The organism is Rickettsia conorii str. Malish 7 (assembly GCF_000007025.1).
GTDB classification, from domain to species: Bacteria; Pseudomonadota; Alphaproteobacteria; order Rickettsiales; family Rickettsiaceae; genus Rickettsia; species Rickettsia rickettsii.
In genome coordinates this window covers 346,030-403,700 of the sequence record NC_003103.1, presented here as the reverse complement: position 1 = coordinate 403,700, position 57,671 = coordinate 346,030, and the positions used below count along the sequence as shown (strand labels likewise).

Here is a 57,671-nt window from a genome sequence, read left to right as displayed (position 1 = left end):
ACACGGGATTGTCTTCCATAGTTCTTTGAACTATCATACCCTCATCGTAATCTAGTGCGGTAGAATTATTATTTGCAGTAACATCTCCTACTTTATACTCAATTGGAGCCGGTGGCTGATCAACACAAGCAACTAAACAAAAACATATAACGATACTAAGTACAACAGGATATTTCATATATTTAACAAAACTATTATTTACATTAGAAAACAAATCTTACATAGTATATAATTTTTATCATTATTTTCCATCAAAAAATTAACTATGAAAACTTATAATATTGTCATAGCTAGTGATCATTCAGGTTATGAGCTTAAGTCTGAAATTATCAATTATTTAGAGCAGAAATCTCTAAAGATTTATGACTGCGGAACAAATAATACACAAACCGTTGATTATCCTGATTATGCTAAGAAAGTAGTAGATATTATTATTGAAAAATCAGCACCTATCGGTATTTTAATTAGTGATACGGGGATTGGTATGTCTATAGCTGCGAATCGTAGCTCGGAAATAAGAGCCGCTTTGTGCAACAATATATTAACTGCCGAAAATGCTAAAGCTCATAATGACGCTAATATCTTGATACTCGGAGCAAAAACCATAGACCAAAAAATAGTATTTGATATTATAGATAAGTTTTTAACTACCCAATTTGAAGGCGGCAGACATAGCACCCGCCTATCAAAGATAAAATAGTTGTATAAACTGTTAAACATTGTTATTATCCGTCATTGCGAGGAGAGGCAAAGCCTCGACGTGGCAATCTCAGGCATATTTTGCACTATTCCATAAGATTGCTACGCTTCTTGCAGTCGCTCGCAATGACGATTCGGTGTCCATGCAATAAAGCCAAACTATAATATAAATTATGCTGCTTAATATGAATCTTCAAGAGTTGAAACAAAAATATAATTACGATGTTGCAACGAAAATGATGCAGCAATATCTAGACATTAAATTTGCTCATTTAGATTGTTTACTACTATTTAGAATGGGTGATTTTTATGAAATGTTCTATGAAGATGCAATTCTAGCAAGCAATGTACTTGGCATTGCTTTAACAAAGCGGGGCAAAAACGGCGAAGAAGAAATTGCGATGTGCGGGGTACCTTATCATGCCCTTGAGAATTATTTAACTAAGTTAATTGAAGCAAATTATAAGGTTGCTATTTGTGATCAACTAGAAACACCTGAAGAAGCAAAGAATAGAGGCGGTTATAAAGCGGTCGTTACTAGGGATGTTACACGTATTATAACTCCGGGAACTATAATTGAAGAAAATTTAATTGCTTCAGCCGAACCTAATTATTTAGCAAGTCTCGTAATACCGAAAAATAAAGAAACAGCTAGCCTTTGTTATGTTGATCTTTCTACTTCCGAAATTGTTGTAGTTAATGTACCGGAAACGGAAATTCTTAATGAGCTGGCTCGTTTAAAACCTCGTGAAATTCTGCTTAGCGAAAATCTGAGATCTTCTAATCTTGCGGATAGTATTTTCAAACAATTAAATTTTCGTATTACCTATCAAGTTGATAGTTTTTTTGCGATTAATAAATGCGAAAAAATCATTTTAGATTTTTATAAAATGAAAGATATTAAAGGAATCGGCGAGATATCTAGTAGTCAAATTTGTGCCATAGGTAGCGTTTTAGAATATTTATCGTTAACGCAAAAACAAAATATTCCTCATTTGCCAATCCCTAGAATTATCAAATTTCATAGCTATATGACTATTGATTTCTCTACTAGACGCAACCTTGAAATTGTCACAAACTCACAAGGCGGCTCGCAAGGAAGTTTATTAAGCACCCTTAATCATACGGTTACTAAACAAGGTGGACGTTTACTATATAATTTTCTTTCAAGTCCTTTAACCAACATTGCTAAAATAAATCATCGTTTAAATATTACCGAGTTCTTTTATTCCAACTTAGAAATAGTAAAAAAAATTAGAGAACTTCTAAAAAAAACTAGTGATATAGAACGCTGCTTAACACGTATTACGATGAACAGAAGTTCAGGTCGTGATTTACTTAGCATTAAATATACTTTAGAAACGGCAACGATTATTAAAGGAGTATTCTTTGACGCTTACGGTTTTAATTTACCTGATTTTATCGAAAAAATTATTAAACCTCTATCAGGTGATGCAGAATTATATAATTTAATAGACGAAACAATACGAGAAGATGCACCGAATAATTTAAATGACGGAGGTATAATAAAACATGAATATCATCCGAAAGTAGCCCAATTACATGATTTAATTAATAACGGAAAATTATATATTGAAAAGCTAAAAGATCAATATCGCAAAGAAACGGGAATAGACAGTTTAAAAATATCTCATAATAATGTTATAGGGCTTTTTATCGATATCACCGCTAAAAATGTTAATAAAATCCTTGATCCCAAATTTATTCACCGTCAAACAACGGTTAATCATGTTCGTTACACTACTGCTGAACTACAAAAGCTTGAAAGTGAGTTAGTCAATGCTAAAACCTTAGTAATAAGCTTAGAAAAAGAATTATATGCGGATATTTGTAGCCAAGTAATCGAAAAAGCTTCCTATTTACGAATGCTTGCAAGCTCCTTAAGCGGGCTTGACGTATTTTGTAATTTTGCTTACATCGCTGATGAATATGATTATGTTAAGCCTGAGTTTACCGATGATTTAAGCTTTGATATCGTTAAAGGACGGCATCCTGTAGTAGAGAAAGCACTACAGCGAGAAAGCAAAAGCTTTGTATATAATGATTGTCATTTATCAGAGCTTGAGCGTATTTGGTTAATTACCGGTCCTAATATGGCAGGTAAAAGTACTTTTTTACGTCAAAACGCCATTATTGCAATCATTGCTCAAATAGGTTCGTTTGTGCCGGCAAAAAGTGCTAAAATAGGGGTAGTCGACAAAATATTTAGCCGAATAGGTGCTGCCGATGACTTAATTAAGGGACAATCGACCTTTATGGCAGAGATGCTTGAAACCTCGGCAATTCTTGCTCAATCTACAAAAAACTCACTAATCATACTTGATGAGGTAGGTAGAGGCACATCCACTTATGACGGGGTATCTATAGCATGGTCGGTGCTTGAATATATTCATGATAAGCTGAAATGTCGCTGTTTATTTGCAACGCACTATCATGAGCTAACCGTTATGAGTAATTTCCTGCCGGCTTTGCAAAATTATACTATTGCTATTGAGGAGTCAGGTAAAGATATTCTATTTTTACATAATATTATATCAGGTGCTGCCGATAGGTCCTACGGTCTTCATGTTGCGGCTCTTGCCGGTCTTCCTGCGAGTGTTATAAACAGAGCTGAGCAGATTCTGCTTAAATTTGAAAAAACTTCTACAGGTAAAGGAAAAAATATTTTATCAACGGAATCAAATAATTTGAGTTTGTTTTATCTTGAACCTAATAAAACTACTATAAGCAGCAAATTAGATAAAAAATTCAGCACTATCGATCCTGATAAACTATCCCCTAAAGAAGCACTTGAGTTAATTTATGAGTTAAAGAAGTTGGTTTGATGCGAGTTTGGCAGTGCTTGCGTGGATCAGTTTTTTCATCATTGCGAGGAAAAACTGCAAATTTTGACAAAGCAATCTCAAGAGTTTGTTATTATTTCATGAGATTGCCACGCAGCCTACTGCTGCTTGCAATGACGATCTAGTATCTATGCAACCTTGCCTCCCTTTCCAACCAATATTTACTACAGGCGAAAAAATTAGGATTAGCAAAACTTTCTTTACCGTAAGTAATTTCTTGTCCATGCGTATCTAAAATATTACCACCGCCGGCTTTAATTAAAGCATGACCTGCCGCTATGTCCCATTCCATAGTTTGACCGAATTTTGGATATATATCAGCTGCTCCTTCAGCAATTAAGCATAGTTTCATTGAACTGCCTATTGCATTTATTTGACCGAATGAATACTTACTTAAAAATTCTTTAGTAGCTTTATTTGAATTATAAAAACCTATTACCGCATTAAGCTCTTCATGTTTCGGTTCATGATTAACAAATATTTCTTTAGAATTCTGTTCGATTTTTAACCGACCGTTTACATCAGTATAATATAGCTTTGCTGTTTCAGGGTGATATATCAAGCCGATGGTTGGAAAACCGTTTTCAATAAGCCCTATATTGACCGTATATGTACTTTTACCGTTTACATAGCTCCATGTCCCATCAATAGGATCGATTAACCAAAAAGTATCACTGCTGAATATAGGTAGCGGCTGCTCTTCACATACTATAGCTATTTGAGAGGTTAAGGTTTGTAGAGTTTGATAAATTATTTTACTAATTTCTTTATCGGCATTAGTGACTACTGACCCATCTGATTTAATATCAGTCAACATTCCTGCCTTTTTTATATCTAGTGCAATCTTGCCGGTATTAATAATTAAATCTTTTAAAGCATTAATTAAATTGTCATTCATAATTATTTATTTAACATCTTTGCAGCTGTATCATCTTCTAACCACTGACCGGTATTTAAAAACGTAGATTGCTGCAACTCAGCGATTTGATGATCAGGTGACCCCGGTAACATTTGCCACCCCAAATATTCAATTCCATAATATCCTATATCAACCATACTTAAATAAGAGTCCATATTTTCTAAATCTTTTTTATTATTTGCAAAAATTACTATTTTTTTAGGTTGTTTCGGTATAATTTTTAAGAACTCTATAAGAGCTTTTACTCTATTTATATTACCGGTAAATATTATACCTAAATAAAAAATAGGGGCTTCAGCATCGCTTGGATTAAATCTAAATACATCTTTATCATTAACTTTATTAGTAAAATTAATATTGAGTCCGTAAAGTAAGGTATATAACCATCCTTCATAATTTTCAATTAAATTACATGGGGCCGTTATTTCCTGAAGACCTAAAACCGTTGCACCTTGCTGTTTCATCTTATTAATTAAATCTACCCATTTAGATTCAACAAGCATCATCTGACGCTGCACTATCAATTTTGCAATAGTTTTATTAACTGATGCGTTATCCGCTGCAAGACTATATAAATATTTAGTAAAATTTATATAAGAATTATCCTGATATCGAAATAATTTGGATTTCGGTGTTATGATAGTATTATCTATATTTATAAGTACCAGCGTATCTGCATCTATCTTCGGTAATAAGTTTTTCATTGTTACTGAATCTACGGAGTAAGTAGGAATAATTTGACCGTAGCCCGCATACGAAATAACTAAGCAAAGTAAACTCAATAAAACTTTATTTATTCGTGTCATAAGGATTTTTACCTTTTGCATTATTATTCTTTAAAGGTGGATTATTTCTTTTTAGCTTATTTATTTGAGATATTAAATCATTAATCAGTTTAGTATAATATGCAACATCTTTATTTTTCGGAGTATTTTTATTATTATAATGATAACCAATAAATAATATATTAGAACTATAACTACTAAGTTGCAATTCCATTGAGCTTAGCAATTCTATGCTACTACTAATCATTATAAAGCATTTCGGTATAAAATTCATTTGAATAAGGAAATTGAGCATCATTTCCGCTTCCGATATATTATTACTCGTCAGTATACCCTTATAAAATACCGGATAAGTATTAGCAAAACTGTCTAAATTATTAAAAATAATATAATTATTGTTTGGAAAACTATTTGAAAAATCAATATCGAAATTTTTCTTTAAATAATCGGCAAACCATATCTCAAATTTAGGAATATTATTAAAATTACCGGTAAACCCATCATTTACTGCTATTATGGGGATTTTACTATTACTTATTTCATTTACAAAATTTGGAAAATCCGATTCTTGTAATTCTTTCTTATAACTATCATTAGTTAAAATCAATTGCTTTATATAAATAGTTTTTGAATTTTTATTAATATTACGTAAAAGAGGAGTTAGTGTAGTAAGATAAATGTCTTTATCAAGCTGTGTAACGATAGGCACTAAAGACTTAAACAAAAATTCATCTAGAACCGTTACTACTAATAAATCCTGAGGTACATAATTTTTATTATAATTTTCTTTAAAATCTTGTTTTATTTTATTTAAACTATCCACTTCTATAATTTCTGCACGAGCTATAGAAGCAATAAATAATATTAGAATAAATATATATTTTTTAAACATTTATGATTTCCATTTTTTTAAAGGCAGCATATCACCCTGTGATTTTCTATGTCATTCCTACGAAAACGGGAATCCAGAAAAAATAACCTTAATAATTGGTACATGTTTGACAAAATAAACATATAAAAGCTTGTTTTTTTATATGTTTTCCTAGATTCCCGCTTTCGCAGGAATGACATATATTAGTGTTATCACATCATACTGCTAATATCAATCCATATTAAATTATAATATGGTAAATATGTTTGGAAGTTTTTTTAGTTCGCTTGGCGGTACTGTTGGAAATGCATTTGGCGGCGGCATATTTTCAAGCGTGGGAAGATTTGTCGGCAAAATGCTTGGTGAGTATTTAGATTAACTAAATCACGAACCGATAGAATATGAAAATATTAAAAATTTCAAAGAAAGTTTTAAATATGTAACAGCTAATTACGGCGAACCTATACCGCTAATTTTCGGTACTGCAAGAATTAACGGACAAATAATTTCAAATCAAAATAAGAAACTAAATTGTTATGTTCTATAACCAGTTCCGTAACAAGAGCCGGTAGTAAGTAAATCTCTTTAGGGTACGAGTCTAGAGCTGATAAAATATAACTATTACCGAATAATAATTTGCTTGCAATTAGCTCACTAACAAAATCCGCTCCGGCTTTTTTGGGATTCGGTTTTGTTAGTAAATAATGCACCGGATAGTCTAAATATTACTTCTCCGGTTTTACTTTTAAGCACTTTCCACGGAACATGTCCCGCCGATTGTGCAATTAAATTAATACATCTATATACTATAACATTTTCTCGATAAGCTTCTATGTCGACTCTGATTAAATTACCATATGCAATGTCGTTTAGTTCAATAAAATTTTGTGATTTGGTAGTACTATTCTTCCAAAACTTTTTCCGATAATTTTTTATCATATATCCTAATATATTTATTGTTTTCAGGATTATATAATGATTTGGGAGGTAGACTAAGAGAGCTTAATAAGATGTTAATGTTCGTTAATGTAATTAAAATTATTTCTTTACAAATAGAAAGATATACTATTTAAAACATATTACCATGAAATATAACAACTTGATAGGATATAAAACATTTCTTTACCATCTGAATATTATTCACAATGACCCACAACAGCTTTGAATAAGCTAATAAAAAATTTTATAAAAACTAAAAAATATGACGAAATAAAATCAATTTTTAGCATCTAAGAACAGCTATAATTTGTTAGGGTTACATCATGCCATTACGTCATTTGATCTAGAAGCATATACACTTATTATTTCTTATGCTAACCCTAGCCACTTTACTTCTGCTGAATACGATAGATATATACATAACATCGATGATACATCTATGCTTGATGTAGCAGCATTTATAAATTTTGATACTATACAATATAGAGATACAAAAAGCAGCATGTTGCAAGAGTTGATTAAGTTTAAGAAGAGAACGATTGAGGAGCACAATAACAATGCAATTAGTGAATTTAAAATAGAAGGATTTGAATTAAAAAATTAGCTAGTTATTTAAGTTTTCAAGAGTTTAAAAGCTTTATTGAAGATAATAAAATTGAGATAAATATTGAAGAACTTAATATTGCAAAATTTAAAATAGAAAAATGATCACCGATTGCATATAGCGAAAACTCTGATATTACTATTTTAATGACAAGGACTTACAATGTAAGCGATTTAAATGACAATATAATTCTTCATAACTATACAAAGCTTTTGCAATAGGGGCCTACAAATAAGTTATTAGCCTATATAGCAGCGGTTAATATTAAAGTGCAAGATAGCCTAAAAATAATATTTGATAATAAATAATTTTCTCATTACGATTGAGACAATAACCTAATATGTATAGGCGCAGAAAAATTAAATTTAGAATCAATAATAGCACATGAATTTGGACATTATGCAATAGAGAAAATTTTATACAATGCAAGTATCCCACTAAATAATAGTTTTCAAATTTTGAAAACAGATTTCGTAAAAAATGTACCATATCAAAATGATGATAAAATATTTTTGCCTAAAAATTTTGAAAGCTTAAAGCGCTTAATTAATAGTTCATATGAATATAGTAGAGCGGCAAAACCAATACTTGATTTAACGGCAAATTTAATATTAACACCAGAGGAAAAAAATGAAATTAGTAGTAAATATAACGATAATAAAGAATTGATTAAATATTTAAAAAACGAGACTATATTACCTATATTTTACTTTAATCATTAGAGACCGGAACAGATACAAGAGAATTAGAGGAAGTTATAAAAACTAATTCTCATGCCCATATTATGTGACCAATTTAATTATTAATTTACTAAAATTACCTTGTGTAAACGAACAGGATTATTATGAATAATTTGCAACTGATCAAAAAGTTCAATTGCAATGTATATTAACCAAGATTCTACCGCAAATAATAAAAGATAAAGATCTTACTAGCGAGCAAGTTTACTACTTAGAAAGAATTGGAAATCTTATACACAGAGAATCAGATGATAGCGCTGCAGAGTTCATAGTTAGGTATCTAGAAATTAATATAGATAATTTATTGCATTCCATCGAAGATTCACTTATTATTAATGCAATGCAACCGCTGGCAGATTTTTGGGAGGAACACATAGTTCCTAAAATGGAATCTACTATTATAGGATGTACCAAGGAATATAATTGTGACACATTTGATGGAGCGTAATTAATTTAGCTATTGTTGTGTGGCGCTTTTTATGTCATACCTACGCAAGCAGGAATCCAGTACTTTAAAGCTTTTTAAAGATTTTACTTTAAAAGTGAACCAATCTAATAAAAAAATCTTTGCAATCAAGATTTTTTTAGCCTGTATCCCTGCTTTCGCAGGTATGACATCACTGGCTTTTCGAAAACTATCCGGCACTATAACAAAAAAAACCTAATCACTAAAATTATACCTAATATTTTTTCTAGCAGAACTTATATCTTTTAAACGTTCACAAACCTTTTCAAAGACTTGTTTAGGCAAGATATTTGAAGCATTAATTTGTAAAAATTTATCGTCTTTTAATTTAATCGAAAAAGAAGGCTCTTGAAATTCTGGCCCATCAATTTCTCTAGCAATTTTTATATAATAACCGATTATATGACTGTTATAATAATCACTTTTACTAATCATTTTCTTAGCTATTTTATTAATCTGCATGTCAGTTTTAGCAGTATAAGTAACCGTAAGGGCAATACCTAGCATAAGACGCTGTCTATGACTAAAAGGAATGTCTGAAGATAATATAAATTCCGAAACAAAATTTGCTCTAAGCGTTTTATCAATATTTTTATTATATTGTGCTAGCATTATAGCGAGTTCAATAACAATAAGAGTTGTGGCATCGGCATTAATTAAAAGATATTGTACTGCTTCAATATATTTTTCAATTTTACATATATTTCTATCAAATTTTACTAATCTCTTCACCCTCTCATAAATAATATCTTTTTCTGTTTCATGAGACGGCAACGAGTCAAATCTTACTCCTTCTTTTAAACCGTAATTTGAGATAATAATTTTTTCCGGTGAAAATACCTTAATCATTGCTTTTATTACTAAAACTGCATTATAATTTATGACTTTCTGCTCGTAATAACTCAGCTTTAATTTATCGATTTGCGATAATTTCTCTAAATATAACTCAAACTCTACACGATTTATTTCAAAATTATGTAAATTTTTAAGGGGATAATTTATAGACTCCATGTATATACGGCTCATTAGACGTAATGCACCACCAATTAAATATAAATTAGGATAATGTGCAACTCCAAATTCTTCCTCTAGCATTTTAGTAATCAGCCCGACATCACCAAAATTGCTACTAACAATAATTTTTGTACCAAGCGGCAATGATTTTAATTTACCGACTTTTTTATTTCCAATCTGTGCAAGCTCAAGACTTCCACCTCCAAGATCAGCTACAATACCGAAAGCATCACTAATACCGGAAATTAATCCGGCAGCAGTTAAATAAGCTTCACGTTCACCTGAGATAATTTCAATATCAATATTGAATCTCTTTTTAATTATAGCTTTGAATTCATCTGCTTTAGGATGCCCCCTAAGTATAGCTGTTGCAACACATCTAATATTAGTAACAGACAGTTTGGTAAAAATATGAATAAGATATTGTAGAGATAAATATGTTTGATGTTTTACGTCTAAATTATCTAAATTAAGTAAATTTGTAAGATAATTTCTAAATTTATAATTAAAAATTTCCGGCGCTCCAAGCTCATCACTTTCATAAACTACAGCTCTTAAAGCATTTGAACCGATATCAATAATAGCTGAACGCATTTTACTCATTATTTTCCGGAACAGTTATTGTTTCGGTCTCTTCCGAAGCCCCATTATTATTTGCCCTAGGGTCAAAAGGTACTTGAGTAGGTACAAAAGTCGGCGGTAATAATCTACTAGTAAAAAACTTATCTTCATAATACTTAATTTTACGCGATTTTATAGGCGGAAAGGATTCTATTAAAACAATTTGCTCATCTCTCGGTAACTGTATTACTTCTTGAGGTAAAAGTAAAGCTCTTTGAACCTGAGAAACGTTTTGGGTTCTAGTAGCAATATTAAGATCAAAAAATAAAGGTTTACTAAATGATCTTTGTTCTACCGTCTTATTACCGACAAGCTGCGATATTAAATTTGCCGTTTCATAGTTATTAGCGGCAAAAGTAATACGATATGTTGCATTAGATAAGAAAGAATTCATCCCTGCATCTTCATATGTTCCTTTTAACTGCTGTGTATCTTGGATAATTAAAAATAAACGAACTCTATAACCTCTAAAATAAGCTATACCAGCTTTAAAAGTATCCATCTTCCCGAGCGTCGGGAACTCGTCAAGTAAGAACATTACTCCATACGGCTCTTCCTTTAAATCCGGCATTTTGCGGCTTAAAAATTCTGTCGCCTGCTGATAAAACACCTGCATTAATTTTTGTAAACGCTGTATATTATCGGGTGTTAACCCTACATATACGGTTGTTTTGACTTTTTTAAATTCTTGTATATTGAAATCAGAAGATGCTGTAGCTGAATCAATAAGTGGATTTGCCCATAATTCAAGCGATGAGTTCATTGTAGATATTACGCCGGAACGCTCTTTATCGGCTTTTTGCAAAAATGCAGCAATATTCATATATGCAACAGGATGTATTACACCACCAAGCGTATCGAGTACGACCGCTAGATTATAAACTACGTCGTCACTCCTCATAGTACGTACTACTTCACCGAAAGATTTAGTTTTAGTAGGATCGGCTATTAAATATAGAGTTACGCCTAAAAATAAGCTTCGTGCCTCATTATTCCAAAAATCCTTTTCCGGCATTATAAGATTTGAAATTTTTTGAACGTCATCAACCATTTGCCCAGGCTTAGTACTAACCCAATCAATCGGATTATAACAATGAGTAACACCATCAGGATTAGAAGGCTCCCATACAAAAACTTTCTGCCCTTGCTTCTCACGCCAACCACTTGTCAACCCGTGATTTTCAAGCTTTATGTCATGCACTACTACCGAATCACTCCAAAATAACAAATTAGGTATCACAAACCCTACACCTTTACCTGAACCGGTAGGAGCAAATAATAAAGCATGCTGGAACCCGTCTGCAACAAAATATCCACCGGCATCAACACCGATCAGCATACCTTTCTTAGATCTAAGACCTGCAGCCTCTATATCTGACGGATTAGCCCAGCTTGCATCTCCATATACTTTTTCATCTTGTTTGAAAAATTGTAATGATTTTATTCTTTCAAAATTTTTAATGTAAAATATTATAACAATAATAGCCGGACTGAGAAGAGAGGCAAGTAGCTTCAATTTTAAATAATTATAGTCGGCAATTTTTAACTGCCCCCAAACGTTAATAAGCCAATAAGCCCACTTATAAGCAATATTTATAGCATTTATATTTACACCTAAAGCTCCAACCTCATTAGTAAAAATTGCAACAAATGCACCGCTTATCCAAATGGTACAAAAAATAACAACCGGATGAATTATAGCATGACCGAATATATTTCTAGTAACTTTAAGTATCTTATGCCATTCCATGAATTGATATTCCTAGTTTATGCTTATATATTAGTTTTTGCGTGGAGTAATTTTTACGTCATTGCGCGCAACTAAAAGGAGCGTGGCAATCTCAGGATTGTGGCCTGAGATTGTGCTTAGTCAATTACTTCGTAATTTCCTCACAATGACGTTTTTAAACCATCCCCTCAGCGTTCTTGTTCTTCTTATAATATACTTCCGAAACATATCTTTTCCCGCCGCTACCGCGTTTTAACTGCACAACGATATCTACAACGGCTAAAATATACTTCTTTACTTCTTCAGGCGGCATACCAAGATCTGCTTGCATAACCATAAGCTTTAACTGCTCAATAGCCATAGCGGGACTATCAGCATGCAGTGTTGATATTGAACCGGGATGACCTGTATTAATAGCACGCAAAAAACTAAAAGCTTCCTTACCTCGAAGCTCACCTACTATAATCCTATCTGGTCTTAAACGCAAACAGGCCTCTATTAAATCTTGAGTAGTAACATTTGCACGCCCCTGTCCTCCTTTGGAAGCCAGTAAATGCACTCTGTTAGGATGGCATGATAGCACAACCTCACGAGCATCTTCTACAGTAATTAATCTTTCTATTGCAGGTATTTCAGTGAGTGCCGCATTAGTAAAAGTAGTTTTACCGGTTGAAGTACCGCCGCTAATTATGATATTTTTCTTTGAAACAACTGCATGTCTAATAAATTCTTTAATCTTTTTTTCAGCTAAGAAATTATTTAAAATTACTGCATCTTCATCTACTAAACTCTCTGTTGCAGTATCATCAAATGCCCCCATTTTAGCATATTCATCTAAAGTTAGATTCATACCGCTAGGCTTTCTTATAGCATAAATGATTTGTCCTATCTCACAAGCAGGAGGAAATACTATTTGAATACGGTAGCCATTCGGCAACGTTGCCGAAAGAAGCGGTTTTTCTTCTGAAATCATCTGTTCGGTAGATTGAGCGACTAAACTCCCTAATGCAAGTAGATGTTCGCTATCCAGTTCCGGTATTTGCTTAGAATATATATCGCCTTTTTTTTCAACCCATACTTCTCCGGGCTTATTAACCATAATTTCGTTAATACCGTCTTCAGCAAATAAATTTTTAAAAGGAAGTAAAAACGTCTCTAAGGCTGCAAATTCTTCATTCATTTCATTACCTTCGATTTTAATAAAACGGCTTTTGGGAATTTATAATCCTTATTAACGTATATTCTAACCGGCGTACCTTGATTAACCGTTGTCGTCGGCTTAAACTGCTGCTGAGTTATCATATTTTTTACAACATTCGTTACATCCGTAAAAGCTTGAGTAGAAGCTTGTTGTGCTTGAGTCGGAGTTGATGCTATAGAGGTAGTAGTAAGCAAACTTGAAGCTGCCGTATTAACTGCTTGTACTAAGGTTTGAAGTCTCTGCTCAGCAGTATTCGCTGAAGAAGCAGTTTGTGCGGTTGTACATGCTTGAGTCATAGTAGTATAAGCAGTCGAAGTTTTATCGGTAATAGCAGCAAGTATATTAGTACAAATTGTAACTATCCTAGTATTTGCATCCATAGCGGTATTAGACGCAATAGTTTGAGCAATATTTAACAATTGTTTTGCCGTAGCACTATTGGTAGCCGCTGCCTGAGAAGCTATAGGAGGCGGCACTAACTTATCAAGGACTTTAGCAAGCCCTATATTAAAACCAGATTGTAATACGGCATTTGCAAATTGTTCTTTATATTTATTATCAACTCTTCCTTGTAATCCCGGTCTACCTAAATTATCAACTGCAGGTGAGTCGAATTCTATAGTATAACCGCTCGTTAAATCGATTCTATCCCATATTATAGAAACTCTACCATAACTATCGGACGAAGTTGAGGTTGCATATTTACCGAATATTTTTGACCCTTTCGGTATCAATATCACTTTATCTTTCTCAGAAAATACGTCTCTACTAATAATGGCTCTTATTTCACCGCCGAGATCACTATTTATTGCCGTCTCAAGGACTGCATCAATTAATTTACCGCGTCCGAGAACCAAAGACATATCACCGCGATCTTTAAAGGTCGTTTCTGCCGTAATCTGTTCCGGTGTTTTTTTAGGCTCTACACCACCAATTAACACTATAGCTGATTTTCTTTTTGCTTCACGACGTTGCTTCTCTGCATCGCTCTCAACTAACGTTCCTGAAGTCGAAGGCAACGAAACCGGCGGCAATGGAAGCGTTTTGTCTTTATTCTCTTCTACAGGAGTAGTAGGAGGTAAGACCGGTGGAACTTTTACTACCGGAGGGGGAGGCGGTGGAGGAGCGGTGGGCGTCTCAAGCTTAGGCGGATCAGGTAACTTTGGAATCTCCGGAATATTATCATCAACCTCCGTAACAGGTTTTACAATATTACTCGGTATCTGAGTCTCCGGTATTTCTTCTTTTTCAGTACCGAAAAAAAGAGTATAAAAAATATATATAAAAATACCACAAATTACGACTACTATCGCAATACTCTTATTAAAGCTAACCGAAACTTTTGATAATTCTCTTTGTACTTCAGGAGAATCTGCTCCTGATAAAGAACCGGTATTATGATTGTTATTTTGCTCTTCAGCCATATCTAAATTATATCAGTTAAAGTGTTTTTTATTGTCATTGTTACATGGATCGATTTTTCCGTCATTGCGAGGAAACCTCAGAGCAATTGTACGTCCGCAATCTCAGGAGTTTGTATTATTTCATAAGATTGCCACGCAGCCTACGGCTGCTCGCAATGACATATCTACGCAGAAATGACATCGATTAAAATCTTGCCATGTAATTACTATTTTTCTTAGGGTAGTAAAATTTAATTACATATACTAAATCCCTTTCGTTACCCATCATAAGTTCCGTAGAAGCGATATCAAATTCATATATTCTTTTATTAGTTATAATAGTCATATTTGTACGAATATCTTTTTCAAGAGGCTTAATAAATAATCTATTTGCCAAAGGAGTTATTTTCCAAGCATAAGCATCCCCCAGAATTATATTTTGGACTTCTTCGTTTTTAGCAAATTCTATATGCGATTGAAAGCCAAAATGCAAAACTAATAAATAAACTTCATTTGGATTATATATATAAGTTTTTATCCTATTATCTTTAGTTATAGATAAATCATCTACATAATTATTACTACTATTACATGGATCATCTACAAGTGGACATTCTCGTTGTACTGTAAAACCACTTAATAATATAAAAACTAAAAAATAAAATCTAACTATTGTCATCGTCTACCCTATATCCGTTCACTTGAAACCCTACCGGATTTACATCAAGTTCTGAATCTGTTAATTGCATAGGCACATAAGCATAACTTACTACCGCTATTTTATTATAAACTAATTGGTTGCCTGATGTTTCATTTACGGAAAATCTAACTATATATTTATCTGCTGCGATTTTTGACCATGATTTTACTACTAAAAATGTAGTATTCTCTTCTTTATATTTTAAAGTAGGATCAAAATCTTTATTTCTTATATAGCCAAGATAATTGTAATAAACACTGCTTGTTGAAAATAATCTTATTGTCGTACGAGCTATCGTCGCAAAATCAACCGGATTATATGTTTCCCGTGCCGTTATGTATTTCTTTATAAAATACCTTGTAAGAGACTCATCCGCCGTTAACACTGGTGATGAAATAGGTTCTACCACTGAGGCACGTCCGGTATTACTATTAAGCTGAATAACAAAAGGCTCAAACTGTTTAGATTTCACTACAAAGGCTATTACTAAAGTTGCTATAACCATAAAAATGGTTAGTAGTATTATTAATATGATAAGTAAGTTACGTTGAACAAGTAACTTATCAGATCGCTCTTCATACCAATTCTGAGTAATTTTTAAAGGATTAGCCGATTTAATACTTTCTTGCGTTTGTGTATCTCCTGCACCGCTTTGCGAGTTATTACTTGATTTAAAGAAGCCAAATATATTATTCATATCAAAGGTATTTTTATTATTACTTTGTTATTGTGTAAAACTATTACTTTTATACTATATTTACTGAATTAACAGGTCTTCTTATACAAGGATTTACGCTTACACTCGAACCATCATCTATATCAGCAGAAACGCACGGGCTTTTAATTTCATAAGGAGCTGAAGGGGTACATGACAACAATTGAGCAAGCATAATTAATACTAATAAAAGCTTTAATGATTTTAACATTCTAATTATACATTATTAAATTATCTTGTTACTATTTTAAAATTACCTTACTATACAATAGTTCACAAGCATTTTTTAAAAAAATCTATTTATAAATATAAAAAAATATTAAAAAGATTGTAAACTATTATACTCTGAAGTAAATAAAGAGTAGTTATACGAAGTTCAGCTTAGGAGAAGAGCGTATACTTAATACGTGGCTACCTGCGGACTTAATAAAGACATTGTCGCCAATTTTTCAAGTGGGATGAGTATAACATAATAACTACCATCAATAATTGTTATTGTATAATTTTAATTTATAATTTATTTATTTTAATTTTAAAGTTAAACAATATTTGGTATTGTAGCAACAATATAAACTTATTTTATAGCTTAAAATAACATTAAATTAAATCATAATCATATTATAATAATTATGATAGAGTGTTAAAACAGAATAAAATTAGATATTAATCTAGTAATTATGGACCCATTAACCAACGCAATACAAGAATATATAAAATCCGGCGAATATTTTATTGATGCAAGAAAATGGTATAATTTTAAGTATATCTTACCGTTAAGTCATAGAAGTCTTCTGCTTTTAATATGCACGATTTTTACCTTATTATTAACCTTAATTTGTATAAATATCAACATATTGCTACCTATAAACAAAAAAGTAAAGTATTTAATAAAAGATGATGCCGAAAAACAAGCTGCCGTTACTAATACTAAACATTCAACATTAGTAAAGCCTTATATCTCTATTGCAAATATTATGCTTCAGAATTATGTAAACCAACGAGAAGAATACAATTACGATATATTAAAAGAACAATTTACCTTTATCAAAAATGCTTCTACGAGTATTGTTTATATGCAATTTGCTAATTTTATGAATATTGATAACCCATTATCACCGGTCATAAGATATCAAAAACTATATAGACGCTCAATTAATATATTATCAATTAACAATATAAACAATAACGAGGCAGTTGTTACTTTTGAATCATTGGCAAAAAATAGTACGGATGCAATTTTAGAAAATATGGTATGGGAAGCAAGAATCGGATTTATAATGGATTCTATCAGTACAAATACATCACCTGATATGCCGTTCAATTTTACCGTTACTAGTTACAAGCTAAAATTATTAAGGAATAAAAATCAGAAATAATATGAAGCAACTAATAATATTTTGTACTTTTATAATACTTACATTAGATGTATTTGCTCTTACTATATCACGACCTCTAGGTCGAGACCCACGTCTAAGAGTTATGACTTATAACCCTGACGATGTTTTCAAATTCACAGGATATTACGGCTATCAAGCAAGTATAGAACTAGCAAGAGACGAGGAAATAGTAAGTATTTCTATGGGAGATACTACTTCATGGCAAATAGTACCTGCCGGTCATAGGATTTTTATTAAACCGATGGAACCGGATGCTACTACTAATATGACTTTAATTACTAATAAACGGACGTACTTCTTTGAACTATATGCCGCCGAAACTCTTGATATGCGTGATCCTGAAATGGTCTTTAACGTAAAGTTTCTTTATCCGGATGACGAAAATGACAATATGAGCGGTCATATGCAAACTTTTTCTGCTGCCCTAGCAAGTCCCGACCTGACTCATCCTGAAAAATATAACTTTAATTACTATATTAGCGGCAGCGAAGAAATAGCTCCTATTAAAATTTTTGATGACGGTGAGTTTACTTATCTGCAATTTAGAGATAAAAACGCTGAAATTTCCGGTATTTTTGCTGTAGATGATTCACTTCGAGAATCTTTAGTAAATTATCGCCTTGCTCAAGATAATCCTAATATGGTGATCCTTGAACAGGTTTTTCCTAAGCTCGCTATACGTAAGGGCAAAAAAGTCACATGCGTATTTAATCAGTCTTTCAAAGCGTATTAATGTCTACCAACGTCATTGCGGCAATGACGATGAAACTGATTCACGTCACAATACTTTTCTTACAATAACAATATAATTATGCATAATTTAATATATTTCTTTGCCTTGATCTTACTAACTAGCGGCTTATTTATAATGCTTACAAGTCGTAATTATATTCATAAAATTATCGGGCTTGGAATCTTTCAAAGTTCGGTGTTAGTATTTTATTTAAGTATCGGAAAAATTAAAACAGGCGGTGTACCTATTTTCCAAGAGGGCATCACTACTTACACTAGCCCTTTGCCTCATGTATTAATGCTAACTGCTATAGTAGTTGGATTTGCTACTCTTAGCGTAGCCTTAAGTTTAATATATCAAATTTATAAACATTTTGGTACAATATCAGAAAATGAAATTAATTTTGATAAATGATTCTAGCTAACCATGTCCCTATCATACAAATATTATTCCCTTTATTTGGGGCTTTACTCTCAATAATATCTTTTCGCTTTATTACCTTTGCACGAATAATTACTACGATTTGTATTTTATCTAGCCTTTTGGTCAGTGTTTATGGATATAGCATTATACAAAATACGGAGCTATCTTACACCATGGGAGGATGGACTTCAAAAATAGGAATAGAATATCGGCTAAATGCACTAAACCAAGCTATTATTATTTATCTTAACTTGGTTTTATTATTCTTTTTAGTTTTTTGTCATAAGATTACTAATCAAACTATCTTAAAATATATAAACAATAATAGAAAATCTTTATTTTACGGTATATTATTATTCGCTCATACGGGCTATTTAGGGATGATGGCTACTCACGATTTTTTTAATCTATATATATTTATAGAGATTTCAGCACTTAGTAGCTATGTCCTGATAGCCTCAGGTAATAATCCAAAATCTTTAATCGGAGCTTTTGATTATTTGATAATAGGTAGTATCGGTGCAACTCTTATTCTTATATCTATAGGATTTCTGCTAAGCATTACGGGTAGTTTGAATATGGCAGAAATTGCAGCGTATTTACAAGAACATACTAATTCCCGTATAATCACTATAGCTATCGGTTTTTTCTTAATAGGTGCTATTTTAAAAACAGCTTTTTTCCCTATGCATTTTTGGATGATGAGAGCTTATAATAACACGGCTTCAGTTATTTTAGTATATTTAGCAGGGATTTCTACTATAATAGGAATATATATAATATATAAATTTACTTATATTATTATAGGCTATGAGACAATTAAAACGGCTATTACAAATTTTATAAAACCTATCGCTTTAGCTACTCTTATTATAGCCCCATATTTTGCTTACCAAACAAAAGATTTCAAGAATATTATAATTTATTCATGTTGTACTCAAATAGGTTACGTATTTTTATTATACGTAACCGAAAACGGTATAATAGTTTTACCAAGTTTATTACTTGCGGATAGTATAAATAAAATAGCTCTTTTCTTGATAGATGCTTATAATGGAAGCTATAAAAGAGAGCCCAACAAAGTTTTAATAATAATTGCTATTATGTGCAGCTGTGGCTTACCTATCAGTCCATTATTTTTTATCAAAGTAAATATTCTTGAATTATTATTAACACACAATCTACTATTAGATTTTATTATAATTTTACTTAGCTCCGTAGGATCGTTATTTTACCATTATAAAATGGTACTATTGTCATTCCCGCGAAAGCGGGAATCCAGTAATTAAAAAATATAAACACAGTAAGTTTTTAAAACTAAAAGCACGATTTATCTCGCTTTTTCTGGATTCCCCCACTTTTAGCTAGGCATGACATAGAAAGCCATACAGGTAATGCTCTAACCATACTATCAAAAAAAGTATAACAGCTTATCATGATTACACAATTTACTACTCCGAATCTTTTGATTCTATCAACTTTGCTAGTTGGTGCATTAAACTTAACTAGCCCGTATGCCACTCAAAAAGATAGCTTTATACGTAATTTTTTACTTATTACTATTGCTATTTTTTTCTTCGGTAATATTTTAATTATAGACTGGTTGTTTTTAAAAGGTATTAGAGCAGGATTTGAATTTAATATATTCGGTAATTACTCTATAGGATTCCATCTTGAACCTTTAGGGCTTATTTTCTTAAGTTTAATAGGCTTTTTATGGATTTGTGCTTTACTTTACACTTCTAAATATCTTGCTATTAATAATATAGACTATTCTTCTAGATTCTTATTTTTCTTTAACTTCACTATTCTAATCGGTGTTTTAATTGCTTTATCTAGCAACTTATTCACGATGTTTATTTGCTATGAGCTTTTAACTATTTCTACAGCTTTTTTAATAGGACATACCAAAAATAATATAGTACTTAGCGGGTTATATAAATATCTAAAAATTCTGATGATTTCTGCCACAATATTATTTTTACCGGCAGTGATAATTATTTATACTAAAACCGGTAACGGAGATTTTGCAAGTGGGAGTTTAGTAGAAAATTATTTTTCCAAAAACCAGTCAATTATTTTATTGTTAATGTTTATTTGCGGTATTGCTAAAACTGCCATTTTTCCGGTGCATTCATGGCTTCCTGCTGCAATGGTTGCACATTACCCCATTAGTAGTTTGCTGCATGCCGTAATAGTGGTTAAAACCGGATTATTTTGTATTTACAAAATCCTATTATATATATTCGGTTTATCGTATTTACAAATGATATTTGCCGAGTTTAACTGGTTAATTTTTATACCGATAGTAAGCATATTTTATAGCTCAATCAAAGCCCTAGACACGGATAATATCAAAAAAATACTCGCCTACTCCACTATGAACCAATTAAGCCTTGCATTGCTTAGTGCTTTCATGTTAACACCTAAGGCACTTGGAGCCGCAATACTCCATTTAGTTTCACATTCTTTTACAAAAATCTGCTTATTTTATAGTATGGGAAGTATTTACAGTTTAAAGAAAACCAATCAAGTACAGAATTTACATGGTACATCCAAAGAATTTCCTTTAATTTCTTTTATTATATCTATCTCTTCATTATCATTAATCGGTATACCTATCTTTAGCGGATTTATTAGCAAATTCTCAATATTACTTGCCGCAAGCGAACAGAATCAAATCATTGTTATGATTGTCGTAATAGCTAGTAGTATATTCTCAAGCCTTTACCTGCTCAAAATATTAAGCTCTATTTATAAACCTTCTTTAGTAGAATCTAGCGTAACAAAACCACTCCCCTACTCTATGCAAATTAGTATAATAATGTGCTGCTGTGCCGTAACTCTTTTCTATTTTATTCAAATCTTAATCAGAGAATTTTTAGCTTATATTACATAAACATATTTACATAATATACACATAATCATATAATATGTATACCGTAGATACTTCAAAAGTTGGAAGTCAAATAAGCAGTGCACCTACACAGCGTACAATAGTGAGCACATGCGAATCCCGAAATTTGACGTACCAAATCTTGAAGTATCAAAGGTATAAATATGGTAATTATTTTTGAGGATAAATATGGCACAAATTATTAGAGCAACAGAATTTGTACGATCTTTTTCAGATATTATGAATAGAGTTTACTATAAAGGCGAAAGCTTTGACGTTCAAAAAGGTAATCATATCGTAGCAAGGATTACGCCTGCAGAAATCAAGCCTTCTGTAGCAGTAAGAGACTTAGAGGAAGCTTTTAAAAATGGTCCACATCTTGATCCTGAAGATGCTGATCAATTCATGAAAAATCGCGAAGAAATAAGATACAATACTAAACAAGATATTAAAAAATTGGTTGAAAGATGGGATTAATTATTGATACTGCTATAATCATAGCTTTAGAAAGAGAAAAGGTCAGTACTAAGCAATGGTCACATTACGGTCAGACTTATATTAGCCCTATTGTGTTAACTGAACTATTAATAGGAGTATATAGAGTCAAGAATGAGAATAAACGTATAAAATGTTTAGCTTTTATAGAATACGTAAAAAGTCTGTTTACTATATTACCTTTCGGTATTGAAGAAGTATATACATATGCACGTATTACTCATGATTTATACACACAACGTATAACTATAGGAACTCATGATATGCTTATTGCAGCAACGGCTATTACAAAAGGTTTTCTGATATTAACTCTAAATGTAAAAGACTTTAAAAGAATCCAGGGACTAGAGGTTTTAACAGTTTCTTCTAAGGATTAAAATGTTTATTCAAAATACCAAGTGTACATTTCCGCTTACTAATTTTGAGCTTATGTTTGATTTTCACCCACAAAATCAGCTAATAGCTCTAGCATTTCTAATTGTTACTGCTATCTTAAATCTTTATACAATTTCCCAAAATAGAAAATTAGAATGCTTAATCGGTAGTTTATACTGTTTATCCTCTATTATATGCGTATTTGCAGCTGATTTTATTTCCATGATAATCTCGCTTGAATTCATGACGATTTTTGCCTGCATAATTATTTTTTGTGACCAATTAAAGATAAAACCGGCACGTCAATATTTCCTCACTCATTTATTCAGCAGCGGGCTAATCTTAATCGGTATGACTCTTCTAATCCAAACAACAAGTAATACGACTTTTACTTCTTTAACAGAATCAGTAAATAATTTTGAGTTACCAGCAATATTCATACTTGCAGGTTGTTTAATTAATGCCTCGGCTATTTTTGTAAACGGCTGGGTGGTTCATTGCTATCCTATAGCTTCAAGTAGCGGTATTGTATATTTAATTAGTTTTACTACTAAAGTTATTTTAATTATCATTTTAAAATTATTTAGCGGTCTTGAGATATTAAAGTTTTTTGGGATATCAATGATCATTTACGGATTAGTATTGTCTCTAATTGAAAAAAAACTTAAACGATTAATATGTTATCTTACCGTATCACAGCTTGGTTTTATATTAACGGCTATTAGCATAAAATCTCCAAATATAGCTTATCTTATTACAAGCTTTATATTCATACATATATTATATAACGGATTATTTGCTTTATATTTCGCTTATATAGAAGATGAGTATGATATTAAAAATTACCAAGATCTTCAGAATACTCAAATTAATTTTATTTTATTAAGCGGATTTGTTATTAGTATATTGATCTATACATCTATACTGCCTATTCGTTCTTCTTATATTAAAGATGAAATAGCTAATATTTTAAACGAGAATAGTGTAATGCTATTTTCCAAGATAGCGACTTGTACCGTATTATTTGGGTTGTTGATGGAGAGTTCTACGTCATTCCTGCGAAAGCAGGAATCCAGTAAAAACCTTAAAAATAAAAGCTTTATAATATTTCTGGATTCCCGCTTCCGCAGGAATGACATAAGAACTATAACCTACCTCTCTTTCTGCATCATAACTTTATGCATATGTTTATTCTACCCTATTCAAATATCACATACTGCTAACTTTAAGCTAGTGATCCTTGCAATCTCACTGTTATTGGCTTTAATATTTAGAAAAATACCACGCATTTCGACAGAAAACATAAACCTTGACCTATACCAATATATTGAAAAATTTATATATTTCAGTATCGATAAATATAAAGAAACGGCAGACAATAACGAAGATGCAGCAGAATATCTTAATTTTAAGGTTATTTGGGATAATATTTTAAGTAAAATATCTGCTTGGCATAATCAGCAAACTGCTATATTGATTGTATTATTCCTATTAATTAGTTTGATTTTAACACTACAATAATTCGATGTTGTATAGATACCAAAATCGTCATTGCGAGAAGAAACTGTAAGTTTCAACGAAGCAATCTAGTAAACAATCCTGATTACAGAATTTTTTTATTATTTTACTAGATTGCCGCGTCGCCTACGGCTCCTCGCAATGACGACTTTAGGCATAACAACACAAAAAAATAAAAAACATGAAACCACCAATAACAGACAAACAAAATTACAACTTTGAAGTTCACGAAACAACAATAAACGATGATTATCACTGGCTGCGTGATCCTAAGTGGCCAAATGTAGAAGACTCTAAAATTTTAGATTATTTAAAAGCTGAGAATCAATATACCGAAAATTTCTTTGCCGATCTGCAAAATGATAAGGAAAAGATTTTTGAAGAATTAAAAGGACGGGTTAAATTAGACGATGAATCGGTTTATGTTAAGAACAAAGATTATTACTATTACCATAGAGTAGAGGAGAATAAAAATTATCCGATATATTGCAGAAAGCATAATAATATGGATTCAGCAGAAGAAGTAATATTAGATGTCAACCTTCTTGCTCCAAATAGCAGTTTTACTGATGTTGCTACAGTTGCAATGTCACCTGATCACAATTTAATGGCTTATAGTGTTAATTTTACAGGTAATGAACAATACAATATCAAAATATACAACCTTAAAGAACAAAAATACTTACCTGATGAATTAGGCAATGTACAGCTAAATCTCGATCGCTTCAGACAAGATGAATTTCAGGACAAGCCTGCGGAACGTACAAATGTACGTGAGCATAGGCGAATGCCGCAAAATTCGCTTGTATCAAGCGATCGAAATTTAGCTGTAGCTCCTACTATAATTTGGCATGAACACTTAAACGGCTTTTTCTATATTACTATTAATGAGAATCAACGCTGGGATAAGGTAATGTTTCACCGTCTAGGTGAAGAGGTCACTCAGGATAAATTAATATTCGAGGTAAAAAACCCTCTTCATTTTATCAGCTGCAAGAAATCAGCAAGTCATGAATATATTTTTATAAATTCAGGCGATCATAATGAAAATGAAATTTACGTAATTTCTATGCAGGATGATAGTTTTACGCCTAAATTAGTACGAGCTGCAGAAAACAAAATATTCTATGAAATAGAATATAATGGCGATTATTTTTATATTAAAACTAATTATAAAGCTAAAAATTTCCATGTTATAAAACTGCCGGTAAATAATTTTGAAAATACTAGCTGGGATGATTGGGATGATATTTATATTAAGGAAGAACAAGACAAATATTTAAAAAGCTTTAATGTTACAAATAATTATTTAATCTTAAACTATCGTGACCAAGGTTTACCGCTAATTAAAATAAAGCGATTTAAAGATTTACAAGAAAATACAATTTATTTTCCCGACGAAAGTTTCCAAGCAAGTAGTTTTTCTACAAACTTTGAGGAAGACGATATCAGAATAGATTACTCTTCTCTAGCAAGACCCAATACCACTTATAGTTACGATTTTAATAGCGATAAATTAACGATATTAAAGAGCCACGAAATACCTTCAGGCTTTAACCCGGAGGAGTATAAAGTAGAGAGAATATTTGCAGATAATGAAGATGTAAAAGTACCTATAACCTTGTTTTATAAAAAATCTTTATTTAAAAAAGACGGTTCAAATCCTTTATATCTAATGGGTTACGGTGCTTATGGCATCGCTATGCCCGTCAATTTTAGAAATACAGCAGTGACACTTGCCGATCGCGGTTTTATTTACGCAGTTGCTCATATTAGAGGTGGCGATGATCTAGGTCATGATTGGTATGAAGCTGCTAAGTTTTTAACCAAAAAAAGAACATTTGAAGACTTCATAGCCTGTAGTAGAGCTTTAATTAACGAGCAATATACAAGTAACAACAATATAGTAATAATGGGCGGTAGTGCCGGCGGTATGTTAATCGGTTACATACTCAACGAAAAACCGGAAATCTATAGAGCAGCAATCGCGCATGTACCGTTTGTTGATGTTTTGAGTACCATGCTTGACGAAAGCTTACCGTTAACTCTCTTGGAATATAACGAGTGGGGTAATCCGAAAGAGAAAGAATATTTTGAATATATTAAATCATATTCCCCTTATGATAACGTAAAAGCACAAAACTACCCTGCTCTATTCGTTACTTGCGGTATATCCGACCCACGTGTAGGTTACTGGGAACCTGCTAAATGGGTAGCAAAATTACGAGCACTAAAAATGGACAATAATCCCTTATTATTAAAAACAAATATGGATACGGGACATAAAGGTTCTGCCGGTCGTTTTGATTATCTGAAAGAGATAGCTGACGAATTAGTATTTATTTTTAAGGTGTTTGATGTTGAGGTTTAGTTAGCAGATTTGTGGCTGGAATCCTGTTATGTCATTCCTGCGCAAGCAGGAAGCCAGGAACAAGCGCAATAAATTGAGCTTTTAAAAAGCTTTAAAGTACTGGATTCCTGCTTGCGCAGGAATGACATACAACACCTCTACTGAATACAAAAACAATGCATAAAAATTATCTAGAACAATTACAAAAATTACCGATTACTTTAATTTTACTAATTAGCTTAATTTGCTGTATTGGTTTCATTGTGCTTTATTCTGCAGCAAATAGTAATTTGCAGCCCTGGGCTTATAAACAAATTATAAATTTTTGTATATTCTTGCCTTTAGCTATTATTATTGCATTAATTGATTTACGCATAATATTTAGGTTATCGTATATCTTTTATTTGTGCGTACTCGCTTTACTAGTAGCCGTGGAGCTTTTCGGCTCAACTGCCATGGGCGGTAAAAGATGGATTGATATCGGTATAGTTAAGCTTCAACCTTCCGAACCAATAAAAATCGCCGTTGTACTAATGCTTGCTAGATATTTCCATTCACTAACAATTTATGATCTTACAAAATTTCATAAAGTTATTATACCGATTATAGGAGTTTTAATACCGGCTTTTCTAATAATTAGAGAACCAGATTTAGGTACGGGAATGATTGTTTTAATTGTTTCGGCAATTATATTTTTTGCGGCAGGTCTTAGAATAAAATATTTTATAATACTAGGTCTTGCTGCTCTTATTAGCCTACCTATTGCTTGGAATATGATGTATGATTATCAAAAAAAACGGGTAATGGTTTTTTTAGATCCCGAACATGATCCGCTCGGTGCTAGTTATAATATTATTCAGTCTAAAATCGCTATAGGTTCAGGTAGCCTATTTGGACGCGGTTTAAATCAAGGTAGCCAAAGCCATTTGGATTTTCTTCCCGAACATCAAACTGACTTTATCTTTGCTACCTTCGCTGAAGAGTTCGGCTTTATAGGAGGAATGTTTTTACTAATATTATATTTTGCACTTATAACTATTTCTTTATTAATTGCCGCAAATTGCCGAGAGATTTTTAGTAAATTAATGGTAATAGGTATTACTTCAATCTTATTTATTCACGTATTTATTAATATAGCTATGGTTATGGGCTTGCTTCCCGTAGTAGGCGTACCGCTACCGTTTATTTCTTACGGCGGAACAATGATCGCATCCATGTTAATCGGCTTTGGGCTTGTGATGAATGCTCAGGTACACAGACATACCGCTTTAAACTAGTGCAATTATATTGACAAAATGGATAACATAAATTAATAATAAGTTGCACTTCACTTTCTGATTTTCGTATAAAGCGAAATTTTCTATTGACTTTTATATAAAATAGTATAGATTTTCTTTACAATTTAATTTTTTATAAAGAATTTATGCTCGGCTATGAGCAAGCACAAACAAGTTTAAATAGAGAACCAAAACAAGCATGAGGTATTTTGTCTATTGGCACTTTTCTTGAATATTTTGATTTATATTTATATGTACATATGGCAGCAGTGCTTCTCAACGAGCTTTTCCTCAAGCTGATCCTCAGACTGCTCTAATCTATGAAGCAGCTGCATTATGTTCAACATATGTATTTAGACCGATAGGAGCATTAATCTTTGGTTGGCTTGGTGATAATATAGGAAGAAAAAATCAACTATAATAATAACTACTTTGATTATGACTATAGCTTGTTTTATTATGGCAAATCTTCAGCTTATGATGAAATAGGAATTGTAGCTACATGGGTTATGATAGCATACCGTATGGCACAAGTCATATCCTCAATGGGGAAAGTAATAGGAGCATATGTATATTTAACTGAATTTATTAAACCACCTGTACAATATCCAACTGTAGCAACTTTAGATAGTTTTTGTATATTAGGTGGTTTTGGAGCATGATGCTTAGCTTCTTTAGTTACTTCATTTGGTTTTAGTTGGCGTATAGCTTTTTTAATCGGTGCTGGAATCACTATAGTAGGAGTCATCGGGAGAACTTCGCTTAGAGAGACACCGGAGTTTGTGGATGCTAAACGATATTTAAGAAAAACTTTAGAACACGCTAATATTGATCCTAAGAAGATAAAAGTAATATTAAAACTACTATAGCGTTTTTTTTATTAGATTGTACAGGTCCTGTAGCATTTTATGTATCATATATTTATTGTGCTAATATATTAAAAATACTGTGAATTATAGCCCTGCAGAAATTATTCATCAAAATTTATTTGTAGCACAGTTTAATTAATTGTTGTTTTATTTCATGTGCCTCTATATACACAACAATTTTTACAACACTAATTAAACTCTCCTCATTTTTTCAGGTGATTTAGCACCTAAAGTTTGTAAATTATACATTCTGTCAAAGAACTTTATTAATACTGTATCATATCTTTTTTGTCTAACTAGCAAATTCAGACCTTTCTCACTACTTATTTTTCCGTAAGGTTTTATTCTAGTTAAACCCTCTACGTGCTTTGCTACTTCCGGTCCAATAGTTATTACTTCTTCAGTCAGTGCTATATCTTCAATAGTCTCATGCAGTAAAACAGCTTGCAGCATAATAGCATTATAAAGCTTAGGAGCGTCTTCGGCTACAAACTCTGCGAGCATAATCGCTACTTCAATCGGGTGAGAATAATAAGGATCGCCTAATTGACGTATTTGTAAGTCGTGATACTTGCGAGCGTAGTAGATACCTTTTTTAACTTCTTCTATATCAACAGGATTTTTTACTTTAGCATTTAAATATTCGATGTTGTCTAATAGTTTTTGAGCGTAAACGCAAGTTTCAAACTTTTCTTTCCAAGAGCTTAAATCTTCCATAAAAGTCATTTCTTATTTTTATTAATAATAGTTGATTACAATTAAAACAAAAATTAAAAATTGTAATAATAAATGGCTTTTTAATCCTAAAGAAGCATAGTAATTTTAACCTTTTGGTATTTAAGCAACTTCATTATGTTTTATTAGCGCTGTTATTACTTATCCCGTATAAAGCTTATCTGCCAAAAACTTTCTTCTTTATATTATCTTCTTCTAAAAAATATATCACTTTTTTCATTCAATATATCATCACGGTTTGCATATAAAGATTCAATAAATAAAATAGAGTCCTTTAAAGCTAGTTGCACAGCTATATTATCCTGATCATGTCTTTCTATAGCTTTAGAAAGCCTAAATTCTTTAACTACATTACCTAATTCTTTTATATTAACTCGAAATCTAGTAGAATCAGAATTTGATATAGGTGTTTTTGAGAGATTTATTATTTCGTTTCTACGTTCTTGTGTTTTAATAATAACTATTTTCTTTAAGTTACCGTCTAAATCTTCCATTCCAATTTTATTGCGAATAATATCGTTTATACTAATTACTTTATTTCCATGCTTTCTCTCATGCCTTGCTGCTACTATACTGCAAGCCAAATCTGTTAATATATCTATTAAGAAACTTTGCGTTATTAAATCTATACCTTTTACTAATATTTTTATTATACCCTCTTGCTCATTAATATTATTTTTAAATATTTTAGTTTCAGCAATACAGCAAGCATTTATGATATTTTTATATTCCAATAAAATGCATTACAGTAATCGTATAATAATGGGCTTTCTTGTACTAAACTTTCAATTTCTCTAAAGATTTCTGCTTTTTGTATTGTTCCACTATAGTGTTTTATTGTGGCTATCTATCTTAATTTCATAGGCATCTAATCTTTTATTTGCCCCGACATCTAGTAATTTAAAATTACTGGTTTTCAACCTTATTTTTGCATCTTGAATTATTTCACTTGCAAACTTCATTTTACTACTATATTTAAATATCTGTTTTTCTTCTTCAGGCTTAAGCTTTTCATTCTTAATAAAGCAATCACATTGTTCTTGGGCTGCTAATTCGTTAAATAGTTGCCCTCTTAGTTCTGTGTTAATTTCTGCTGGATAAATAGTGGCTATTTTCTTTAAATTATCCTCACCAAATTTATATATTAGATGATCACTGAAAATACTGCACTTATCTTTATTATCACCTGCATAAGATAAAATATATTTTTCAGTTGTAATACTACTTACGTAATTAATATCACTTGCTGCTATCTTAAGAGCTAATCCTTTGTTTCGGAATAGAGGTTTATTTTATATTGTTCTGCTAACGGATCGTCTGTTTCTGCAAGTAATTTAGTTATAAACTCCTCTAAACTTACTATTTTGCTTGCTGAATTATCGGTTGTAAATATTTCATAGTCTCTATCTTCAAATATTATCTTGCCTTCTATTCCTGGTGCTTTACTAACCGATACCGTAAAAGTAAAATTATATTTCTTTATACCATTTAAAATAAACTTACGCTCAACTCATTTATCACACCGCCTTTTAATATGCTTTTACATATTTCTTTTAAAAAGATTTGCGTTTCGCTTATATTCGGCAATTCGTTAAAACTCGCAATAAACCATTCTATTACTTCAGGATTTTTACTTTTTTCATATTCTTAAGTGATGTAATCGGTTATTGTCTGTAGAGTGGTTTTGGCGTCTATTTCTAAATATAAATCCTTATCAAAATTTTGAGTTCTATGTAGATCAATTATTTTTATTAACCTATTAACTTGTTTATAACTAGCTTTATCAAATGATCTTACATTTATTATATTAATTAAACTTACAGCAATTGCATACTTAGCATATCTGTCAACATAAGGATCACTGAGTATATCTTTGAACACTTTAAATGCTTCTTCTACCGGTTTTACCTTTCCTAATTCAACTAAACTTAAAGCAGACTTGGATTTGTCAGAATTACTAAATAAATTTTTCAGTATTTTAGATGCGTCATGTGATATATTGGGGTTTATTTGTATTATCCAACCTAGGATTTTGGCGATTGTGAATTCAATATAATTACTAGGGTTATTAAGTAGTGTATTCAATATTTTTAATGTCTCTTGGGCTAAACTAGGATTTATACGTACTGTTTCAGTTAAGCTCCAAATAACTACAATTTTGACTTCGTTGCCGGAATCGTTTAATACTTCTTTCAATATACTTATTGCTAATGTTAAACTTGGTACAATATATATTAACTATAAGCTTACAACAGCCGTAGCCTTAATATAAATATTAGAATCATTTAGTAGATCGTGCAGTGTATTTAAAGCTTATTGTTCATACATTACACTTAGCATTTCAGTTAAGCTTCTCGAGTAGCTTGATATAAAATTTCATTATTAGGGTTACCAAATAGTTATTCTGATTTTAAAGATTGCACAGTATCAAATTTGACATAATTAGGCATTACGGATTAGTGTTTTCAATATGTTCAATGCTTCTTTTACTAAACTAGGCTTTGCCTTTACTATTTCAACTAAAACTGAAACTGCCTCGAACTTGAAATGTTCTATAGGATCATTAAATAATTCTTGCAGTGCATTAAATGCCTTGGGTGCTGCTATATTAGGTGTTGTATTTACTATCTTAACTAAGCTTTTAGTAACTAAGTATTTGTTGTATAATTTTTTCCTGATTTAATATTTTTATATCTAAATTAGGCATAATATTAATTATTTCAATCAATATTATATTTACATATTCATTTAATACCTTTTTATTTAATAACTGTATTATTTTTTTTAACTTTCCTGTAATACTGTCTTATCTATCGTCTCATCTAATATTTGGGCTAATTTTTGTAATTGTTCATCTTTAATTTCTAATAGGCTTGTTAACTTCTTATAAATTTTTGTTTTACTGCCCCATTCATTTCTTATTTGCTAATCCTGTGATGATTCCTATAACTTGTTTAAATTCTTGAGGGTCAGTTTTTTTATTTTGTAATTTTTCATTTACTGTTTTAACAATCGCTTCCGATAAATAACCACTGTCTATTATATGTTGTTCCCAACCTGTAATATCTTTTAGCACAACTTCATCTATTAAATTTTGTATTTGTTTTAAATTCGGTATTCTACTATCAAATTTCCCGTTAATGTTGCTTTGAGCTAATAAATGCATTAAGAGTATAATCTTTCTTTCAATCCCTAACTCTAATATCCTATCCACATTACATGTTACAGCTTTCCAAAATATTTCTATTAACTCTTGATTATTTTCATTACTTACCATCCCTGCTAGAAACTTCAGAGTCATTAGATATTTCGGATCGTTTCGATGCGCACCTATAAAATTTGCTGCTTTATATTTTGTGTTGTTATCTGCTAACTGATTTTTTAAATAACATGCAGCTAGATATTCTTGAAATGTTAAATGAATAAATTGAAAATTTTGCCCTTCTATTCTTAATATCCCTTGTTCTATAACTTCGTCTATATCTAATATATCTTTCTTGCTTTCTACTACTTTGTTCTCTACTCACTTCCCTGTTGCAACAAACGACTCATAAGCTATTTGCTCTAAAAAACTCATTTTGTTTTTGAAGTGATTATTAGCTTCAGTTTTATTTTTATATTTAAGTCGTTTATATAGTGAAATAATAAACTGGCTTAATAATAGGCATCTAGAAAAAAAACAAATTATTATTTCACTATATAAACGACTTATATTAAAATCTTGATTACTGTTTTTTTTTGAAATTTATCCCTTATTGCTTGATCGCTCCAAACCAAACATATTAATGCAGTATTGATAGGAACTGCACATATTTCTTTTATTTGGCCATGAGTATCCAAAAAGATTTTTAATGGTGTTCCAAGCTCTTTATCATACTCAAAATTTTTATGTACATATTGCTCTATTCCCTCACTATCCCAGCCTGTATTGTCTACTTTCTGCTCAAATCTGTTGCTCATTTCTTCTATAACCGCATTAGGCCTAGAACTCATTACGATATTTTTATACTGAAATACCGAATCCATAATATCTCGGTCATCACGATTACTCTGTGATAAAAACGCTACCTCATCATAACCATCCAGTAGTAATAATATCCTATCTTTATCTTGTATGCTTTTTATATCTTCAAGTTTTATATCGTTAGAATCTAAACAATAATGGACAAAACAACTTAGTATCTCGTCATCTATATTAGTACCATAACGTACTGTCCAGCTTAACAATTCCTTTAACCTGATTCTAAATACATAATCAAATTTGTTGTTCCATAGTTTTTCTTTTCCCCATTTATAAGATAGATAATGCATTAACGTGGTTTTACCTATTCCTGCACTACCGAGTAACAATACTTTACCTATATCAACTTGCATTCTGTTTATTTTCTCAACTATATTTTTTATTTCTGAGGTACTTTTATTAGTTAGATTTCTGCGAAGTATCGCAAACTTATTTTCTTCATTTAGTGACTTAGCTATATTATCAATTTTTTCTTCTTGAACTTGATAATTTTTATCAAACCACTCCCTTATCTTTGCTTCCGTATCTATGGCTTTAAAAATATTCTCTATTTCTGCCGGTGATGAGACAGAAGTAGATTTCGGTACGTGGGCTAGTCCTTTTCGGCAATAGTCCTCAAAAGGCACAAAATAATCTAAGCGGTTATAAATCTAACTCAACCAGCAGTACTGTCGGTTTTGATAGTTGAATAGGCGATGATTTCTTACTTGGCGTTGCTAGTGCATGGCAAACGAACTCTTACGACTGATATGGCACTGAGATTAGGTAAATATTTTCACACTTCAGCCCAGTTATGGATTAATTTACAAACAAGATATGATTTAAAATTAGCCTAACGTAATGAATGGCCTCATATTAAAAGCGTATTCGTACTATGGAAGCAGCAAGAAAAGCTAGTTGATCATTTCCTAGCAACGGCAAAAGATTCAGGATGTCTTATGGCAATATCGATATCCTGCATAAATCTTATTCTTATACTGTCGCTTGTACCAAGTGCATAAGGGTTAACTAACACATCTAATACTCCCCATTGCCCGACATAAAATATTCAATAATACTTTTTATCACGGAGTAATACATTATAAAAAAGGCAACAAATACTACCCTCATATTTACAAGCCTATTGTTACTAAAGAATTATAGAACAAATAGAAAAAGTTTTTGCATCAATGTATATTGAACCTGATTTATTGAGCAAAATAATTAAAAGTGTTAAAGAATCGGCAAAATATGAAAAAGATTATTATAACACAAGAATAACAGAATGAAATAAAGAGCTTATCAGTGTAAAAAATAGCCTTGATAAGCTTAGAAGTAAACTTTTAGAAGGTATATTTACAAATGAAGAATACGAAGAAGATAAATATAAATTAACAACACGTCGTGATAAAGTAATGTTAGAGATAGCAGAGCATAATAAAGGTGATGATTGTTTTACCGACAAAATGATAGATGTACTAAATTTAGTTGCCAATGCACATCAATATTTTGTTTTGTCGAATGCTGAGGGAAAAAGACACCTAATAAAAACTGTGTTTTCAATTAAATTAACAGGCAAAAAGCTTGACTTTATGCTGCATTCGCCGTTTGATTCATTCGTAAAGTTGTCAAAAATTGAGGAATGGCTCCCCGGGCCGGACTCGAACCAGCGACCGAACGGTTAACAGCCGTTTGCTCTACCACTAAGCTACCGAGGAACATTAGAAGCATCTGGAAGATTCAGATACTTCCTTATAACAAATCTTTATTATAACGTCTAGCGTTTTCTTTATATAAAATAAAAAAGTTTTATTCATCACCTATTTTTAAAGCTGCAATAAACGCAGATTGCGGAATTTCGATATTACCGTACTGTCTCATTCTCTTTTTACCTGCTTTTTGTTTCTCAAGTAATTTACGTTTACGACTTATATCACCGCCGTAACATTTAGATAAAACATCTTTACGTAGGGCTTTAATAGTCTCACGAGCGATAATACGACTACCTATACTTGCTTGAATTGCTATATCAATCTGCTGTCTCGGTATTAAATCCTTTAACCTTACGCATAATGCCCTCCCCCTTTGCTCGGCACGTGAGCGGTGTACGATTGTGGATAGTGCATCAACCACCTCTGCGTTAACCAAAATCCCAAGCTTAACAAGTTCGGAAGGTTCATAAACATCCATTTGCCATTCAAAACTTGCATAACCTTTAGAACAGCTTTTTAAACGATCGTAGAAATCGTAAACTATCTCATTTAGCGGTAATTTATAAATTATTTTAGCCCTATTTGCTATATAGCTATGATCAAGCTGCATCCCTCTCTTTTCCGTACAAAGCGATAGTACCGCACCTAAAAACTCATCAGGTACCATTATAGTTGCCTTAATCCAAGGCTCTTCCATTGATTCGATTTTTTGTAAATCAGGCAAATCTGCTGGGTTATGTATCTCTAAGTTCTCACCGTCCCGCATATGAATTTTATACACCACGCTTGGAGCGGTAGTGATTAAATCTAAATCGAATTCCCTACTTAAACGTTCTTGGATTATCTCTAAATGTAACAGCCCTAAAAAGCCGCATCTAAAACCTACTCCGAGTGCCGAAGAGCTTTCCATTTCATACTCAAAACTAGCATCATTAAGGCGTAATTTAGCCAGTGAATCCTTTAGATGCTCAAATTCCGAGCTATCCGTTGGATAAAGACCACAAAACACTACGGGTAAGTTTGGTTTAAAACCCGGTAGAGCTTGCTCACAAGGCTTTTTTTCATCAGTGATAGTATCCCCAACTTTACAATCCGCTACTTGCTTTATAGCCGCAGTAAAAAAGCCGATTTCGCCTGCATGCAGAACATCCGAAATATGTTTTTTCGGAGTAAAATAGCCAACATTCTCAACGGTATAAACTGAGTTAGTAGCCATCATTTTAATACGCATATTCTTACGTAAGTAGCCATCAATAACACGTACTAAAATAACCACGCCAAGATATGGGTCATACCAACTATCAACAAGCAAAGCTTTCAAAATATCAGAACTACTTTCTTTTGGCGGAGGTAATTTATTTACTATAGCCTCTAAAACTAAATCAATCCCTATACCGCTTTTAGCAGAGATTAGCACAGCCTCACTTGTATCGATTCCGATTATATCCTCTATTTGCTGCTTAACCTGTTCAGGTTCTGACGCCGGTAGGTCAAGCTTGTTAAGCACCAGTACAATCTCATGATCATTCTCGATTGCTTGGTAAACATTGGCAAGCGTTTGTGCTTCTACTCCTTGCGTACTATCAACTACCAATAACGAGCCTTCACAAGCAGCAAGTGACCTACTAACTTCATAAGCAAAATCGACATGCCCGGGAGTGTCCATTAGATTCAAATAGTAGTTGTTACCGTCTTTAGCTTTATATACAAGCCGCACGGTTTGTGCCTTAATAGTTATACCTCTCTCTTTTTCAATATCCATCGAATCTAGCACTTGCTGGCTCATTTCCCTAGCCTGCAAGCCACCGCAATGTTCAATTAACCTATCGGCTAACGTAGATTTACCGTGATCAATATGGGCGATTATTGAGAAGTTCCTTATATATTTTTGATGATTCATAATTATTGTGATATAATTTGCATTTGTTTATTGTCTGTTATCCCGCGATCAAGTCGCAGAATGACACTAAACCACGATAATATATAACAAAATCGAAATTTATAACAGGAAAAAATAATGCGAGCTGAAATAGAAAATTATGTAAAAAAAATTGAGCAGTCTTTAGAACTACTTTGGAGGTCACTTTGACGTTGAAGCATCAACTGAAAGACTGAACGCGTTAGAAGAGTTAACAGCCGATCCTAGTTTATGGAATGATCAGGCTAATGCTCAAAAATTACTGCGAGAAAAAAGTAATCTAGAAGAAAAACTAAACGCTTTTAATAAACTCAAATCCAATTTAAAAGATGCTTTAGAACTTGAAGAAATGGCTGAAGCCGAAAACGATTTAGAAACACTTTCACAAATTGAACAGGACTTAAAAAATTTAAGCATCATTGCTGCCAAATTTGAAACGGAATGTTTGTTTTCAGGTGAAGCAGACGGTAATAATTGCTTTTTAGAGATTAATGCTGGAGCCGGGGGAACTGAAAGCCATGACTGGGCGTCTATTATGATGCGTATGTATTTGCGTTTTGCCGAAAGACTCGGCTTTAAAACCGAAATAATCAATATGATTAACGGCGAAGAGGCAGGCATTAAATCATGCACGATTAGGATAATAGGAAAGCGTGCTTACGGCTGGTTTAAGACCGAAACTGGCGTTCACAGATTAGTGCGTATTTCTCCGTTTAATGCAGCCGGTAAAAGAATGACTAGCTTTGCAAGTAGCTGGGTATATCCCGAAATTGATGATAATATAGCAATTACTATTGAGGATAAAGATTTAAGAATCGATACTTTTAGAGCATCGGGAGCCGGCGGGCAGCACGTTAATACTACCGATTCAGCTGTACGTATCACTCATATACCGACCGGTACGGTAACACAATGCCAAAGCGATAGATCGCAGCATAAAAATAAAGCTCAAGCTATGAAAATGCTTCAAGCCAAACTCTATGAGCTTGAAATGCAAAAACGTACCGATAGCGTTAACGAGCAGAATGCCGCTAAAACCGATAATAGCTGGGGACATCAAATTAGATCATATGTTTTGCAACCTTATCACATGGTAAAAGATTTACGTACCGATTATGAAACTTCCGATACTAAAGGAGTGCTTGACGGTGACCTTGAAGAATTTGTTTCCGCACACCTTGCTATGAATGTGGGTGGTAAGAAGTAGTGAAAATCAATGAGCAATACTTTAAGTAATGAATCATATACTAATTTAATTAAAAATTTAAAACAAGAAATTAGCAAAGCTCGTATTAGAGCCCATTTAGCAGCAAATAAAGAATTGATAGTTCTTTATTGGCATATAGGAAACTTAATTTTAGAACGTCAGAATAAAGAAAAATGGGGATCAAAAGTGATTCAAAATATTTCTGATGATTTGCGTAAAGAATTTCCTAAAATGAAAGGATTATCATATCAAAACCTTTCTTATATGCGTCAGTTTTTTGCAGAATATAATAATGACCAAATTCTCCAACAGGCGGTTGGAGAAATCCCATGGAGTCATAATATTATTATTTTGTCAAAACTAAACAATATAAATCAAAGAATTTGGTATGCACAACAAACCATCGAAAATGGTTGGTCAAGAAATGTATTATCTTGGCAAATTAAAAGTAATTTACATGAAAGGTCAGCGAAAAAAAGGTATAAATAACTTTTCCAATACTTTACCTGAGCTACAGTCCGATTTAGCCAGGTCGATTATAAAAGAACCGTATAACTTAGACTTTTTAGATATTCAAGGTAAAATAATAGAACGAGATTTAGAAAATCAATTGATAGATAATATTAAAAACTTTTTATTAGAGTTAGGACAAGGTTTTGCATTTGTTGGCAATCAGTATCATATAGAACTTGAGGGAGAAGATTATTATTTGGATTTAGTTTTTTATCACATAAAACTCAAATGCTATGTATGTTGTTATTGAATTAAAAACCGGCAAGTTTAAGCCGGAATATGCCGGTAAACTAAATTTTTATCTTAATTTAATGGAGCGCACAATTAAAGATAATTCGGACAATCCTACAATTGGATTAATTTTGTGCGAAGAAAAACAAGGTATTACTGTAGAATACGCTATAGAAGGCATCCAAAAAACCAATAGGAGTATCACAATTTAAGCTTACAGCAACATTACCTAAAAAGCTTGAAAAATTCCTGCCTACCCCTCAAGATCTAGCAAAGCTAAAAAGCGAATAAATTACTAAAAGTTATTTTTCTTGATACCAAGGCTTGACCATGGTATGACCTTTCATATTTCAACCTTATTATTTTTATCGCAACATGAAAAACTAGAAAAACTTTACTACTGCTATTTCTATATTTATTATAGCTATAGCCTCGGTTCTAGGATTTCAGAGTTATCAAAAATTTACTCAAGATAAACATTTTGAGCAGGTAATAACCGTAAATAATCTAGAGTTTGATCCTACTAATGAAAAAATCCGCCAGATATTCTTATATCACAATACCTATCAATTCCGATACTCAAAATATAGAGGCTGCAGATAAAGAGGACGGATATAATAGGATGAGGCTTGGCATAGATAGAGATTGCAAGAGAAGTAGCAAATAAAAAACTTGATAAGCAAATATCTAGCCTAACATATGAAGCATTGCAAAAATACGGACCGATGATTTTGTTTAACGGCGGAGCGTATGATAATAAATTACTACAAGAAGCGCTTGATAAAAATATTATTACCGATTATCCAAAAGAAAATTTTTATATTTTTACGCTGCCGGAATACCAAACCAATATCGGCGCGGACAATTTAACACTCTATATAAAGAGCATGAAAACGGTAATATTGACTTAAGTAATGCCGAAATTGCTATTGTTACTCATGCTTATCATTTTCCTCGTGTTAATCGATATTTTGATAACAAACCGAATTTTGACTTCTTCTTTATTCATAACACTAAACCTATAATTTTCTTAGTCGATCGAAAATTTGAAACCATAGGAGTAGATAATGAACTAAAGCATGAGCTAATAAAACTACCTAACTATATATAGAGAAAGGTTTTGTTTCAGAAAAATTAGCAATGCTTGATTAATCAATGACTATCTCTCTTGCTTCTTGTTCTTTAATCTCAATACGAGGTAGAATAATAGTAAGTATTCCATTCTTAAGGCTTGAAGAGATATTTGCCTGATCTACATCTTCATATAATGATATTACATAATTAAAATTTTTATTCATATAATTATCTGAATAATCAGCTTTATTTTTTTCTTCTATATTCCCTGTAATAAATAATTTATTACCGTTTACTTTAACCTTAATTTGACTTTTATCAAAGCCAGGTACTTCCATAACAATAATATACTGCTTATCTTTAGTAATAAAATTGCTTTTTATGCTATTAGATTCATAAAGCGACAATCTATTTTTAAATAAATTATCAATATTTGTAATTTGATTATCTATTAAATCTGCTACCTGACGCAGTGGCGTTGCATTACCGGCATCATAATTCTTATTAGCTATTGCAATATTACTAGATAAAATCATAACTGCTATAGACGGAATATATAATCTTACGCTCTTTAACATAAAACCACCATTAATTTTGTTAGTTATATACTTAAATATATAAAATTATCTATTTAAAATTCAAGTCTTATATTTCCATAATTTGCTGAAAGTACGCTGCCCAAAATAAAAACTAATAATCTCCGCAAAAATAGTTTGATCTTCTATGCTCCATAATATATCTAGATATTCAACTAGCAGAGCAGAACTTTTTAATGATTTATATTGAACATATTTAACTCCTCCATACATTGCAAAAAAGCTATAGGCAAGCACGGGTCTTACCGAGCCATTTAAAGCATCAACCCAACTAACACCTGATTTATAAGTGGAGTAAAGAGAATATTACTCCGCCATTTCTTGTGATATGGTAAGCTCTGTAAAAGTTTTAGACTGATTAAGTTTTTGTTATTAGCAATTTGACGGTCTAAAATATTTATCTCGTGTTTTTTGTCGTTAATATCTTTATATATTTTCAAAATTTCAGGAATTATTGAACTCATAAATCCTGTTATCGCCACAAGTAATTTTAGGATAAGTATAGCAAAGATAAGTCATTATACTAAGAAAGAGGCACAAAGGGGCAGCATGGACTGATTATTTATGTCATTTCTGCGAAAGCAGGAATCCAGTAAAAAATGATAAAAACACAGCAAACTATATAAAAATTTAGTATATAATTAGATTAAAAAACTAGATTCCTGCTTTCGCAGAAATGACATTGAACATGTTTAATGATCCATGCAACAACGCCAATAATAGGAAAACTGCTCCACTCAACAATTACTTTAAATTAGACCAAATGCGGTTTTTTGCAATATAGAAAAAGATAGTAAATACCGCTAAAAACATCATAACTTTAAGACCCATAGATTTACGATGTTCCATTTCCGGCTCAGCTACCCATTGTAGAAATACCACAATGTCTTGCGACATCTGCTCTACACTTGCGTTAGTACCGTCCATATAGGTTACCTGCCCGTCTGTAAGCGGCGGCGGCATTGCTATTTGCTCGCCAGGGAAATAGGGATTATAATGAGTTCCCTGCATCAACTTAAAATCTGCCGGCGGTTCAGTATAGCCGGTAAGTAGCGAATATATATAATTAGCTCCGTCATGACGTGCTTTTATTATCAACGATAAATCAGGAGGATGGGCACCGTTATTAGCTGCTCTTGCTGCTTGCTCATTAGGGTAAGGAGGTACAAAACGATCAGAGAGAAGAGCGGGGCGGTCAAACATCTCACCATCATCATTAGGTCCGTCTTGTATCGTATAGCCTTTGGCAATCTCTTTTATCTCGTCATCCGAAAAGCCGATATCTTTAAGATTACGGTAATATAAATTGTTTAAACCGTGGCAGACACTACAAACTTCTTTATAGACCTGAAAACCTCTTTGTGCTGCTTCACGATTAACTGTACCAAATACGCCGTCAAACGACCATTTCATCTTTTTTGGATGTAATACTTCTTCGTTGGCTAAACTTAAGCACGAAGTTAGTAGTATGATGATAGAGATAAGTAGTTTAGTTTTCATAAATTTTTTTGAGTCGTCATTGCAAGGAAAAATTGAAAATGTTGACGAAGCAATCTCAGGAGTTTATATATTATTTTATAAGATTGTTGTGTTGAGATTTTGTCTTTCCTTCCAATTTATTCTATTAATTTAATTTTTTTGTTTCTTAAACCGGCTTTAATTTGTTTTTCTCTATTTATTGCTGAATTCATAGTTGACGAATCTCATAAAATAGCAATTTTTACTAAACTCCTTAATTGTATCATTTTTGTGTTGATATATTCTTTTTATTAAATTAAAAGTAACACCAGTATAGAGTATACCATTTTTCTTATTAGTTACTATAATATACTATTGGTTACTTCATAAATTTGTATAATACAAAAAACGTCATTGCGAGCAGCCATAGGCTGCACGGCAATCTCATGAAATAATAACAAACTCCTGAGATTGCTTCGTCAATTGCTATGCAATTTCCTCGCAATGACATCTCTTCGCAATGACTTAACTCTTACAACTCCTCCGGCAATGGCAGCGGTTTTTCATATTTACCTATCAGCGGCAGAGCTACTAAGACATGAAAAAAGTAATAACAAGCAGCAAAACGGCTAATGGTAATATACGGCTCTTCTGCCGGCTGCCCACCTAAATAACCAAGCAATAAACAATCTGCCATAAATATCCAAAAAGCCATTCGGTATATCGGTCTATAATTGCTACTTCTAACTTTTGAAGTATCAAGCCAAGGTAGTAAAAATAACACAAATATACTTCCGAACATTAATAGCACCCCACCGAGCTTAGACGGCATGGCTCTAAGTATTGCATAAAACGGCAGAAAATACCATTCAGGGACAATGTGGGCAGGCGTAACTAACGGATTTGCTGGAATGTAATTATCGGGATGTCCTAAATAATTAGGTTCGTAAAAAATAAAATAGGCAAATATTATGAAATAAACTCCGAAACCGACAAAATCCTTTACGGTATAATAAGGGTGGAACGGAATAGTATCTTTAGGGCTTTTAACATCTATACCTTTTGGGTTATTTGAACCATGCTGATGCAAGGCCACTAAATGCAGCATCACTAAAGCAACAATAATAAACGGCAATAAATAATGCAGTGAGAAGAACCTATTTAATGTCGGGTTATCAACAGAAAAACCACCCCATAACCACGTAACTATGAATTCCCCTATTAACGGAATAGCGGAAAATAAATTAGTAATAACCGTTGCTCCCCAGTAGCTCATCTGCCCCCAAGGAAGCACGTAACCCATGAAAGCAGTAGCCATCATGGTTAGAAAAATGATGATACCGATATGCCAAAGCAGTTCTCTAGGTGCTTTATAAGAGCCGTAATACAAACCTCTTGCTATGTGTAAGTATACGGCAGCAAAAAACATCGATGCACCTACCGCATGAGTATAACGCAGTAACCAACCGTAATTCACGTTACGCATGATTCGCTCAACACTATCGAAAGCATGATCAACATGCGGAGTATAGTGCATAGCAAGTATGACGCCGGTGATTATCTGAATCACTAACGCAATACCGGCAATAGAGCCTAAATTCCACAAATAGTTAAGATTTTTCGGAGTTTGATAATGACTAAAATGCTTTAGGAACGCAAAAATAGGAAGACGATAATCTATCCATTCTATAATAGCATTAGGCTTTTTAGGGGTAATATCTTCATTCATAAATAATTACCCGATTCTAATTTTTTTGTCGCTAATAAAAGTGTAAGGCGGCACAGCTAAATTTAAAGGAGCAGGACCTCTTCTAACTCTACCTGAAGAATCATATTGTGAACCATGGCATGGACAGAACCATCCATCATATTCACCTTGATTAGCAAGCGGTACACAACCTAAATGCGTGCAGATCCCAATCGTCACCAGCCAATTATCATGCCCTGCTTTCACACGTGCTTGATCTGCTTCAGGATCAATCAGCTCTGACATTTTAACGGCTCTTGCTTCAGCTATTTTGTCAGGCGTACGGTTAGTGATAAAAACCGGTTTACCTTGCCATTTAACCGTAACTGTTTGACCTACCGCAATATTTGATAAATCAACCTCAATTGATGATAAAGCTAGCACGTCCGCAGAAGGGTTCAAAGAATCAACGAGAGGCCAAAGAGTACATACTGCCCCAATTGCTGCAACACTACTAGCCGTTAGAACCATAAAATCACGACGTGTTGTTTGTTTGTTTTTATTATCTTCAGTATCCGACATATAATATTAAAGTGACATAAATTAACGATTATTATTACTACCGCTTGGGGTATGATTAAGATTATTTGGATTTTCTAGTGCTTCATAAGGATTTATTATAGGACGTTCAGCGTCTGCAGCACTATCTGCTTGTTGTGGCGTAAGTTTATTGATTTCATCTTCTAACACTTTTGCTCCTGTCCCTTCTTCATGCTTATATTCGCCAGGATCACTTAAGCAATTCCAAAAACTAACTAAATGATTCCAATTAGGACCGAGTTTTGTAGTACAATTTTGAGCAACTGCTTTAGTTGTATCTAATATCTCGACTGTAGTTTCAGTAAAATAATCTATAAACCCAATTTTTTTTAAGCCCAATACTGTATAATATAAAGTAATTAAGGAAGCAACTGCTATAATTAAATACCATTTAGTGATAATAGACCACAGAAAAAATCCCATAGGATTTGCTGCCATTAACCTTCGTAAAGCCTGCCACATATATTTTGCTCAAAAAATTTATTAATAATATTCATCTTATTTTATATCACTACATTAGTAAAAATAAAGCAAAATCACGTAATATTATAAATATTTTTAATTAAACAGGAACTCAAGAAGAATGAAATCGGTAAAAATACTAAATTAATTCCTATCATAATAAAAATTAATTGTAAGTTATTATCTTGTAATATTAAACCTGTCATTATAATATTCGGAATTAATAACGGCATGATAAACGTACCGACAAAGTTAGCATTCTTCTTAAAATAACATTGCACGCTACCGGATAACACTACTAAACTACTTGATAACACTAATATCATCCATACACTACTAAAGAAAAATATTATCTCAAGCAAAGTTTTATCAAACAAGACATAAATAATGGGTAAAACAAAAACCAGCCCTATCGTACTACTGATAAATATAGCAAAAAATTTAGCCAATATAATTTTTTCATGACTAACAATTGATAATAATAACTCTAAGCTTCCGTCTTCCAAATCAGATTTAAATATAACCGAAGAAAAACCGATTAATGAAATTAATAAACAAATGACCGAAAAAATTAAACCGAATTTGTTAATATCCCTTTCACTGTTAATTAAAACAGTACTAATTATGCAAAATAAAAAAAATATAACTAGATATTTAATTATATTATTAATGCGATTCTGCACTATCAATTCACGCTTAATTAGTACAAATAGACTATTCATAATTATTAAATACGTTGTAAATTAAGTACATAATAGCTGCAACAGTTAAACCTATACCAATTTCAACAATAACTATCGCAATATGCTGAGCAAGTAGCTTATCATTGATAAAATTTGTTAGTGCATAATAATTTAAATAATTATCGTTAAAAAAGAGTGATATTGTTCCTACAATTGCATATATTGCTACACCTAAAACCGCAATACAAACTAGCACGTTAGGAGGAAAATATCGGCTTAATTTTCGATTACCGTAAACTAAATCATAAGCAATAAGGCTAGATGCAAATATAACACCTGCTTGAAACCCACCACCCGGCGAAGACTCACCGTTAAGCTGAATATATATACTATATAAAATTATATAAGGTATTATAAAACTAGTAATATATTTTATTATTGGATTTGTCATCCCGTGGCTTGACCACGGGATCTTGTATCGCCTGCTGTGTCCTGAGATACCGAGATCAAGTCGCGGTATGGCATCATCGGACTTTCTTGAAAATATCAACAGCACGGCAATTCCTGCAATTAAAATTACGCTAGTTTCACCTAAAGTATCATATCCACGATAACTTGCAAGAATAGCCGCAACAAAAGAAGGTACACCTATATCTCTAGAGGTATTTTCGATATAATATTTACTTGAATGCATATGAATAGGAGCATTATCATCACCGTAATTCGGTAATTCTAGCCCCATATAAGCAAGAGTTACTACAAACAATAAACATATTAAACTTGCTGGAATAATATTAGTTCTCTCAATATTCTTTAAATCCGAAGGTAATTTACGCAACAAATTCAAATATACGCATGTTGATAAGCAAGCTCCAAGTGCTGCCTCGGTCATTGCGACATCAGGAGCATCCATAATAAGATAGGATACACCAATTAATAAGCTAAATACAGAAGCAGCAATCACTGCATTTAGTAAATCTTTAGCAAAAATTATTTTTATCGAGATTAAGATCAATAAAAAAGCAATTAAGTTAAGTAGGTAATTGCCGAGATCAAAATTTAAAGCTGTCTTTACTGTCATATGGTTATTAAAATTTAACGTCATTGCGAGGAGAAACGTAATTTCGACGTGGCAATCTTATCAAGCATCCTGAGATTGCTTCGTCAATTACTTCGTAATTTTCCTCGCAATGACGGTACTATCAGCTCTAATTTTCATAAATAAAGATGCTTTACCAAGTGCATGAGTTGCTACCGGATTTAGTATAAAAATCAATAAAGCCGCTAAAATTAATTTAACAGAGTTCACAATATCTGCTGCAATGCACGCAAAACCTATTAAGCAAATAGGCACGCCGAAACTCTCAATAACACTTGCTGCATGTAATTTAGTATAAAAATCAGGAAATCTAAAAAAACCGATTATTCCTGAAAATATAGCAAATAATCCAATAATTACTAATAAAATTCCTATATAGTATAGTGTCATTGTGTTTATCCTTTTTTCATCATTGCGAGGAAATTATGAAATAATTGACGAAGCAATCTCATGCACAAGTCCTGAGATTGCCTCACGAACTAAAGTTCACTCGCAATGACGTTTTTACTCACCTTGAGCCAAGCTATAACCTGCAACCCCGTCAAATTCAAACAGATTCTCTACTTTGATAAAATCGATATTTGCTGTGCTTAAAGCTTCAAGCAATCTTGTTATATCTAAATGCTTTATTTCTGTGCCATCTTTATTCATAAAACGACAACACCAATGATCGGAAACAGTTTCAAACCTTGTATCACGAGGCCACAGCTTTAATCCTTTTGACGAGATTGTTTTTAACTCAAAATTACCAAGATCAAGTTTATTAATTTTATCTGCTATATCATGAGCGGAAGATACATTCATATTCACAAATATATCCGTACCAACCAATTTCTTAACTTCTTTAGTATCAATTTTATAATCTATATTGCTTTCTTGCTTCTCAGCAATTAAGGGATAATCTGCTTTAGGTAGCTTTGTCGGTAACTGTCCTAATCTTTTCGTTACTTCTTCGGCAAATTCTTTTGTACCGACTTTTTTACTAGAACTCTGCTCGTTATATATATCGGCTGTATGAACGCCATCCTCTATAGTTTTTTTCCAAGCATTTTCGATTAATGTAGCGATATCACCCTGCCCTATATGTACTAGCATCATTATTGCAGCATTTAAAAGCCCTGAAGGATTTGCGATATCTTTACCGGCAATATCGGGAGCACTTCCATGTACCGCTTCAAACATCGCATAATGCTGCCCAATATTTGCAGAACCTGCAAGACCTACCGAGCCTGAAATTTCAGCAGCTACGTCAGATATGATATCACCGTATAAATTAGAAGTTACGATAACATCAAATATTTCCGGTTTGGTAGCAAGCCTTGCCGTCCCGATATCGATAATATAATGCGCGTTATTAATTTGCGGGTATTCTTTTGCAATCTCATTAAATACTTTATGCAAAACCCCATCGGAAAATTTCATAATATTATCTTTGCTTAAACACATGACTTTTTTACGGTTATTTTTTACTGCATATTCAAAAGCATATCTAATAATCTTCTCACATCCTGTATGACTTATCAACTTCATTGACTCATACATATTATGCGTTTGACGGTATTCTATACCTGCGTATAAATCTTCCTCATTCTCACGTATAATAGTTAGGTTCAAATTTGGATGTAATGTTCTAGTAAAAGGATGAAGCGAAACGGCAGGACGAATATTAGCAAAAAGCTGTAATGTTTTACGAATCGTGACATTTAAACTTTTATATCCTCCACCTTGCGGAGTAGTAATCGGGGCTTTAAGTATAATACCAGTGCGTTGTATTGATTCCCAGCTTTCCTCGCTTATGCCTGAAGTATAATGCTTCTTGTAAAGCTTTTCACCTACTTCAATGGTTTCTAAACGAATACGAGCCTCGGCTTTACGTAATATATAAAGCACTGCCTCCATTATTTCAGGACCTATACCGTCCCCGTATGCAATTGTAATCGGTGTAAATTCTGCCATATTAAATACTCTCTTGTTTATATCATTCCCGCGTAGGCGGGAATCCAGTAAAATCTATAAAAACTAGTTTTTATAGATTTATTTTATCAAATATGTAACTTCTGTATCAATATTGAAGTTATTTTTCTGGATTACCACCTACGCGGGAATGACACACAAAAATCCATAAAACACTATCAATAGTTTATCGTTACTTCTTTTAATCTCTCATTCAACATAAAAGTCACTTCGGAAGTTATATTCAAATTATTTTTGGCATATAAGACTTGAGCACTTGGAATTACCAAATTAAGGTTATATTTCTCGGCAAGTTCACTAATTATTGTAATAGTTGTTTCATGGACTCTACTCATAGCCTCAGCGTGGGCTTGTTCAAGCTTTGTTTTCTTAATCTGAATTTCTTTTCTAACATGGCTAACTTTTGCATTAAATTCGTTTACTTTATGCTCAAATTCAGTTTCACTTAAATGAGAACGCTCATTTAGCAGCTTCTCTTCCAACGGTTTAAATTCTGCTTCTTTTGCAGCAATATTCTCTTGAATTTTATGATTAAGCTTTTCGATTTTATTACGCAAATCTTTTATAGCGATCGAACCTTCCAATATAGATTGTACATCAGCAACAGCTACTCTAACTTTAAAATTATCTTCTTTAATTGGCACATTTTGTGCCTCCGTAATCGTTGAGAAATTTATTATGAATATGCATAAACATAATATTCGGTATATCATCCTTTGATCCTTTTAGGTTAAACGGTATCGGCTAGAATTGTCATCCCGTGGCTTGACCACGGGATCTTGTATCACAGGCAGTATCCTGAAATTCCGCGATCAAGTCGCGGGATGACATTCAAGATGGCTGGATTCCCGCCTACGTGGGAATGACACTGAAGCAACACCCTTATTAATCTAAGAATAAATAATATCAAGCAATTTGTCTATAATTAAAAACTCAACCTTTACCTAACATTGGCACATTCCCGCCTCCCCATGGTATATATTCGCCATCCGAATAATAATCACTAGAAATAGGTTCAAACGAAATAGCTTTTATTGCTTCAGGACTTAAATAGGTACTCTCTCCATCACTAAGCAAAGGTTCAGTAGCCGGTTCTTCTAGCTCAACATAAATTTTATGCTGTTCATTTCATTAAATTCATATAAAAAAAAGCTTCATGAATATGCTCTGTTCCTTTGTTCTTAACCAAAACTACTGTAATACCATAATCTTTTGCAGCATTGACAGTTATTTCGGTATTATTAATTATTTCTCTTATATATTCTTTTTTAGTACAATTTTGTCTTTCTTCAAAATTATTAGAAGGTAAAGCTGATTTTATATAAATTTTTGCTGCATCTTCCTTTCCTAGTAACCTTGCTAATGCATATTTTACAGCATGAGGATAATCATTAAATGATGCTATAGCTATTTTATGACCGGATAATATAATATTCTTAAAAAGGCGTGCTATTTGCTCTTCATTTTCCAACCTAAATTTTCATTATCTAGGAATTTCTCCATCAGCTCTATAGAAAATTTTTGCTCAAGCCTAACTTTTTCTTGCTCTCGTTCTTCATAGGAGCTAAAAAAGCGATGTTGTATATTACGTGCTATTAAACCTCCTAACCTCTCTCCGATATAATTATGCGAATGTCCAACTAAAGTATCGTCACAATCAAATATAAATAAAACTGTATTATCGTTCATTAATTTCTCTTATTTTAAAGTTTAAAAATTCTTAGTAATTTTTATTCTACAGTTAAATCAATTTCTTTTTCAAGAACTTATATTCCAATTTTTGGTATTTTAGTGTATAATACGAAAAACTATTGTAAACTTGTGAGAATTTTTAAAGATGACATCTATTCGTAATATAGCAATTATTGCCCACGTTGATCATGGAAAAACTACGCTTGTTGATAACATGCTTAAACAAAGCGGAACATTTAGAGCTAACCAAGCAGTTGCTGAGCGTGCTATGGACTCTAACGATCTTGAGCGTGAGCGTGGAATCACGATACTTGCCAAATGCACTGCTCTTATGTGGAACGATATCCGTATCAATATAGTTGATACGCCAGGACACGCCGATTTTGGCGGTGAAGTAGAACGCATCCTTAGCATGGTTGACGGTGTAGTGCTACTTGTCGATGCATCGGAAGGACCAATGCCGCAAACAAAATTCGTGCTTTCTAAAGCGTTAAATCTCGGCTTAAAACCTATTGTCGTTATTAATAAAATCGATAGAGATGACCAAAGAATTAAAGAAGTTATCGATGAAGTATTTGAGCTATTTGTGGCACTTGAAGCAAACAACGATCAGCTTGACTTCCCTATAGTTTATGCATCAGGTAGAGCAGGTAGAGCATCTTTAACCTTTGATGATAAAATTAATCCTTTAGACAATTTAGCAGATGATTTAGCACCGCTTTTCGACCTTATAGTACAGCATGTACCAAAACCCTTAGCCGATGACAAAGCACCGTTTTCTATGCTTGTTACTACTAGAGAATATAACTCTTTCTTCGGTAGGGTTTTAACAGGTCGTGTACAAAGCGGCACTGTCAAAATTAACCAAAACGTAAAAGTATTAAATCGTGAGAATAAAGTACTTGAAACCGGACGTATCACTAAAATATTAGCCTTTAGAGGCTTAGAGCGAATCGCTATAAATGATGCTACAGCCGGCGATATTATTGCCGTAGCAGGCGTTGAAAACGCCAACGTTGCCGATACTATCTGCTCCCCTGAGGTAACCGAGGCCGTACCGTCTCTACCTATCGATCCGCCGACTTTATCCATGACTTTTAGCGTTAATGACTCACCGCTTGCAGGAAGCGAAGGGACAAAAGTTACGTCGAGCTTAATTGGAGCTAGGTTAATGCGTGAGCTTGAAAGTAACGTTGCCTTAAAAGTTACTGAAGCTGCCGAGAAAAATGCTTTCCAAGTTGCAGGGCGTGGTGAGTTACAACTTGGTATCTTAATTGAAACTATGCGTCGTGAAGGATTTGAGCTATCTATTAGCAGACCCGAAGTATTATTCCAAACTGATGAGAAAGGTAATAAGCAAGAACCGATGGAAGAAATCCAAGTTGACGTTGATGATGATTATGTTGGAGTAGTCGTAAAATCTTTAGCACTGAGAAAAGCCGAAATGACTGATATGAGGCCGTCAGGCGGCGGTAAAAGCCGTGTTACGTTTATCGGACCGTCTAGAGGGTTAATCGGCTATCACAGCCAGTTTTTAACCGAAACACGAGGCACAGGAATTATGAATCGTATTTTCCATGGATATGCTGATTATAAAGGAAATATCGAGGGAAGACGTAACGGTGTGCTTATCTCTAACGGTGACGGGGCAGCAGTCGCATATGCTCTATGGAATCTAGAAGAAAGGGGAAAAATGTTTATAAACCCTAGTGACAAAGTATATAGAGGCATGATTATCGGCGAACATAATCGTGATAATGATTTAGAGGTAAACCCACTAAAAGCGAAACAACTGAGCAACGTTAGAGCAACAGGTAAAGACGAAGCCATAAGGCTAACTCCGCCAATGCTTTTAACGTTAGAGCAGGCAATCAGCTATATACAAGATGACGAGCGAGTTGAAGTCACACCGAAATCTATTCGTTTACGTAAAGCTCTACTTGACCCTAACGACCGTAAAAGAGCTGCAAAGTAGATATGCCTAAAAAAGTTGACATCGTCATTGCGAGGAAAAACTGTAAGTTTTGACAAAGCAATCTCTGGAATCTTGCTTTATGAGATTGCCACGCTCCTTTCAGTTGCTCGCAATGACGAAAAAACTAAGCTAATACATTAAATACTATAATAACAAACCTTTTTAACGGCTTCTATTACATCGCTCTCACTCGGCAGAGCTAGTGTTTCTAAATTAACAGCATAAGGAAGGGGAAGATCTTTGCCGCTTACAATCTCTATCGGAGCATCTAAATAATCAAATGCTTCTTTCATAACAATAGAAGCTATACTTGCACCAACACCTGCAAAAAACCACCCTTCTTCCACTACAACTAAACGATTAGTTTTTTTCACTGATTCTATTATTGTCTCAGTATCAAGCGGTTTAATAGTGCGAAGATCAATAACCTCACAATCAATATTATCATTCTGCACAAAATTTGCAGCATCTAAGGCAAGTTTTACTTGAATCGAGAAAGTTACTATAGTGACACTACTACCCTCTCTTAAAATTTTTGCCTGACCAAAGGGTATAGGCTCGATTGTTTTCGGCACGTCAAAACTATGACCGTATAAAATTTCATTTTCTAAAAAAACAACGGGATTATCGTCCCTAATAGCTGTAAGCATAAGTCCTTTATGATCTTCTGCACTATAAGGAGCTACTACTTTTAATCCCGGAATGTGGGAATAGCAAGCTGTATAATTTTGGCTATGTTGTGCAGCTACTCTACTTGCTGCTCCGTTTGGTCCTCTAAATACTATCGGACATTTGACCTGCCCGCCTGACATGTAATGCGTTTTTGCAGCTGAATTAACTATGTGATCGAATGCTTGCATAGCAAAGTTAAAGGTCATAAACTCTACGATCGGGCGAAGTCCTGCAAAAGCTGCTCCGACTGCAAGCCCTGCAAAACCATATTCCGTTATCGGTGTATCAATTACCCTCTTAGGACCAAATTGCTCTAGTAATCCTTGAGTTACCTTATAAGCTCCTTGATATTCTGCAACTTCCTCGCCTATGACGAAAACCTTGTCGTCTCTTATCATCTCTTCTTGCATGGCATCACGCAATGCTTCACGTACCGTTATTTGCATTTTTCTTTTTTATTTGATTAAATTAAACGTTATTGCAAGGAGGCTTGCCTATGTAAACGTCATTGCGAGCAGCCGTAGGCTGCGTGACAATCTCATGAAATAATAACAAATTCCTGAGATTGCTTCGTCAAAACTTACAGTTTTTCCTCGCAATGACGCCTTAACAGTACACCTGTGTATACAACTCCCCTTCATCAGGTAGCGGTGAATTTTCTGAGAATTCTACTGCTTCTTTCACAATTTCTTTTACCGACTGTTCTATTGCTTTTAAATCCGCTTCGGTTACATATTTATTGTCGAGTATCGTTTTTCTTATTATTACCAACGGATCACGCTCTTTATATTGCTCAACTTCTTCTTTACTACGATATTTTGCCGGGTCGGACATCGAATGCCCACGATAACGATAAGTTTTTACCTCTAATATCAGAGGAAAGCTATTTTCTCTAACATACTCGGCTGCTTGCTTAGAGCCGTCATACATTTCTTCAAAATCCATACCGTCTAGCTGAAATCCTTTAATCCCAAACGATGCTCCTTTCTTATATAAATCACGCATAAAGGTAGAACGTGCTACAGACGTCCCCATCGAATATTCATTATTTTCAATAATATAAACTACCGGCAAACCCCATAAAGCAGCCATATTAAAAGCTTCATATACCTGACCTTGATTAACGGCACCGTCACCTAAAAAAGTAAAACAGATATTATGCGTATCGTTATATTTTTCAACAAACGCAAGCCCTGTACCTATCGGTACTTGAGCCCCTACTATACCGTGTCCACCGTAAAATTTGTTTGGTACATTAAATAAATGCATCGAGCCACCCTTACCTTTCGAGCAACCTGTAGCACGCCCCATAAGCTCGGCAAGAACATACTTAGGCTCAGTGCCTGCTAAAATAATATGAGCATGGTCACGATAGCTAGTAATAGTGCTATCACCTTTTTGTTTAACCATATCTATCGCAGAAATTACTGCTTCTTGCCCTATATATAAATGACAAAAACCACCGATTTCTCCCATTCCGTATAACTGACCGCATTTTTCTTCAAAACGACGCAGTAGGAGCATATCTTTAAAGCTTTTTATATATTCTTCCTTTGTCGGCTTATATTTTCCTAACTTAATATCCACTAATTACTCCTTAAGACTATTGTCATCCCGTGGCTTGACCACGGGATGACATCTGTAAATTAAAAGTCACAAAATATGGTACATGATCCGAAGGTGAAGACCAATCACGTGCTTCTGATAGTAAATGCATAGAAAATAATGCACCTTTTAAATTATCGCTAACCCAAATATGATCAAGTCTTCTACCTCTGTTAGATTTTTTCCAATCTATATTTCTATAACTCCACCAAGTATAAAATTTTTCGTCAAGCGATACGAAATGTCTGCTACTATCAATAAAACCTAACGCATTTTGTAGCTCTACCAATAACGAGCGTTCAATATCGGTATGGCTGATAACATTTCGCAACTGCTTACTAGACCATACATCATGTTCATGCGGAGCAATGTTCAAGTCCCCAACAATAATCATTTTATCGTTTTTAGTACGGTTAGTCGTTAACCATTCCTGCATTAACCTTACATATTCGAGCTTATGCTTAAATTTTGTATTTACCTCGATATCAGGTATATCACCGCCGGCAGGAACATAAAAATTATGTATTTCTATATCATTAACTATAGCTGCTATATGCCTTTTATCACTATTATATAACTCCAATGAAAAAACATTATTCAAAGGAAATTTTGAAATAATAGCAACACCGTTATATGATTTCTGTCCTGAATATATTACATGTTCATAGCCTATATTTTTAATAACTTCAAGAGGAAATAATGAGTCAGCTACCTTTGTTTCTTGAAGTAAAATAATATCCGGCTGATGTTCATATGCTAATTTTCTTAATAAATCGATCCGTAGACGCAATGAATTAATATTCCAAGTAACTATCTTCATTAGACTTGTTGTATAACCTCCTTCTACAGGTAATTTGTATGTCAATCCGGTACTCGCATCCTCACGTACTAAGTGTACGCTGCGGTGCTGCGTTCCGTGTTTCTTTCAAATTCCTCTTTATAAGATAGGTTACACAACAAGTCTATTTAATTTTTTATAGCTGCCCCTATTATTGCATCTCTAAAATAAATTATTCCAAGTTGATTTAAAGGATTTTTCATGTCAATTTTATCTTTTTCTTCTTCAGGAATTTTTATCATAGTATTACTGAGTATAGCAAAATAAAGATTATCAGGCAAAACATATCCTGCTTCACTTTGTATTCCAAGGGCCTTTCCCGTATAATGAATCATTAAACGTTTAGAATCAAGATCAGTAAGAAAAATACCGTAACCCATATAAGACTTACGCCCTTCTATATCTTGTGCTAAAAAATATTTAGTAGTCATAAGTTTATACGACTTCTTAGAAAGAATTTTCTCCTCATTTAATGCCCTATACCATCTAATAAGATCAACCGGTGTTGATATTATACCACCGTCAGCACAAGGAACTGCTAAAAAATCAGCAGTTACAGGAGTAAATATAGGTTTATTACTATTATTAGGCGTTAAAAAATATCTTACCGGATAATTAGAACTAATAACGTTTTTTTGGATTCTAGCGGCTTCACTATATGAAGCAAAACTAGTAGATTTCATATTAAGCGGTTTAAAAAATTCATCATAAAAAAAGTTAGCTAAATCTTTTTTAGCCACCTTTTCTATAATCATACCGAGTATAACAAAATTAGTATTACTATATTTAAATTTTTTCCCTATAGATATTTCTAAAGGTTTAGAAGAAACAAATTGTAATATTTTCTTGTGAATCTCTTTCTTAGGCATATTTAAATCAAGTTTAACAAAACTAAAATATTCAGCAATACCGCTACTATGCGTTAATAAATTATGGATAGATATTTTATATGCCCAATCCGGCACTTTTCCACCCCACATTTCCGGATCAAGATATTTATAAATTTTATCGTTAATATTTAATAATGCCTGTTCTTGTAATTTTAAGATTCCCGCTGCTGTAAAAGGCTTTGTAGCAGAAACAATAGGCATCATTTCATTTGCTTTTAATTGCTCACCATTTAAAGCAAAAATTCCTTTAGCACCGGTTAATAAAGGTTTATAATCATCGGCAAACATAAAAACGGCATTTAAAAATCTATTACTGATATATTCTTTTTCTGCTTCATTGATTCTTTGCTGTATATCTGCAAAACAATCAATACAATTAGTAATAAAAAAAAGCAACAATAACAAATATCTACGCATCATAACTGCAACACTCCACAAACTTATCAATAGACGTCTTACATAACGCAGCTAATAACAAGAAATTTGAAGGAGACACGGAACGCAGAACCACAGCGTACACTTGACATGAGGATTCGAGTACCGGATCGACGTACAAATTACCTTTAGAAGCAAGTTATGTAAGACGTCTAGTAAAATAAAACGGTAATTTTGCTTCTAACTTACTCTCTTGACCAAAAATTTTTTCAGATAAACATATATTATTAGCATGCAAGAACATATATTTACTATATGGCATTATTTCTTTATTACCATATTTATCATCTCCCAGTATCGGACAACCTAATAATTTAGCATGCAACCTTAATTGATGCATTCTACCTGTAACCGGCGTAAATTCAATTAAAAATAAGTTATTATCAAGTGATTTAAGTACTTTATAATAAGTAATGGCAAGTTTACCATTTTCACTATCAATATCAGTAATTTTAGGTGTACTTCCTTTACTCTTTTCTATATTACTTCTAACTTCGCCTACATTTTTAATTGGCTTCCCATAGGTTACGGCAAAATATGTTTTTACAACCAATTTTTCTTTAAAAGCATTATGAAGTTTTACACTACTTAAATAATTTTTGGCTATTAAGAGCAAACCACTTGTTTTTTTATCTAATCTATGTACTAGCTTAAAATCAGCACCTTTATAATTCAAATATTTTAATGCAGAGTCAATAGATAAATTTATTTTAGTGCCGCCTTGAGTAGCAAGACCTGCAGGTTTATTTATAGCTATTAAATTATCATCTGCATATATCAAATAATCGGTAGTAATTTTCTTCGCTAGCTTAATTTCAGCGTCGGTAAAAACTAATTTTTCAGGTTGCTTAACAGGTAAATTAAACTTATCGTTAATAAAAATTTTATCGCCGCCCTTTACTCTTAAACTCGCTTCTGCTTTCTGAGCATTAACGGTAATTTGTTTTTGACGTAATGCTTTCTCTATTACTCCTTGAGTCAATAAGGGATATAGACGTTTTAAATATTTATC

64 protein-coding genes, 1 tRNA gene and 5 pseudogenes (2 of these 70 only partly in view) are annotated in these 57,671 nt (G+C 32.8%); 26 read left to right on the top strand and 44 right to left on the bottom strand.

Going from position 1 to position 57,671, the window contains the following annotated elements:
• Positions 1 to 214, bottom strand: partial view of a murein hydrolase activator EnvC family protein gene (locus RC_RS02055; protein WP_010977057.1) — the beginning only. Its footprint begins 461 nt before the window's first position; 214 of the gene's 675 nt are visible here — the first part of the coding sequence; it begins with the start codon at positions 212 to 214; the stop codon falls past the left edge of the window.
• A gap of 51 nt (positions 215 to 265) precedes the next feature.
• Here RC_RS02055 and rpiB point away from each other — a divergent pair, with 51 nt between their 5' ends.
• Positions 266 to 700 (top strand): ribose 5-phosphate isomerase B, encoded by a 435-nt coding sequence (gene rpiB, locus RC_RS02050; protein ID WP_010977056.1) that lies wholly within the window; start codon positions 266 to 268, stop codon positions 698 to 700.
• A gap of 184 nt (positions 701 to 884) precedes the next feature.
• A complete protein-coding gene (gene mutS, locus RC_RS02045; protein ID WP_041471761.1) occupies positions 885 to 3,545 on the top strand; it encodes a DNA mismatch repair protein MutS in 2,661 nt (886 codons plus the stop codon).
• A gap of 139 nt (positions 3,546 to 3,684) precedes the next feature.
• On the opposite strand, the gene RC_RS02040 is transcribed toward mutS, so the two are convergent.
• From RC_RS02040 to RC_RS02030, 3 genes are read right to left on the bottom strand one after another with little or no spacing between them, the layout of a single operon-like run.
• Positions 3,685 to 4,461, bottom strand: coding sequence for a 3'(2'),5'-bisphosphate nucleotidase CysQ family protein (locus RC_RS02040; RefSeq protein WP_010977054.1), 777 nt, complete (start codon positions 4,459 to 4,461; stop codon positions 3,685 to 3,687).
• 2 nt (positions 4,462 to 4,463) lie between these two features.
• Positions 4,464 to 5,309 carry a DUF2608 domain-containing protein gene (locus RC_RS02035; RefSeq protein ID WP_010977053.1) on the bottom strand — a complete coding sequence of 282 codons (846 nt, stop codon included), beginning with the start codon at positions 5,307 to 5,309 and terminating at the stop codon, positions 4,464 to 4,466.
• The gene (locus RC_RS02030; RefSeq protein ID WP_010977052.1) at positions 5,272 to 6,159 is read right to left on the bottom strand and encodes a DUF2608 domain-containing protein; all 888 of its coding nucleotides are present in this window, start codon (positions 6,157 to 6,159) and stop codon (positions 5,272 to 5,274) included. Before RC_RS02030 ends, RC_RS02035 begins: the two co-directional genes overlap by 38 nt.
• 232 nt (positions 6,160 to 6,391) lie before the next feature.
• Here RC_RS02030 and RC_RS02025 point away from each other — a divergent pair, with 232 nt between their 5' ends.
• The gene (locus RC_RS02025; RefSeq protein ID WP_016830699.1) at positions 6,392 to 6,517 is read left to right on the top strand and encodes a hypothetical protein; all 126 of its coding nucleotides are present in this window, start codon (positions 6,392 to 6,394) and stop codon (positions 6,515 to 6,517) included.
• A 112-nt stretch (positions 6,518 to 6,629) separates the two neighbouring features.
• Here the strand turns inward: RC_RS02025 and RC_RS10985 are convergent, their stop codons facing one another.
• Both RC_RS10985 and RC_RS10140 read right to left on the bottom strand, forming a co-directional pair.
• Positions 6,630 to 6,848 (bottom strand): hypothetical protein, encoded by a 219-nt coding sequence (locus tag RC_RS10985; RefSeq protein ID WP_010977051.1) that lies wholly within the window; start codon positions 6,846 to 6,848, stop codon positions 6,630 to 6,632.
• Positions 6,793 to 7,077: a hypothetical protein gene (locus RC_RS10140; RefSeq protein WP_010977050.1), complete on the bottom strand. Its 285-nt coding sequence runs from the start codon at positions 7,075 to 7,077 to the stop codon at positions 6,793 to 6,795. Before RC_RS10140 ends, RC_RS10985 begins: the two co-directional genes overlap by 56 nt.
• A 307-nt stretch (positions 7,078 to 7,384) precedes the next feature.
• On the opposite strand from RC_RS10140, the gene RC_RS02015 reads away from it, so the two are divergent.
• The 3 genes from RC_RS02015 (at position 7,385) to RC_RS10980 (ending at position 9,086) form a co-directional block, all read left to right on the top strand.
• A complete protein-coding gene (locus RC_RS02015) occupies positions 7,385 to 7,681 on the top strand; it encodes a hypothetical protein (protein WP_010977049.1) in 297 nt (98 codons plus the stop codon).
• A 458-nt stretch (positions 7,682 to 8,139) separates the two neighbouring features.
• Positions 8,140 to 8,403 carry a hypothetical protein gene (locus tag RC_RS02010; RefSeq protein WP_010977048.1) on the top strand — a complete coding sequence of 88 codons (264 nt, stop codon included), beginning with the start codon at positions 8,140 to 8,142 and terminating at the stop codon, positions 8,401 to 8,403.
• A gap of 497 nt (positions 8,404 to 8,900) precedes the next feature.
• Positions 8,901 to 9,086 (top strand): hypothetical protein, encoded by a 186-nt coding sequence (locus RC_RS10980; protein ID WP_016830698.1) that lies wholly within the window; start codon positions 8,901 to 8,903, stop codon positions 9,084 to 9,086.
• On the opposite strand, the gene RC_RS01995 is transcribed toward RC_RS10980, so the two are convergent.
• The 7 genes from RC_RS01995 to RC_RS01965 form a co-directional block, all read right to left on the bottom strand.
• Positions 9,083 to 10,495: a Ppx/GppA phosphatase family protein gene (locus tag RC_RS01995; RefSeq protein ID WP_029374443.1), complete on the bottom strand. Its 1,413-nt coding sequence runs from the start codon at positions 10,493 to 10,495 to the stop codon at positions 9,083 to 9,085. The genes RC_RS10980 and RC_RS01995 overlap by 4 nt on opposite strands.
• Position 10,496: 1 nt before the next feature.
• Positions 10,497 to 12,272, bottom strand: coding sequence for a type IV secretory system conjugative DNA transfer family protein (locus RC_RS01990; RefSeq protein WP_010977045.1), 1,776 nt, complete (start codon positions 12,270 to 12,272; stop codon positions 10,497 to 10,499).
• A gap of 154 nt (positions 12,273 to 12,426) precedes the next feature.
• Complete coding sequence (gene virB11 / locus RC_RS01985; RefSeq protein ID WP_010977044.1) at positions 12,427 to 13,431, bottom strand: P-type DNA transfer ATPase VirB11; 1,005 nt, start codon at positions 13,429 to 13,431, stop codon at positions 12,427 to 12,429.
• On the bottom strand, positions 13,428 to 14,876 hold the full coding sequence (locus RC_RS01980; protein ID WP_010977043.1) for a TrbI/VirB10 family protein: 1,449 nt from the start codon (positions 14,874 to 14,876) through the stop codon (positions 13,428 to 13,430). The genes virB11 and RC_RS01980 overlap by 4 nt, the downstream gene beginning before the upstream one ends.
• Before the next feature lie 184 nt (positions 14,877 to 15,060).
• On the bottom strand, positions 15,061 to 15,534 hold the full coding sequence (locus RC_RS01975) for a TrbG/VirB9 family P-type conjugative transfer protein (protein ID WP_004996190.1): 474 nt from the start codon (positions 15,532 to 15,534) through the stop codon (positions 15,061 to 15,063).
• Positions 15,521 to 16,252 (bottom strand): virB8 family protein, encoded by a 732-nt coding sequence (locus RC_RS01970; protein WP_010977042.1) that lies wholly within the window; start codon positions 16,250 to 16,252, stop codon positions 15,521 to 15,523. Before RC_RS01970 ends, RC_RS01975 begins: the two co-directional genes overlap by 14 nt.
• A 49-nt stretch (positions 16,253 to 16,301) precedes the next feature.
• A complete protein-coding gene (locus RC_RS01965) occupies positions 16,302 to 16,481 on the bottom strand; it encodes a DUF2706 domain-containing protein (protein WP_010977041.1) in 180 nt (59 codons plus the stop codon).
• 466 nt (positions 16,482 to 16,947) lie between these two features.
• Between RC_RS01965 and RC_RS01960 the strand changes: the two genes are divergently transcribed.
• The 11 genes and pseudogenes from RC_RS01960 (at position 16,948) to rodA (ending at position 27,734) form a co-directional block, all read left to right on the top strand.
• Positions 16,948 to 17,646 (top strand): virB8 family protein, encoded by a 699-nt coding sequence (locus RC_RS01960; RefSeq protein WP_010977040.1) that lies wholly within the window; start codon positions 16,948 to 16,950, stop codon positions 17,644 to 17,646.
• A gap of 1 nt (position 17,647) precedes the next feature.
• Positions 17,648 to 18,400: a P-type conjugative transfer protein VirB9 gene (gene virB9, locus RC_RS01955; RefSeq protein ID WP_010977039.1), complete on the top strand. Its 753-nt coding sequence runs from the start codon at positions 17,648 to 17,650 to the stop codon at positions 18,398 to 18,400.
• Between the two features lie 78 nt (positions 18,401 to 18,478).
• Positions 18,479 to 18,814, top strand: a complete 336-nt coding sequence (locus tag RC_RS01950) for a Na+/H+ antiporter subunit C (RefSeq protein WP_010977038.1) — start codon at positions 18,479 to 18,481, stop codon at positions 18,812 to 18,814.
• Entirely contained in the window at positions 18,811 to 20,112 is a 1,302-nt protein-coding gene (locus RC_RS01945) for a proton-conducting transporter membrane subunit (protein ID WP_010977037.1), read from the top strand. Before RC_RS01950 ends, RC_RS01945 begins: the two co-directional genes overlap by 4 nt.
• A gap of 146 nt (positions 20,113 to 20,258) precedes the next feature.
• Complete coding sequence (locus tag RC_RS01940; protein ID WP_010977036.1) at positions 20,259 to 21,722, top strand: proton-conducting transporter membrane subunit; 1,464 nt, start codon at positions 20,259 to 20,261, stop codon at positions 21,720 to 21,722.
• Between the two features lie 31 nt (positions 21,723 to 21,753).
• Positions 21,754 to 21,878: pseudogene (locus RC_RS08875) on the top strand (palindromic element RPE5 domain-containing protein); the annotation flags it as partial.
• Between the two features lie 30 nt (positions 21,879 to 21,908).
• The gene (gene vapB, locus RC_RS01935) at positions 21,909 to 22,196 is read left to right on the top strand and encodes a type II toxin-antitoxin system antitoxin VapB (RefSeq protein ID WP_029374442.1); all 288 of its coding nucleotides are present in this window, start codon (positions 21,909 to 21,911) and stop codon (positions 22,194 to 22,196) included.
• A complete protein-coding gene (gene vapC, locus RC_RS01930) occupies positions 22,187 to 22,591 on the top strand; it encodes a ribonuclease VapC (protein ID WP_010977034.1) in 405 nt (134 codons plus the stop codon). Before vapB ends, vapC begins: the two co-directional genes overlap by 10 nt.
• Position 22,592: 1 nt before the next feature.
• Entirely contained in the window at positions 22,593 to 24,110 is a 1,518-nt protein-coding gene (locus tag RC_RS01925) for a proton-conducting transporter membrane subunit (protein WP_010977033.1), read from the top strand.
• 178 nt (positions 24,111 to 24,288) lie between these two features.
• Positions 24,289 to 26,478, top strand: coding sequence for a prolyl oligopeptidase family serine peptidase (locus tag RC_RS01920; RefSeq protein WP_010977032.1), 2,190 nt, complete (start codon positions 24,289 to 24,291; stop codon positions 26,476 to 26,478).
• A 155-nt stretch (positions 26,479 to 26,633) separates the two neighbouring features.
• On the top strand, positions 26,634 to 27,734 hold the full coding sequence (gene rodA, locus RC_RS01915; protein ID WP_010977031.1) for a rod shape-determining protein RodA: 1,101 nt from the start codon (positions 26,634 to 26,636) through the stop codon (positions 27,732 to 27,734).
• Between the two features lie 475 nt (positions 27,735 to 28,209).
• On the opposite strand, the gene RC_RS09825 is transcribed toward rodA, so the two are convergent.
• From RC_RS09825 to RC_RS01880, 7 genes are all read right to left on the bottom strand, one after another.
• Complete coding sequence (locus RC_RS09825; protein ID WP_029374441.1) at positions 28,210 to 28,482, bottom strand: hypothetical protein; 273 nt, start codon at positions 28,480 to 28,482, stop codon at positions 28,210 to 28,212.
• A 313-nt stretch (positions 28,483 to 28,795) separates the two neighbouring features.
• A complete protein-coding gene (locus RC_RS01905) occupies positions 28,796 to 29,320 on the bottom strand; it encodes an HD domain-containing protein (RefSeq protein WP_016830695.1) in 525 nt (174 codons plus the stop codon).
• Between the two features lie 203 nt (positions 29,321 to 29,523).
• The gene (locus RC_RS01900; RefSeq protein ID WP_010977028.1) at positions 29,524 to 30,072 is read right to left on the bottom strand and encodes a hypothetical protein; all 549 of its coding nucleotides are present in this window, start codon (positions 30,070 to 30,072) and stop codon (positions 29,524 to 29,526) included.
• Between the two features lie 90 nt (positions 30,073 to 30,162).
• On the bottom strand, positions 30,163 to 30,300 hold the full coding sequence (locus tag RC_RS10135; protein WP_233417455.1) for a hypothetical protein: 138 nt from the start codon (positions 30,298 to 30,300) through the stop codon (positions 30,163 to 30,165).
• A 685-nt stretch (positions 30,301 to 30,985) separates the two neighbouring features.
• The gene (locus RC_RS01895; protein WP_010977027.1) at positions 30,986 to 31,534 is read right to left on the bottom strand and encodes a hypothetical protein; all 549 of its coding nucleotides are present in this window, start codon (positions 31,532 to 31,534) and stop codon (positions 30,986 to 30,988) included.
• A 715-nt stretch (positions 31,535 to 32,249) separates the two neighbouring features.
• Entirely contained in the window at positions 32,250 to 32,639 is a 390-nt protein-coding gene (locus RC_RS01885; protein WP_010977026.1) for a hypothetical protein, read from the bottom strand.
• A gap of 407 nt (positions 32,640 to 33,046) precedes the next feature.
• On the bottom strand, positions 33,047 to 33,985 hold the full coding sequence (locus RC_RS01880) for an NACHT domain-containing protein (protein WP_010977025.1): 939 nt from the start codon (positions 33,983 to 33,985) through the stop codon (positions 33,047 to 33,049).
• Positions 33,986 to 34,054: 69 nt separating this feature from the next.
• Here RC_RS01880 and RC_RS11170 point away from each other — a divergent pair, with 69 nt between their 5' ends.
• Complete coding sequence (locus RC_RS11170) at positions 34,055 to 34,195, top strand: HigA family addiction module antitoxin (protein WP_071597787.1); 141 nt, start codon at positions 34,055 to 34,057, stop codon at positions 34,193 to 34,195.
• Between the two features lie 786 nt (positions 34,196 to 34,981).
• Here the strand turns inward: RC_RS11170 and RC_RS01875 are convergent.
• A tRNA-Asn gene (locus RC_RS01875) sits at positions 34,982 to 35,056 on the bottom strand.
• Positions 35,057 to 35,147: 91 nt separating this feature from the next.
• Entirely contained in the window at positions 35,148 to 36,950 is a 1,803-nt protein-coding gene (lepA, locus tag RC_RS01870; RefSeq protein ID WP_010977024.1) for a translation elongation factor 4, read from the bottom strand.
• A 117-nt stretch (positions 36,951 to 37,067) separates the two neighbouring features.
• Here lepA and prfB point away from each other — a divergent pair.
• The 6 genes and pseudogenes from prfB to RC_RS01845 all read left to right on the top strand — a co-directional run bounded on the left by prfB (position 37,068) and on the right by RC_RS01845 (position 39,830).
• A protein-coding gene (gene prfB / locus RC_RS01865) for a peptide chain release factor 2 (RefSeq protein ID WP_010977023.1) occupies positions 37,068 to 38,175 on the top strand; the annotation gives its coding sequence in 2 pieces (ribosomal slippage) (positions 37,068 to 37,136 and positions 37,138 to 38,175; 1,107 coding nt in all).
• Positions 38,176 to 38,184: 9 nt separating this feature from the next.
• Complete coding sequence (locus tag RC_RS10130; protein WP_010977022.1) at positions 38,185 to 38,664, top strand: DUF1016 N-terminal domain-containing protein; 480 nt, start codon at positions 38,185 to 38,187, stop codon at positions 38,662 to 38,664.
• A pseudogene (locus tag RC_RS10125) lies at positions 38,564 to 38,869 on the top strand (PDDEXK nuclease domain-containing protein); the annotation flags it as partial. The gene RC_RS10130 and the pseudogene RC_RS10125, both read left to right, overlap by 101 nt.
• Positions 38,870 to 38,884: 15 nt before the next feature.
• Positions 38,885 to 39,210: pseudogene (locus RC_RS10975) on the top strand (PDDEXK nuclease domain-containing protein).
• A gap of 235 nt (positions 39,211 to 39,445) precedes the next feature.
• Complete coding sequence (locus RC_RS09575; RefSeq protein ID WP_164490343.1) at positions 39,446 to 39,586, top strand: hypothetical protein; 141 nt, start codon at positions 39,446 to 39,448, stop codon at positions 39,584 to 39,586.
• A gap of 58 nt (positions 39,587 to 39,644) precedes the next feature.
• Positions 39,645 to 39,830, top strand: a complete 186-nt coding sequence (locus RC_RS01845; protein WP_016830687.1) for a hypothetical protein — start codon at positions 39,645 to 39,647, stop codon at positions 39,828 to 39,830.
• Positions 39,831 to 40,067: 237 nt separating this feature from the next.
• Here the strand turns inward: RC_RS01845 and RC_RS01840 are convergent, their stop codons facing one another.
• The 16 genes from RC_RS01840 to RC_RS01780 form a co-directional block, all read right to left on the bottom strand.
• Complete coding sequence (locus RC_RS01840; protein WP_010977018.1) at positions 40,068 to 40,571, bottom strand: Hsp20/alpha crystallin family protein; 504 nt, start codon at positions 40,569 to 40,571, stop codon at positions 40,068 to 40,070.
• 60 nt (positions 40,572 to 40,631) lie between these two features.
• Positions 40,632 to 40,826, bottom strand: coding sequence for a hypothetical protein (locus tag RC_RS08855; RefSeq protein WP_010977017.1), 195 nt, complete (start codon positions 40,824 to 40,826; stop codon positions 40,632 to 40,634).
• A 17-nt stretch (positions 40,827 to 40,843) separates the two neighbouring features.
• Complete coding sequence (locus RC_RS01835; RefSeq protein WP_231282979.1) at positions 40,844 to 41,053, bottom strand: hypothetical protein; 210 nt, start codon at positions 41,051 to 41,053, stop codon at positions 40,844 to 40,846.
• Positions 41,054 to 41,333: 280 nt separating this feature from the next.
• A complete protein-coding gene (locus tag RC_RS01830; protein ID WP_010977015.1) occupies positions 41,334 to 42,089 on the bottom strand; it encodes a cytochrome c1 in 756 nt (251 codons plus the stop codon).
• A gap of 171 nt (positions 42,090 to 42,260) precedes the next feature.
• The gene (locus RC_RS07275) at positions 42,261 to 42,389 is read right to left on the bottom strand and encodes a hypothetical protein (protein ID WP_233417462.1); all 129 of its coding nucleotides are present in this window, start codon (positions 42,387 to 42,389) and stop codon (positions 42,261 to 42,263) included.
• 190 nt (positions 42,390 to 42,579) lie between these two features.
• Positions 42,580 to 43,776, bottom strand: a complete 1,197-nt coding sequence (locus RC_RS01825; protein WP_010977014.1) for a cytochrome b — start codon at positions 43,774 to 43,776, stop codon at positions 42,580 to 42,582.
• Between the two features lie 6 nt (positions 43,777 to 43,782).
• Positions 43,783 to 44,316, bottom strand: a complete 534-nt coding sequence (petA, locus tag RC_RS01820; RefSeq protein WP_010977013.1) for a ubiquinol-cytochrome c reductase iron-sulfur subunit — start codon at positions 44,314 to 44,316, stop codon at positions 43,783 to 43,785.
• A gap of 21 nt (positions 44,317 to 44,337) precedes the next feature.
• Positions 44,338 to 44,796, bottom strand: coding sequence for a DUF2670 domain-containing protein (locus RC_RS01815; RefSeq protein ID WP_010977012.1), 459 nt, complete (start codon positions 44,794 to 44,796; stop codon positions 44,338 to 44,340).
• 74 nt (positions 44,797 to 44,870) lie between these two features.
• Positions 44,871 to 45,518, bottom strand: coding sequence for a heme exporter protein CcmB (locus tag RC_RS01810; RefSeq protein WP_010977011.1), 648 nt, complete (start codon positions 45,516 to 45,518; stop codon positions 44,871 to 44,873).
• Positions 45,511 to 46,584: a DUF4040 domain-containing protein gene (locus RC_RS01805; RefSeq protein ID WP_010977010.1), complete on the bottom strand. Its 1,074-nt coding sequence runs from the start codon at positions 46,582 to 46,584 to the stop codon at positions 45,511 to 45,513. Before RC_RS01805 ends, RC_RS01810 begins: the two co-directional genes overlap by 8 nt.
• Before the next feature lie 63 nt (positions 46,585 to 46,647).
• Complete coding sequence (locus tag RC_RS01800) at positions 46,648 to 46,968, bottom strand: Na+/H+ antiporter subunit G (protein WP_010977009.1); 321 nt, start codon at positions 46,966 to 46,968, stop codon at positions 46,648 to 46,650.
• A 114-nt stretch (positions 46,969 to 47,082) separates the two neighbouring features.
• Complete coding sequence (locus RC_RS01795) at positions 47,083 to 48,534, bottom strand: NADP-dependent isocitrate dehydrogenase (RefSeq protein WP_010977008.1); 1,452 nt, start codon at positions 48,532 to 48,534, stop codon at positions 47,083 to 47,085.
• Positions 48,535 to 48,710: 176 nt separating this feature from the next.
• Positions 48,711 to 49,265, bottom strand: coding sequence for an OmpH family outer membrane protein (locus RC_RS01790; protein ID WP_010977007.1), 555 nt, complete (start codon positions 49,263 to 49,265; stop codon positions 48,711 to 48,713).
• 220 nt (positions 49,266 to 49,485) lie between these two features.
• A complete protein-coding gene (locus tag RC_RS09570) occupies positions 49,486 to 49,629 on the bottom strand; it encodes a hypothetical protein (RefSeq protein ID WP_014410497.1) in 144 nt (47 codons plus the stop codon).
• Positions 49,630 to 49,675: 46 nt separating this feature from the next.
• On the bottom strand, positions 49,676 to 50,023 hold the full coding sequence (locus RC_RS01785; protein WP_010977006.1) for a hypothetical protein: 348 nt from the start codon (positions 50,021 to 50,023) through the stop codon (positions 49,676 to 49,678).
• Positions 50,002 to 50,241: a hypothetical protein gene (locus RC_RS01780; RefSeq protein WP_010977005.1), complete on the bottom strand. Its 240-nt coding sequence runs from the start codon at positions 50,239 to 50,241 to the stop codon at positions 50,002 to 50,004. The genes RC_RS01785 and RC_RS01780 overlap by 22 nt, the downstream gene beginning before the upstream one ends.
• Before the next feature lie 148 nt (positions 50,242 to 50,389).
• Here RC_RS01780 and typA point away from each other — a divergent pair, with 148 nt between their 5' ends.
• Positions 50,390 to 52,219: a translational GTPase TypA gene (typA, locus tag RC_RS01775; protein WP_010977004.1), complete on the top strand. Its 1,830-nt coding sequence runs from the start codon at positions 50,390 to 50,392 to the stop codon at positions 52,217 to 52,219.
• 137 nt (positions 52,220 to 52,356) lie between these two features.
• Here the strand turns inward: typA and RC_RS01770 are convergent, their stop codons facing one another.
• The 5 genes and pseudogenes from RC_RS01770 to RC_RS01755 all read right to left on the bottom strand — a co-directional run bounded on the left by RC_RS01770 (position 52,357) and on the right by RC_RS01755 (position 56,644).
• Positions 52,357 to 53,337 (bottom strand): pyruvate dehydrogenase complex E1 component subunit beta, encoded by a 981-nt coding sequence (locus RC_RS01770; RefSeq protein WP_010977003.1) that lies wholly within the window; start codon positions 53,335 to 53,337, stop codon positions 52,357 to 52,359.
• A gap of 160 nt (positions 53,338 to 53,497) precedes the next feature.
• Complete coding sequence (pdhA, locus tag RC_RS01765) at positions 53,498 to 54,478, bottom strand: pyruvate dehydrogenase (acetyl-transferring) E1 component subunit alpha (protein ID WP_010977002.1); 981 nt, start codon at positions 54,476 to 54,478, stop codon at positions 53,498 to 53,500.
• 22 nt (positions 54,479 to 54,500) lie between these two features.
• The gene (gene xth, locus RC_RS01760; RefSeq protein WP_014273305.1) at positions 54,501 to 55,316 is read right to left on the bottom strand and encodes an exodeoxyribonuclease III; all 816 of its coding nucleotides are present in this window, start codon (positions 55,314 to 55,316) and stop codon (positions 54,501 to 54,503) included.
• A gap of 12 nt (positions 55,317 to 55,328) precedes the next feature.
• Positions 55,329 to 55,462 (bottom strand): annotated as a pseudogene (locus RC_RS11165) (palindromic element RPE1 domain-containing protein); the annotation flags it as partial.
• Entirely contained in the window at positions 55,463 to 56,644 is a 1,182-nt protein-coding gene (locus tag RC_RS01755) for a serine hydrolase domain-containing protein (RefSeq protein WP_016830682.1), read from the bottom strand.
• 47 nt (positions 56,645 to 56,691) lie between these two features.
• Between RC_RS01755 and RC_RS08350 the strand changes: the two are divergent.
• A pseudogene (locus tag RC_RS08350) lies at positions 56,692 to 56,817 on the top strand (palindromic element RPE1 domain-containing protein); the annotation flags it as partial.
• Here the strand turns inward: RC_RS08350 and RC_RS01750 are convergent.
• A protein-coding gene (locus RC_RS01750; protein WP_010976999.1) for an RluA family pseudouridine synthase crosses the window boundary here: on the bottom strand, positions 56,799 to 57,671 show its 3' portion. 39 nt of this gene lie beyond the right edge of the window; only the last 873 of its 912 coding nucleotides appear in the window; the start codon falls outside the window, past its right edge — the gene reads right to left on this strand; it ends in the stop codon at positions 56,799 to 56,801. The pseudogene RC_RS08350 and the gene RC_RS01750 sit on opposite strands and share 19 nt — an antisense overlap.

Coding starts and splice junctions, on each gene's coding strand:
- rpiB (WP_010977056.1), top strand. CDS start 266: ATGAAAACTTATAATATTGTCATAGCTAGTGATCATTCAGGTTATGAG.
- mutS (WP_041471761.1), top strand. CDS start 885: ATGAATCTTCAAGAGTTGAAACAAAAATATAATTACGATGTTGCAACG.
- RC_RS02040 (WP_010977054.1), bottom strand. CDS start 4,461: ATGAATGACAATTTAATTAATGCTTTAAAAGATTTAATTATTAATACC.
- RC_RS02035 (WP_010977053.1), bottom strand. CDS start 5,309: ATGCAAAAGGTAAAAATCCTTATGACACGAATAAATAAAGTTTTATTG.
- RC_RS02030 (WP_010977052.1), bottom strand. CDS start 6,159: ATGTTTAAAAAATATATATTTATTCTAATATTATTTATTGCTTCTATA.
- RC_RS02025 (WP_016830699.1), top strand. CDS start 6,392: ATGGTAAATATGTTTGGAAGTTTTTTTAGTTCGCTTGGCGGTACTGTT.
- RC_RS10140 (WP_010977050.1), bottom strand. CDS start 7,077: ATGATAAAAAATTATCGGAAAAAGTTTTGGAAGAATAGTACTACCAAA.
- RC_RS10980 (WP_016830698.1), top strand. CDS start 8,901: ATGTCATACCTACGCAAGCAGGAATCCAGTACTTTAAAGCTTTTTAAA.
- RC_RS01995 (WP_029374443.1), bottom strand. CDS start 10,495: ATGCGTTCAGCTATTATTGATATCGGTTCAAATGCTTTAAGAGCTGTA.
- RC_RS01990 (WP_010977045.1), bottom strand. CDS start 12,272: ATGGAATGGCATAAGATACTTAAAGTTACTAGAAATATATTCGGTCAT.
- virB11 (WP_010977044.1), bottom strand. CDS start 13,431: ATGAATGAAGAATTTGCAGCCTTAGAGACGTTTTTACTTCCTTTTAAA.
- RC_RS01980 (WP_010977043.1), bottom strand. CDS start 14,876: ATGGCTGAAGAGCAAAATAACAATCATAATACCGGTTCTTTATCAGGA.
- RC_RS01975 (WP_004996190.1), bottom strand. CDS start 15,534: ATGACAATAGTTAGATTTTATTTTTTAGTTTTTATATTATTAAGTGGT.
- RC_RS01970 (WP_010977042.1), bottom strand. CDS start 16,252: ATGAATAATATATTTGGCTTCTTTAAATCAAGTAATAACTCGCAAAGC.
- RC_RS01965 (WP_010977041.1), bottom strand. CDS start 16,481: ATGTTAAAATCATTAAAGCTTTTATTAGTATTAATTATGCTTGCTCAA.
- RC_RS01960 (WP_010977040.1), top strand. CDS start 16,948: ATGGACCCATTAACCAACGCAATACAAGAATATATAAAATCCGGCGAA.
- virB9 (WP_010977039.1), top strand. CDS start 17,648: ATGAAGCAACTAATAATATTTTGTACTTTTATAATACTTACATTAGAT.
- RC_RS01950 (WP_010977038.1), top strand. CDS start 18,479: ATGCATAATTTAATATATTTCTTTGCCTTGATCTTACTAACTAGCGGC.
- RC_RS01945 (WP_010977037.1), top strand. CDS start 18,811: ATGATTCTAGCTAACCATGTCCCTATCATACAAATATTATTCCCTTTA.
- RC_RS01940 (WP_010977036.1), top strand. CDS start 20,259: ATGATTACACAATTTACTACTCCGAATCTTTTGATTCTATCAACTTTG.
- vapB (WP_029374442.1), top strand. CDS start 21,909: ATGGCACAAATTATTAGAGCAACAGAATTTGTACGATCTTTTTCAGAT.
- vapC (WP_010977034.1), top strand. CDS start 22,187: ATGGGATTAATTATTGATACTGCTATAATCATAGCTTTAGAAAGAGAA.
- RC_RS01925 (WP_010977033.1), top strand. CDS start 22,593: ATGTTTATTCAAAATACCAAGTGTACATTTCCGCTTACTAATTTTGAG.
- RC_RS01920 (WP_010977032.1), top strand. CDS start 24,289: ATGAAACCACCAATAACAGACAAACAAAATTACAACTTTGAAGTTCAC.
- rodA (WP_010977031.1), top strand. CDS start 26,634: ATGCATAAAAATTATCTAGAACAATTACAAAAATTACCGATTACTTTA.
- RC_RS09825 (WP_029374441.1), bottom strand. CDS start 28,482: ATGACTCCTACTATAGTGATTCCAGCACCGATTAAAAAAGCTATACGC.
- RC_RS01905 (WP_016830695.1), bottom strand. CDS start 29,320: ATGGAAGATTTAAGCTCTTGGAAAGAAAAGTTTGAAACTTGCGTTTAC.
- RC_RS10135 (WP_233417455.1), bottom strand. CDS start 30,300: ATGAAGTTTGCAAGTGAAATAATTCAAGATGCAAAAATAAGGTTGAAA.
- RC_RS01885 (WP_010977026.1), bottom strand. CDS start 32,639: ATGACTCTGAAGTTTCTAGCAGGGATGGTAAGTAATGAAAATAATCAA.
- RC_RS11170 (WP_071597787.1), top strand. CDS start 34,055: ATGATTTCTTACTTGGCGTTGCTAGTGCATGGCAAACGAACTCTTACG.
- lepA (WP_010977024.1), bottom strand. CDS start 36,950: ATGAATCATCAAAAATATATAAGGAACTTCTCAATAATCGCCCATATT.
- RC_RS10130 (WP_010977022.1), top strand. CDS start 38,185: ATGAGCAATACTTTAAGTAATGAATCATATACTAATTTAATTAAAAAT.
- RC_RS09575 (WP_164490343.1), top strand. CDS start 39,446: ATGAAAAAATCCGCCAGATATTCTTATATCACAATACCTATCAATTCC.
- RC_RS01845 (WP_016830687.1), top strand. CDS start 39,645: ATGATTTTGTTTAACGGCGGAGCGTATGATAATAAATTACTACAAGAA.
- RC_RS01840 (WP_010977018.1), bottom strand. CDS start 40,571: ATGTTAAAGAGCGTAAGATTATATATTCCGTCTATAGCAGTTATGATT.
- RC_RS01835 (WP_231282979.1), bottom strand. CDS start 41,053: ATGAGTTCAATAATTCCTGAAATTTTGAAAATATATAAAGATATTAAC.
- RC_RS01830 (WP_010977015.1), bottom strand. CDS start 42,089: ATGAAAACTAAACTACTTATCTCTATCATCATACTACTAACTTCGTGC.
- RC_RS01825 (WP_010977014.1), bottom strand. CDS start 43,776: ATGAATGAAGATATTACCCCTAAAAAGCCTAATGCTATTATAGAATGG.
- petA (WP_010977013.1), bottom strand. CDS start 44,316: ATGTCGGATACTGAAGATAATAAAAACAAACAAACAACACGTCGTGAT.
- RC_RS01815 (WP_010977012.1), bottom strand. CDS start 44,796: ATGTGGCAGGCTTTACGAAGGTTAATGGCAGCAAATCCTATGGGATTT.
- RC_RS01810 (WP_010977011.1), bottom strand. CDS start 45,518: ATGAATAGTCTATTTGTACTAATTAAGCGTGAATTGATAGTGCAGAAT.
- RC_RS01805 (WP_010977010.1), bottom strand. CDS start 46,584: ATGACGTTAAATTTTAATAACCATATGACAGTAAAGACAGCTTTAAAT.
- RC_RS01800 (WP_010977009.1), bottom strand. CDS start 46,968: ATGACACTATACTATATAGGAATTTTATTAGTAATTATTGGATTATTT.
- RC_RS01795 (WP_010977008.1), bottom strand. CDS start 48,534: ATGGCAGAATTTACACCGATTACAATTGCATACGGGGACGGTATAGGT.
- RC_RS01790 (WP_010977007.1), bottom strand. CDS start 49,265: ATGATATACCGAATATTATGTTTATGCATATTCATAATAAATTTCTCA.
- RC_RS01780 (WP_010977005.1), bottom strand. CDS start 50,241: ATGAACGATAATACAGTTTTATTTATATTTGATTGTGACGATACTTTA.
- typA (WP_010977004.1), top strand. CDS start 50,390: ATGACATCTATTCGTAATATAGCAATTATTGCCCACGTTGATCATGGA.
- RC_RS01770 (WP_010977003.1), bottom strand. CDS start 53,337: ATGCAAATAACGGTACGTGAAGCATTGCGTGATGCCATGCAAGAAGAG.
- xth (WP_014273305.1), bottom strand. CDS start 55,316: ATGAAGATAGTTACTTGGAATATTAATTCATTGCGTCTACGGATCGAT.
- RC_RS01755 (WP_016830682.1), bottom strand. CDS start 56,644: ATGATGCGTAGATATTTGTTATTGTTGCTTTTTTTTATTACTAATTGT.